The organism is Alphaproteobacteria bacterium, from assembly GCA_016699735.1.
In the GTDB taxonomy this organism is placed as follows: Bacteria; Pseudomonadota; Alphaproteobacteria; order Micavibrionales; family Micavibrionaceae; genus JAGNKE01.
On record CP065008.1, the window covers coordinates 2,635,001 to 2,692,340 of the forward strand.

Sequence of the window (57,340 nt, forward strand, 5' to 3'; positions counted from 1 at the left end):
CAGGCCATCCTGAACAACATGAAGCTCGCCCAAACCATCTTCATTTCCGAAGATCCTAAACTGGCGCGCCAGCTGGTCGAAGGCAAGAAAACCGTGCGCGAGGCCGAAAAGAAAAGCACCGAGCAGCATATCAAGCGCCTGCGAAGCCGTTTGGCCGACACGATGTCCACCAGCGCTCTGCACACCGACATTATCCGCGATTTCCGCCGCATCAACAGCCATATTACAACGGTCGCCTACTCCATTATCGATACGGCCGAGCAATACAAGGACAAACGCCGACCGGAAACCCCGGAGGAAACCCCGGCCTCCGCATAGACCAACATTTTTCCGTAAGAACACGTTAACAAGCGTCCTTTTACAGGGTATAATGTGCTGCATCTTTGGGCAACTTTCGCCCGGCTTTCGAAAAACATGTCTCGACCGTTAACACTCGCTGTTGCCCTGTCGCTCCTGTTCTCCTCTGCCCTTGCAACCCAGGCGCAGGACACGGGCCTGCCCGAACCCTTCTCCCCGTGGCTGGAAAACAAGCCCTACCCGGAGGAATACAAACGCGCCTACCTGTCCGAAGAGGGAGAGGAAACCGGAAGGATTCTTCCGACCCCCAGAGACAGCGCGGACAAACAAACCCTTCAGGAGTTTGAGCCGGACCTGAGGCCAAAGGACGAGCGGCAGAGTGATAGCGCACAAGCCGAACCCGCCCCGTCACCTCTTGAAAACCTTTACTCTCGACGGGCCGGACAGCCTTTGCGCCAGTTCGGCTACGATCTGTTCAACACCGGAAGCGAAAGCCTGAAAACAGAAGAATCAAATGCGCCTCCCCTCGGCGCAGTGCAGGATGATTTCGTTCTGGGCACGGGCGATGAGCTTCAAATCACCTTTTCAGGACAGCGGACCGACCAGCAGACCTACAAAATCAACACCGAAGGCATGATTCTCATTAAGGATCTGGCGCCTGTACCCGCTGCGGGCCGCACCATCGGCGAAGTACGCGAAGTCATAACAAACGCCGTCTCAACCCTGCCCAACACCCAGGCCTACATTTCCTTGTCGTCTGTGCGTCAGGTCGGCGTGCTGGTGGTCGGCCATATCAATAAACCCGGCCGCAAAAACCTCACCGTGTTTCACACGGTGCTGGACGCCCTCGGCGCCGGCGGCGGCATCCAGAAGACCGGCTCGCTACGGAAAATCAAGCTGGTCCGGCAGGGACGCAGCCGCCAGATTGATATTTACGATCTTCTCCTGCATGGCGGCATCATGACCGATATGCGCCTGCAGGACGGCGACCGCATCATCGTTCCTCCCATCGGTCCGACCGTAGCCGTTGCCGGAGACGTCAACCGCCCCGCAATCTACGAAATCCGCCCCGGATACACGCAGCACGGCAAACAAAGCGAAAATCTGAGCCTCGAAGATATGTTGAATCTTGCGGGCGGCATTCTCGTCCCCGGCCAGAATCGCTTCATGCGGCTGGACCTCGATCGTCAGGGCCGGGAGAATGTCACGGAGATCGAAAATGCAGAGGCACGGCAATTCGGACACGGCGCCATCCTGCAGGTCTTGAAAAGCGAGGAACGCCGCAGCGGCATGGTCGAACTCGCCGGACACGTCCGCAAACCCGGCCTGCATGACCTGACCCACAATCGCACCCTCTCCGCCCTGCTGGATTCGCCCGATGTTCTGGGCCGGGACATCTACCCCCTGCTCGGAGTCATCGAACGCCGGGATCAGGAGCAGCTGGCAACGCAGCATTTTGAATTTTCGGTTCGTTCCGTTTTAAATAAAAAAGATGATTTTAATCTGAAGGAAGACGACAAAATTATCCTGTTTTCTAAAACCGATATTTATAAATTAAATCAAGATAATAAAAGCGATCTTCTTCGCAGCGAAAATACGGATTATCCACACGCTGCGCTCACGCAATCCATAGGTTTTTCCCCGGACGATACAGCGCTACGCTCATTCCTGAAAGAGCATGGCGTAAATGTGCAGGGTGCCGTGCGTACGCCCGCCATTTACCCCGTAGCCGAAGGCGTAACCCTCGATCAGCTTCTCGCGGTTTCCGGCGGCTTGACGATGGATGCCGACAGCAGGGATATCGAAATCACAAACGCATTATCAGTGCATGAGACGGATCAGCGGCCGCAGCGGCGAAACTACGATCTCGATGAAACGCCGGCGGAAACCATCCCGGTCCGTCCCGGAGACTCCATCCGCATCAAGGAACTCAGCCGCAAAACCGAGGAGCGCACGGTTCTGATTCGCGGCGAAGTCCGCAACCCCGGCCCCTATGATATTCTCCCCAATGACCGCATCTCCGATCTGATCGAACGCGCCGGAGGATTAACCGATCAGGCCTATCCCGAAGGCGCCGTGTTCAGCCGTGATTCCCAGCGCCGTGCAGAAAAAAGCCGCTTCCGCTCCGCCGCGCAGGACATGAAACGCTCCCTTGCCGCCGCCGTGCAGCAGGATAAGGACGCCCCCGACGCCGGACAGATTCAAATGGCCCGCGAACTGGCCGAAGAACTGGAAACCATAGAACCGCTGGGCCGGATCACCGTAGAGGCCGACCCCGACATTCTGGCCGTCAAGCCGGACCTCGATATGCTGCTCGAGGCCGGAGATCGCCTCTATATCCCCAAGCGCCCGCTCACCGTGCGCGTGGACGGCGAAGTCCTCTCCCCCGCCAGCCTCCAGTTCCGCAAGGATAAAGACCCGAAGGATTACATCCGCGAGGCAGGCGGCTTCACCTACCACGCCGACAAGGGCCGCGCCTTCGTCATCTACCCGGACGGCAGCGCCCAGCCGCTGAAAGCAGGGCTTTGGAACCACGACGCGGTCATGATCCCGCCCGGCTCCACCATCGTCGTCCCCCGCGACCCCAAACCCTTTGATTTCATCGAAAGCGCAAGAGACGTCAGCCAGATTTTAAGCAACCTTGCCATTACCTCGATATTCATTGATGATATCCGCGACTAAATGGAAATGAGCGTAAAATGACGATTAAACCCTCCTCCGGCCCTTTATTCAGCATTGTCACGGTCTCGAAAAACAACCTCGACGGTCTGCGCCGCACCCACGCCGCGCTGGAGGCCCAGACCTTCAAGGATTTTGAATGGATCGTCGCCGATGGCGCCTCGGAGGACGGCACGAAGGACTTTCTGAAAACCGTCAAGGCGAAATGGACCTCCGAACCCGACGAAGGCCTGTTCGACGCCATGAACATGGGTCTCAAAAAGGCCACGGGGAAATATGTGCTTTTCCTGAACGCGGGCGACACGCTGGCCAAGCCCGACACACTGGAGAAAATCGTAAAGATCACGGCCAAGGAGCCGGACTTTATCTACGGCGACTCCCTTGAAACCGGAAAGGATGCCGAAAAACCATTCTATAAAACCGCAGGCCGCTACCGCGATTTGCCGAGCGGGATGTTCACGCATCATCAGGCCATGTTCTATCGCCTCGACAAAATCCGCGAGGAAAAACTCTGGTACAGCGTCATCTACGACATCGCCGCCGACTATGAATTCACGGCAAGGTTCCTCACGAACGCGAAAAAAATCGTCTACGCCCCCCTGCCCGTCTGCCTCTTCGAAAGCGGCGGGATATCGCAACAGAAAGCCAGCGAAGGCCGCCGCGAGGAATTTATCATCCGCGAAAAACTAAAGCTGGTAAGCCTCCCGCACAATGTCTTCATCTACGCCACCCAGACTCTGGCCTGGCACGTCCGAAAAATGTTCCCGCAGCTTTACGAAAGCCTGAAGGGCAAAAAGCGTGGTGGTGAGGAAGAAACGATTGAGAAGGAATCAAAAAAATCCGCCACAACAACAAAACCTAACGGCTCAACCTGACCACCGCATCCGCATACCGTGCCCGGCTGCGCGCAAACGAAAGCCCCGCCGCGCCGTCCAGAAACCCGAGCTTGAAGATATAGCTGTAAAAAAACATCACCGCCCCGCGCAAACGGGAGCGCCGCAGGAACCGCTTCGCCGCCTCCCGCCACGGGACGGGGTCACGCGGCCACGCCCCGCGCCGGGTCATCTCAGCTTCCCACCGCGCATAGCGCTCATGCCGCTCGCTCCACCGCCCCTCATCCTCATAGGCATGATGCAGAAGCGGCTCATGAACCGATTCAATCCTATAGCCGTCCATTCCGGGCGCGAGGACAGGCTGGTAATGCCCCTCGATCTCTCCCATGCCGGGAATATCAAGATCATCGACAATCGGAAAACACATCCGCTCCCGGTGAAGAAGGCAGAGCTTGTTGTTCATCATGCCGTGCCGCAAAATCCGCCCGTTCCAAACGTAACGCCCGCGCACGAAAAATCCCGCGCAGTTATCCGCCCGCCCGCTCTCGAACAGCCGCCGGATTTCAGCAACCAGCGCCTCCGTCACGATCTCATCCGCATCGACGAAGAAAATCCACGGCGACAGGGTTTCGAGATGCTCAAGACACCACTGCCGCTTCTTGGGATACCGCCCGTCCCAGCAGTAGGAAACAACCCGCGCCCCCGCCGCCGCCGCGATGGCCCCCGTGCCGTCCGCGCTATCGGAATCCACGACGATAACCTCGCCGAAAGCCGCAAGCGCCTGCAGACAACGCCCGATGCGCGGCTCTTCGTTCTTGGTGGTAATCATCACGGAAACGGGGATGCGCTCATTCATGCAGATAAAAAATCCCGTAAATCACAAACCCCAGAAAAAACCCGATCAGGATAAAGGCCGGAAACACGAACCGCGGGTCCGGCCACTCGGGTTTGATCCCCGAAGACGCAGGCTCGACGATCGAGGCCGCATAAGGCTGGTCCATGGACACCAGCATCTTCAGCCGCTCCTGTTCCATCAGAAGATCCGCCAGCGCCCGTCGATGCTCGGGATTCACGGTCTGGCTCAGCGACTCATGCAGGTAGGCAATCCGCTCTTGCGTCTCCAGCCGGAGGGTCTGCCGGATCAGCGTATCGGTGATCTGATGCACCCGCTCGATCAGATACGCCGCGAAATTCCGGTCGGGATGCAGATAAACAAGCTTCCGCAGAGGCGTATTCCCCACAGGCTCAAGCCGAACCGACCGCGTTAGATAGCGCGAGAGCTTCTCCGGTGTCCAGGAGACTTCCGGCGCCAGAAAATCGAACGTCTGATCGAGAATAAGCCCGCGCGCGATCTTTTCATCCTCCAGCAGAAGCCCGGCCACCGACGGTGCGTTGAACTTGTTCTCGAATTTCATGAAATTGGGATAATTCTGGACGCTCTGGCTCTGCCACAGCATCCGGTCCGGCAACATCGGAAGCTGAAATCCGCTCTGCCCGATGGGAGAGGCGGGCGCAAGAATCATCTCCGCCCGGTAATAGGGCCGCGCCAGAGTGACGAACGTAAACGCAACGGCAAACCCCGCAAACCCCGTCACCAGCATCGCAATCCGCGCCGCCCAGAGATCGCGCAAAACATCGAACAGGGTTTTTTCTGTTCGGACTGTAGCGGGGTTTTCACTCATCACGGCGGTAACTCAAAAAATCACTCGGGCTTTCGCAAATCCTCCTGCACGGAATCCCATGCCCGCTCCATCCACGCGTCAATCGAGCCGGACGGCGTAAATATCTCGCGGGCGCGGGCGGCCCCTCCGTGCGCGGCAAACCATTCCTCTCCGCTCATGCGGTACGACCGGACCGCATCGGCCAGCGCCTGCGAATTCCCCTGCGGAACGATCTTTCCGGCCTGAAAATCCTTGATGACCTTGGCCGTTTCCGACTGTACCGGCCCCATGAAGATGCAGGGCCGCGCCACCGCCAGAGCGGTATAAAGTTTGCTCGGCACGACAAACCCCGCTGCCTCCTCTTTCATCGAAACAAGATGAATATCCCCGCTCTCCATGACTTCGCGCAGACGCTCAGCCGGCTGAAAAGGCAGCAGACGGATATTCTCCAACCCGCGCCTGGTGCGCTCTTTGGCGATATAATCGAATTTCTCCCCGTCCCCGACGAAGACGAATTCGACGTCCGTCAATTCCTCCTCAAGAATTTCCGCCGCATCGAGGATAGCCTCGATAGGATGCGCCAGACCGATATTCCCGGCATAAAGAACGCGGAATTTCTGTTTTTCTTTCAGCAACTCGTTGTAGGGCCGCGCCCCGTTCACGGTCGGCACCGTGAAGAACTGCCCATCCCCGTCATCAGGGACCGGAGCTTCAAGAATCTCGATATCCGGCCAGTTGGCAATCGTCGTAATCTGCTTCGGGTTCAACCCCTCATACGTCAGATGCTTGGCCATGCAGCGCCCCGTGACGATCACCTTATCACAGGATTGCATGGCCTTACGGCTTTGCGCCTTGAAGAAATTCATGAGAAATCCGGGCATTTTGATACCCAGCGCGGGCAGAACATCGGGATAAAGATCATGACACCAGTGGATATGACGGCTTTTCTTCACGGCGGCGACGATACGTCCAGCGACTACGACCAGCGGCGGATCGCTGAGCGTGACAACCAGATGCCGCCCCTTGATCCGCAAAGCCGTGAACAGCATCTTCATCCAGATCAGCAGATACGAAAGACTCCCGCGTGGACGCTCCGGCGCCTTCACGCGGATGATGCGGATTCCCCCGTCCCTCTCCTTGACCGCCTTCGGCCCGGTCGTGATGATCGTGACGTGCCATCCCTCGCGGGCGAAGGACTTGGCAAGGTCACGCAAAACCCGCCCCGTCGCGCCGCGCACGGGAGGATAAACTCGGTTCATGAAAACGATGGTCGGACGACGCATGAGAACTCTGAGAGGGAAACGAAGATGATTCTGATTGGGAAAAGTATAGCAAAGAGGAAGAGATCATCAAAAGCGTCAACCCGAAATCCAGCGACTTAAAGCTCGCATAAAGCGTAATATCGATGAGAAAAGGCGCCGCAAGGGCAAGTCCGAAAACAGGATTCAAAAAAATCAACCGCCCCAGAACCCTTGCCAGCCCTGCGATATAGAAGAACGATAAAATCAATCCACAGACCCCGCACTTTAAAAGCATCGTCGTGAAAAAATTATGTGTAAAATTTACGCTCACCCCGCCGACAGCCGGGGAATGAAAATGTGCCCCCCATCCTAGACCGAACAGCAGGCTGAAGGGATTCTGAGCCACAGCGCCCCAAACGGCGGCGGCTTCCTCTGGACGGTTGTTGAACCCCACCTGCTCGGTCTTGCTGAGCAGAGCTTCGAAGACGGCCGGTAAAAACACAATAAGCGGCAGAAGAAAAAGCAAACCGAGCAACACGACGGGAACCATGCGTCCCGGCCTCTGATAAAGATAAAATCCGCCGATCAGCAGGACGTACAGAGCCACGGCGCCCAGACTCGCCCGCTGCGAGGACAGCACAAGCGCCGAACCGGGAATAAGGCTGACGAAGGCGCAGAGAATCAGAAAGGCAAAAGCCTTGGCGCTTCCCGTGCGGACAAAACGCTGCATCGGAAATCCGAGGAGGATGAGAGCGGCGAAGAGAACGGTCGGCATATTCTCCAGATACAACAGCTCATCGCTGCAAAACGGAAAGCACGGCCCCAGCCGGGAGATCGCCGAGCGCAACGAAAAAAGAACGCCGATAAATACACCGCAAAAAAAGACAACGCGCCCGTACGGGGGATTCTGCGAAAAGAAAGGCTTAAGAAAAACCGGAAGAAACAAAAAGAGAAAAGGAACAAGATCGCGCAGCGCTTGTAAAACCGGATGCCCGTAAAAAACAGAAAGGCTGAGGCTGATCCCAAGCCCGTAGATCAAAAAAACCTGTCCCGAACCATACCAGAACGGCTGGTTTCTCGGCGACCGGAAAAGCGGAAAAACCCCGCCCGCCCCGACACACAGCACAAGCAAGGATCCCACCAGAATCTCAACCCACCCGAGATGATCCGGCGTCGGCGATCCGAAAAAACCATAAATCAGGCAGGCCAGAACGAAAAACCCGATCCTGAGATCAGAGAGGCTTATTCCTGTTAGACACGATCCCATGTCACATCAAGATCTTGCGCCACATATTAAGCGCAACGATGACAATAAAAACCGCAAAGATGATCTTGAGCCGCTTGACGCTGACACTGTGCGCCGTCTTCGCCCCCACCGGAGCCATCAGCATACTGGCCGGAATCACGCACAGCCACGCCAGAAAATTGACATACCCGAGAGAAAATGGTGGCAACCCCTCCTTGCCCAATCCGATATAAACATAGCCCAGAGCCGCAGGTATGGAGATCACAAGTCCGAGAGCGGAGGCGCTGCCTACGGCGCGGTGGATCGGCACCCCGTAAAGGCTCATATAGGGAACGCTCAGCGTCGCTCCGCCGATCCCGATCAGGGCAGACAACACGCCGATCACATAACCGGCCAGCCCCGTATAAGGCTGCTTGGGAAGAGTTTCGCCCAGTTTATATTTCTGGTGATCCGCCATCATGATTCCGGCCAGGAACAACATGGCCGTCGCAAAAATCATCTTCAGTGCCTCGCTGCTCAGATCGCTGGCGACAGCTGTAGCGGAAACAACCCCGATCACGATGCCAACGCCAAGCTTCTTGACCAGTTCAGGATCGACCGCCCCGCGCTTTTTATGCGCCCGCGCCGAAGACCATCCGGTGGGAATGATGATCGCCAGAGAAGTCCCCACGCACACATGCATAAGATTCTCGGTCGAAAAACCGAACTTCTCTCTCAACCCCTCGAAAATCAGATAAAGACCGGGAACCAGGATGATCCCGCCGCCGACTCCGAGTAATCCCGCCAGAAAACCTGCGAAACAGCCCAAAAGCAAAAAACTGCCGCTCAGAAACAATAGATCAAAAGACGAAAAATCAGCGACCAGGCTCATAAACTACCCATATCACCGATTAACATCGACGAAAATAATAAAAGCGTGTAAAACACGCCTTTATAAAAAAACATCTATACTGAAATCAATCTGGAGGATTGAAAACGCGCTTGGACCCACTATCAAGGGTCTTCTTGCGGAACTTCACGCCCTTCTTGCTCTTTGAATCGTCTTCAACATCGCCCCCCGCAGCTTGCTCCTTGGGTTGGCCAACGCTATTCATTTGCTCGGCTGCCTTTTCTGCCTCTTTTTCGGCTTTCTTTTTGGCCTTGCGAGCCTTCTTGTTAGCCTCTTCAGCAGCATCATCCTCATCGAACCTGTTAATCCCTATAGTCGCCGCATTCATATGCTTTCTTTGTTTGGAAGAAAAAGCCAGAGCATTCTTGGTATCGCTCACGCGGTTACTGATGATCTTGCTGTCAAGAACCTTCCAGGCTTTCGGCATTTGGGCTTTCTGATAGCGTATACCGCTGCTGACCTTGGACTTGCTCCCTTTATCGCTAAGATAAGGTACGGTATAGCCCTCACCCTCAACAGGAACGCCGTTATAAACATTGGTGCGCCCCTGACTGTCCTTAGTGGTTTCAACATTCTCATCTGTAACAAACAACTGCGTCTTGGCCCCCGCCATAAAAACAGGCTGCCCAGCTAGTACCAGAGCGGCCAGAACAGCAGGAAGAAGAATTTTTCTCATGATTCGGAACCTTTCAAACAGATTTCCACACTCATAACATAACAGATTCTTACCTGCTCTGGCAAAAGCCGAATACAGGAAAAACCATAAACCCTGCCCGTTTCGTGAATATGTTAATTATTTTTTAAGCTTTTCCAGCGAAGATACACTTAATTTCCGTAACTCAGGATGAGGGGGAGTAAGCGCCGGACAGGCAGCAGTAGAGTGTGGAGTAGAGTATATGTTACTGAATATAAAGAAATTTTTAAAGGAAGCCGGGATCACCGAAGCCCTCTATCCGGGCAAGCGGCTGGTCAAAAAATGCAAAATCCCGGGCGAATATAAAAGCCACAGCGTGATCTTCGATTGGCGCGACCCCCACAAATTAAGGCTGGAAGTCAAGGCCGGGCTGTCAGGCAAAGACCCGGAAAACAAGGAATTAAGAAAATACCCCGTCAGCCTGCAAACTCCGACCTATGTCGAAATCGACATGAAAAGTGAGAAAAAATCCGAAGACGAAGAAGGCGAGGAGGGAAAATCCTCCGGCAAAAGCGGCAGCGGCGGAAAACAGCCGAAAATGAAAAATCTGGAAGATGTCGAGATGATCGCGGGCCGCTTCGGAGACAGCGCCGAGGGTAAAGTGCCCGAACAGGGAACGGTCCGCGAAATCGTCGTTATGGGCCTGCAAGTGGCAAAGGAAGCCTTCGAAACGATCATGTCCGAACTCGCCAAACAGATCAACCACGCCGTGATCGCCACAACCGAACTGCTGGCCAAGGCCGGAGAACTGGTGACTCGCGTCCAGCCCCCCAGCTTCCTCAAACCCAAAGGCGACGAAACGGCGAAATACAAGTACGACCGCGAGAAGAACGCGGACATAGGATTCAGGCCGACCTTCGGCTAAATACTATTAGGATCATCAATAAGCGCCCCGACCTCTAAAGGTTCGGGGCGTTTTTTATGTGGAAAGCACAACCGGAATAAAGCAAACTGGCCGCAGGCGAAATCAGGCGATCCATGACCGAAGACGACGACGATACCCCCCCAAAAAAAACGAACGGCAAGGACCACGGTCATATCGTCTCCTTCCCCTCCGCCGACGAACGCGAACGCCTCCGCCGCGAAAAACTGCAGGCAGAGGAACAAAAGCGCCGCGACGAAAAAGCGTGGCAAAAAGCATACAAGGACAGGCAGAAGGGCGAAAAGGTTCCGTTCTTTACCGGCAGGATGATAAAAATTCCGCTTTTTACCAAAGCCGCAGTCCTGACCCTGATATTGATTCATCTGGTCACTAGTCTTCTCCCGCAGGAAGTCTACGCGCAGATGATCGTGCTGTTTGCCTTCATCCCGGGCATCTACACGGGCGCGGCGGAATGGCAGTGGAGCGCCCTGATCGCGCCCCTGACCAGCCTGGTCATCCATTTCGGCTGGATGCATTTGGTCTTGAATGCCTTTATGCTCCTCGTCATGGGATTCTTTTTCGAGAAGAGCTTTGGCGCGCGCCGCGCCTTGATGTTTTTCATCGTTTGCGGCCTAGCCGGAAACCTGATGTATTTCATCATAAACCCTTTTTCACCCCATCCGGTCGTTGGAGCCTCCGGCGCCATCGACGGCTTCTTTGCAATCTTCCTCATCATGAACTGGGCGCGGATGCCCCTCCCGCCGCATATGCGAAAACGCGGCCACGCCCCGCTTCTGATCTTCTGGTGCGCGATGACGATCGTCCTCGGTCTGGCCTTTGAGAACACAGCGTGGGAGGCTCATCTGGGCGGCCTTCTCGCCGGCTGGGGCATCTTCGAACTCTGGAACCGCGGGTTTATCAAGGTCTGAGAGAACAAAGCTCACTCCAGATCGACCCAGCCGATAAAACACTGCATCCATTCGACATTTATCTCGGTCCATTGTCCTGAATCCGCGCTCCAGACGGCCACCCTTTGCTGGGCATCGGCAGAGTTATCGCCGGAGTAGTATTCAAGAGCGATATGCCCATCCGAAGTTTTAGCTTCGGAATAACGGTACGGTCCGATGATTGTTCCCTTATAGAGAATTTTGCTCTTGTGCGGCTTGCCTTCCTGATCGGGTTGAAAAAACTGCGCCTCAAAATCATACTCGAGATTGACACTGGTCGCGGGAAGATTCCCTCGGACTTCGGCAAACGTTTTGGTCTTGGGATTAATTCTGTACTGGGAATCGCCATAAGTATAGACGATCAGCCCGTCATCCTCGCGGGTCAACCATGCATAACCAAAACGGTTATCTCCCGGGTTAAGATATATTTTGACCAGTGGCGTAATCTTGCCGCTTAAATCGACCGTGACGATCTCCCCGTCGGAACGCTGAGTAACAGCAGTGTCATTATTGAGCCATGTATGCGGAAAATCATCAGGCGAGCTTTCCGTTTGAAGTCCGTCAGCCAGAACCTTTGTCTCTTCTGCGGTATTCAAAACCAGGCGAAAACCGGAATCATGCTGCTCTGTGGTCAGGGTCTTTTGAAAATCGGGAGAAAATACCCCCCACAAAGCCCAGTGTTTGAAATGCTTCTCCTGCTCAGCAGTCGCTTTTCCGTAGGTATGTTTGTTCAGGTCGTAAATATAGATATCCGTCCCGCTCTCGCCCGCGGCATAAACGATCTGATCATCAAGAATCTTAACCCGTCGCCCGGTGTAATAGACATCTTCACCCTCCCCCGACCGCATATGCTCATATTGGTAACCGTCATGAATGACCTTTCGTTCCTTGAGATCATAAATCCTCTCGCCGATAATAAGATACCTGTTTTGAACGATTTCACTCGGATCGAAATAGCCGTCAAAAACGGCCGGAGACTTGTCATCCAACATAAAACGCGAATACTCCTCCTTGGAAACAACGCCGTTGGTGAATTTATAAACCATGAGATTCTGCTCTTTACAGCCCCACTCCTCCTCATACTTCGTGCAATCTGAAAAAATCAACGCTTTCGCCGCAAAAGCCGGACAGGCAAAAATCGCAAGAATAAACGCCATCAGGACTGCACGAAAAATCATCACGACACCTGCCTGTAAACCGATGTAAAAATCTATCAGACGTACGGCAGGAACTTCAAAACAAATCCGGGGGCGTGTGGAGTAAACCGCCCCCGGATCCGCTCTCACTGATCAACGCTTAGGATTTCAGAGCCGCATAAAGCTTGTCCTTGTAGTCGTGACAGGCCTCCATCGCCTCCATCTTGTGCTCGATACACTTGAGCATCGCTTCAACGGCGACCTTCGCCACCGCATCCAGCTTCTTGCCCATCTTGGCCTCAAGCTCCTTCTTCATCTTCTCCTTGAGAAGCTCATGCTTCGCGCATTTGGCCAGACACAGCAGGTCTTCAGCCCATGTGCATTCCTCCGACTTGCCGGAATCGCAGGATCCTTTGCCGCTGTCGCAGATCTCGGTGGAACAGCTATTGTCATTGCAATCGCCCATAGGGGGTCTCCTTCTTGGGGGTTAATATTAGCCGGATGTTTGATCCGGCACACTCACCATGCGAAATAAAGGATACTATTGGCAAGTACGTACCTTTTTGATATGTAGATACTATAAAGATACTAATGGAGGATTCCCAATGGCTGAGCCGCAGAAAAAAAATTCCGAGGAACTCTGTTTCACCGAGATGGTCCCGGACGATTGCCCGGTCCTGACCTCCATCCGCATCATCGGCGGCAAGTGGAAAATTCCGATTCTCTACACCTTGCGGAATGAAACCCTGCGCTTTAACGAACTGCAGAAAGCCCTCCCCGGCGTCACCCAGAAGATGCTCACCCAGCAGCTCCGCGAACTGGAGAAAGACGGGCTGGTGATCCGCAAGGTCTTCGCGCAGGTGCCGCCGAAGGTCGAATACACCATCACCCCGCTGGCCCGCAAACTGGAGCCGATCCTCAATTCCCTATGCGAATGGGGCACCGACTACCTGAAGATCGTCCACGGCATTGAGGAAACGGACTGTCGCTGAAGACGGATGATTCTCCTTGCCAGAGGGACAGAGCGCATGAAAAACTAGGCGCTATGATCAATATTTAATGCGCCCTCTGAAAGGAAATTTTATGCCCGCCCGTCGCCACAATAAACGCTTGCTCATTCTCTCCGCCGCGCTCGTTTGCCTGAGCATACCCGCACAGGCCCAGCCTGCGCCGCAACCCGCCGCTCCGGCGGCACCCGCCTCAACGGACCCGTCCGCCGACCCGAACTACCAGTACACCGCCGCATGGTTGGCCGATATCTGCCGCCCTGCTGTGAAAACATGGGAAAAAACCAAGGCCGGCGGAACGGTCGAGCCGCACGAGGTCAAGGATTTTGAGGATTGCATGATGTATCTCAGCGGCTTCCGCGATGGCTACGACTACCTGCACAAACCTGTAGAGAATCAGCCGATTTTCTGCATCCCGAGCGAGGTCGTCACCGGAAAACTCGCGCAGGCCTTCCTCTCCCATATCGACCTCTACGCTGATGCCGGAGCAAAAAATATCGTGGACGGAATCGGCGCGGCCTTTGGCGAAGCCTACCCGTGCCCGAAAGCGAAATAGGGAAAACTTAGGGTCAAGACTTTCGGCTTTTATAAAGTCAACGAAAACATGGGCTTTCGAGAACCGCATCGCAGAATACACGGACGTATTTGAGAAGCGGAAGCGAAGAAAGACCGTGTTTGCAGGTCTTTAGAAAAGCTGTGGGTTTTGACCCTAGCCGCTGGCCCTGAACTTCGCCGGAGCTTCAAGCAAAGGCTCGTTCGAAACTTTCGAAACCAGACGCAAGGCCGCATCGTGATGGCGGCTTTGCGGCATATCCCAGATAATCGTGTTGAAATATCCCTGATCGGAAACCGGCATCCAGCGGTCATAGACATGGCCCGTCTCTGAACAGATCCAGACCTTCTCCCGCGGCGCATCCGAAGCCTTCTCCAGCCAGATTTTAACCGCCTCGTCATTGCCCGTAGATTTCTCCTCCAGCCGCGCCCAGAGTTTATAGAGCCGGACGCTCGGCCCCACGGCATCGGCCTTCTGGAGATATTTCTTGGCCTCGCCCCACAGCCCTTCCTGAATCAGAACCTCGGCCATGGCCAGAAGCCCCTCCGCGCTTTCAGTATTGAGCAAAAGCAGCCGCTCATACCATTTGACCCGCGCCACAGTATCGCCTTTTTTTGAGGCGGGTGCAGCCCGATCCCACAACGGAACAAGTCCGGGATGCGGCGTAATTTTCCACGCCTCCTCGATCATCCCGATCACGGCACTCTTGTTTCCGCGCTTAAGAAACATCTCGGCAAGGCGCATAACACCGGGAACAAAACGCCGATCACATTTATAAGCCTTCTGGAGATTACGGTAGAGTTCCTTTTCATCACCGCGCGACTGCGCGTCCTCGGCCTCCGCCAGATACATCGCCACCCGGTCGGAATTCGCCTTGTTGACCGCAATTTCTCCGGTTTTTTCAAGACGGAAAAGGGTTTTACGCGCCGACTCCCAATCCCTGTTGCGGATTTCAAGGTGATAAACGATCTTCAGCAGCCACGCCTGCTTGGGATACATGGCAAGCCCCTTGCGCCCCAACTCCAGCGCCCCGGCATAATCTCCGCTATCCATGGCGCTCTGCAAAAGCCCGCGCACCCCCAGAAACGCCGCGTTCTTGTCTTCAAGCAAACTGGCAAAAATCTGTCCGGCCTTCGCCTCCTGCCCGTCAAGACGCGCCGACTGCGCCTCCAGCAGTTTCACCAGCCCGTCTTCATCCTTGAGGAAAGTTCGCGCCCGGTGCGCCTGATAGGACGCGTTTTTGGTGTCGCCCGCCGCAATCGCCGTTAATCCGATAGTCAAAGCACGGTATCCTTTTTCCCGGTCCGCGATGTCCTTATACCGCCTCAGGCTCTTCGGCAGATCGAGCGTCCCCTTGATAACGCTGAACAGCAGATTCGACAGGAACAACAAAACGAACAGCGAAAACAGAAACAGCCCGACATGAAACGTCAGCTTATAAGGCGCCCAGTCGATAACGATGCTGCCCTCTTGCTCCGCAAGCCAGACGGCGATTGCCACGACAACCCCAACCTTGATCAGAAACCAGAGCGCACGAATCATTTGATCTTCTTTCTGCTGCGTAACTCTGCCAGACCGATAAAAATCTCGCCAGTGCCTTTAAGGCCGCCCCCTAGAACATCTAAGTCTGAGCTTGTGGAAAACAAATAAGGAACCGCTATCTAAGCTTTTGCCTGTCTTTGGTCATAATCCACCAGTTCTTGAAATTTTCAACTCCAAGAAGGGAAGGCAGGCTGATCCCAAGTGAATTCTCAAAATCCTGAACGCGGATCGTCGCCTCGGTCTTTTTGATCCAGTCCTGAAGGGGCTCACGCTCCTTCTCCGAGAGCGTCTCAACCACCGCCTTCGCGCCTTTCAGATCACCCTTGGCCATGAGTTTTTTTGCCCTGTTCAGCTTGCTCTGGGTATCGGTTCCGGTTAAAAGCTCCCCGTCCTTTTCGACCTGCAGAAGCGCGTTCAACTGCGCCTGCGCCTGCTCGGCCAGACTGGAATCATCCTCCTTGAGGGAGGTATCCAGAATCTCATCCTCCAGCCCCTCGAACTCCTTGGCCAGGGTGGGCGGCGTGGTCACCCCCTGCTTCGCATCCTCGGCGATACTGTTAAGAGACGTCTGCAATTCGGGACTATCACCCCCGACCATATTCCCCAGAAGGGCAAGCTGGTCGCTGAAGGGCTGCCCATCGCGGCTCAAAGCCTCGCGGATTTGCACGAGGCTGAACATCGCCCCGGCCTTTTTCAGATCCTCCTTGGGAACATCCTTGAAAATCGAGGCCGCAGAGGGGTCGCTCTGGCGGGCTTCCTCGATGGCCTCAGCCCCATCCTTCTGAACCCCCTCCGTTCCGGTACTGAACGCCGACATCAGGGCTTGCGTCGCATTGCTGATATTCTCCCGCCCCTGTTCTTCATCCAGAACCTCGTTGAGAGAATCGATAAAACCTTGGGCAAAAGGGCTCTTCGCGGTCATATCGTTGACGTAAGTGTCAAACTCTTTCACCCGCTCGGGAATGCCCATCACATTCCCCTCCATGATCTCGCCCGGTATTTTCTGCACATCCTTGAGGGACGATTTGACCATCTCCGTAGCCTCAGTCGTCTGCTTCTGTAGGTTGGCCAGCTGCTCCTCCCAGTTCAGGGGAACCAGGGTCTTGACCTCTTCCTGCTCTTTTTTAACCGTCTCAACGCTGCCTTCAAGGCTCCGGACGTTTTGCTCGACACCGGAAATACGTTCGCTGTGCTCACGCAGTTTGGGCCAGAGGTAGGACGCCGACCCCATCGCCACGAGCAGGATGAGGATAATACTGATCAGCGAACTGGTCTGGATGGCGTGTTTTTCCGATTCGGGAACACGGCGGACCTGCGGCGAAGCGGCAGAAGGACGCCCCGCTTGCTGATGAAGCTTCTCCCGCGCAAACGGATCGACAGGTCGAAAGGCCTTTTCCTCTTTGGATTCAACTTTATCTTTGTATGAAAAATCCTCGGGTAATTCATGATCCTCCAATGAAAACAAGCTCTTTTGCTGAGATTCGCCTTCTGCTGTTTCAGGGGAATCCCCCGCCAGTGAATCCCCCTCCAAAGCGCCCTCGTCCTCAGCGCTGGACTCAACCGCCTCAATCGAAAGCTCTTCAGGCTCCGCCGGCAAGGCCGGGGAATGTGAAGTATCCTGAGCCGATGCGCCGGTGATCAGATCGGAGAGATCGATGCCGTTCTGATTCGCCGCCGAGAGGATATCCTGCAGACGATTCTCGGGAATGGCATCCCGCTTTTTCCACCCCTGAACGGTCGTCACGGGAACGCCGATTTTTGACGCCATCGGGCGGATACCGCCGAATCGCTCGATAATCTTTTCGGCATTCTTGATGGACTCGGATTTATTCGGTTCTGTCATAAGTCTTCCCTCTGAAATCTGTTAAGCCCCTACCGGGGGGAAGCAATATCAACGGATAGCCTGTCCGGTCTGTTCCAAAGCCTTAAGGCGCCGCACAACCAGTTCGACCATACCCTCCTGATTGGGAGAATCCGCCACGTACAGGCTGCGCCCCCAGAAGGAGCGTACGGTTTCGAGAACATTATTACTGATACACAAAGCCTCGGGCTTTTTCAAATTCAAAAGTAGATGGTCTTTTTGGGCCTGTTCAAAAAAAAGCCGGGCCGTACGTGCGGAGAAAAAAGCCACCGCATCAAAGTCCTTCTGTAAAAGCAACGCCCTGAGGAACCCTTCCGGCAGAAGTGACGGTTGAGCGGTATAAACTATGACACCGATAACATCGAATAGATCGTTGGGCAGGATTGTGTCAAAATCGGCATGAACGGTGTCACCGCGGACAAAAAGCAGGCGCAGCTTCTTCCCCTTCTCCGGGGAAACGGAAGCCACAAGCCCGAGCAGATAGTTTTTGAGCGCATCGGCGCTTTCCGCAGCAATACGGACATTCTCAAATCCCGCCTCCCTTGCCTTTTGCGCCGTACCCTCTCCGACCACATAAAGCGGTAGGGACAAATATCCCTGCGCCCGATCATTGCCATGACTCAATTCACGAACCTTCCCGGCGAAATGGCGCAGGCCGTTGGTGCTGGTCATAATCACCCCGTCGAACCCCTTGGGCGAGGCCAGACGAAAGGGAACGGGAGCTATATCCATAAGCGGCAGCAGCGTGAATTGATCCGCATGGAAAGCATCGCCCAAGGCGTCCGCCAAAGCCGTAATAAAATCCTGCCCCTGATCGTGTGGCCGGGTGATGAGAAGACGGGGGAAGTATTTGGGGAGCATGGGGGGCAGACCGATATAAATTGGACAAAATCAGCTAAATACACCCGCTGGAGCCTTTTCTCTGAGCTTTTTCCCAAAAGCGTGGCCGATAGTAATCAAATCATTGTAGCTGTTCAGGTGCCCGGTCTCGACCTCGCGGAACATCCCCTGCCCGTTGGGTGCGGCGATCTGGGCACGGATACGCAATTTCAGTCCCTGCAGCTCGGCATGGACGCCGACAGGGGTGTTGCACGACGCGCCCAGAGTGGTCAGGACTGCGCGCTCACACGCCACACAAGCATATGTATTATCGTGATTTATTTGGCCAAGAACGGACACAAGACTGGCGTCCTTTCTCCGGCACTCGACCCCGATCGCCCCCTGCCCGGCAGAGGGCACCATCTCGTGAATCGGGATGTGGGTTTTGATCAGACTCGCCTTGCCCAGACGGTTCAAACCAGCAACGGCAAGGAAGGTCGCATCCACCGTTTTGGAATTCATCTTCTCGATCCGCGTCTCGACATTCCCGCGTAGGGGAACCACTTTAAGGTCGGGTCGCCGCGCCAGCAAAAACGCCTGACGCCGCACGCTGGCCGTACCGACCGTCGAACCCGCAGGCAGGGCGTCGATATTTTGAGCAACATTGGACAAAAACGCATCCCGCGCATCCTCCCGCGGCAACATACAGGGAATCGTCAGCTCAGGCGGAAGCTGGGTATCCAGATCCTTCATCGAATGAACCGCAATGTCAATCTGCCCGCGCAAAAGTGCATCCTGAAGCTCCTTGGCAAACAAGGCCTTGCCGCCCTGCCCCTCGGGCAGCCGGACCTCTCCCTGCTGCGGGTGCCAGTCGCCGGAGGTTTTGATCGGCACGATCTGGGTTTTAATGCCCTGCAAAACCCCGTGCAGACGGAGTTCGAACATCTGCGCCTGTAGCAGCGCCAGCGGCGACCCCCGCGTGCCAATACGGACAGTGACTTTGGTTTGGGATTTGACAGTCATGTGAACGCGCTCTACTTCTGTGTCTTATGATCGTACTGGGCATCGAAACCAGCTGTGACGAAACCGCCGCAGCCATCGTAACAGATAAAAGAGAGATACTCTCGAATATAGTGCTGCGTCAACTCGAAGAACACGCCCTCTATGGCGGCGTCGTCCCCGAAATCGCCGCCCGTACGCATCTCGAACACCTCGACCGCATCGTCCGCATAGCCCTGCAGGAGGCAAAAATTGAAGTGAACGATCTGGACGCCGTCGCCGCCACCTGCGGACCCGGCCTGATCGGGGGTGTACTTGTCGGCATGATGACCGCTAAAGCGATGGCCTCCGCCCTGAAAATCCCTTTCCTCGCCATCAACCATCTCGAAGGCCACGCCCTCACCCCCCGCCTGACAGACAACATTGAATTTCCATATTTGATACTTCTCGTCTCCGGTGGCCACACGCAAATTCTGGTGGCCGAGGATGTCGGGCTGTACCGCCGTTGGGGAACGACCCTCGATGACGCGGCGGGCGAATGTTTCGATAAATCCGCAAAGCTCCTCGGCCTGCCTTGGCCCGGCGGCCCAAGGGTCGAAGAATACGCCGCAAAATGCACGAACGGCGAAAAAGCCCTGCGGCGCTTCCCCCTGCCGCGCCCCATGCAACATCATAAAAGCTGCGACTTCTCTTTTTCCGGCCTGAAATCGGCGGTCAGAGTACACGTCGATTCCCTTTCGTCCGCGCCTTTCTCGGAACAAGACCTCTCAGACCTCTGCTTCTCTCTGCAAACCGCCATAAGCGAGACTCTGGCCAGCCGTTGCCGCCACGCCATGCAACGATTTAAGGACACGTACGGCCAGAAAACCAGCGATCCCGTTCTTGTGGTCGCCGGAGGAGTCTCCGCCAACCGCACCATCCGCTCGACTCTCGAAAATCTCTGCGCGGAACACGGAATGCGCCTTTCCGCCGCGCCGCTCGAACTCTGCACCGACAACGCCGCCATGATCGCCTGGGCGGGGATAGAGCGCCTGCAAAAAGGCCTGACCGACCCGCTCGATTTCAAGGCCCGCCCGCGCTGGCCCCTCGACCCCGCCGCCGAACCGAAGATCGGAGCGGGCGTAAAGGCATAAACCCCCGCAACCCCTTGACCCTCAAGCCCCGCCCCGCCATTGTAGAATCATGAAACAGATCGGCATCATCGGTTCCGGCGCCTGGGGCACGGCCCTCGCACAAGTGATCGCGGCCAAGGGCCAAAACGTAACCCTCTGGGCGCGTCGCGCCGAACTCGCCGCCATCATCAACGACAAACGAGAAAACACCGAAAACCTGCCCGGAATCCCGCTGCATCAAAACATCCGCGCCACCGCAGACCTCAAAGAAGCCGCCTCAGACGCAGAAATTCTTCTCCTCGTCCCGCCCGCGCAATCCCTCAGGGAAATTCTGCAGAACCTGAAGCCGTATGTACAAAAAAACACGGCGCTGGTTTTATCCTCAAAAGGCATCGAACTGAAAACCGGCCTGATGATGAGCGAAGTCGCCCACGAAATCCTTCCCCAAAATCCTCTCTGCATCCTCAGCGGCCCGAATTTTGCCCGCGAAATCGCCGCAGGACAGCCCGCGGCAACGACCCTGGCTTGTTTGGACAATATTTTGGCCAAAAAAATTCAATCCACGATCGGCTCCCCCTACTTCCGCCCCTACATCACGGATGACCTGACAGGCGTACAGATCGCGGGAGCCCTTAAAAACGTCATCGCCATAGCCTGCGGCATCGCGCAAGGTCTGGGCTTCGGCGAAAGCACCCGCGCCAGCCTCGTCACACGCGGCATGGCGGAGATCGTCCGCCTCGGCACGGCGATGGGCGCCCGCACCGAAACCTTTCTCGGCCTCTCCGGCATGGGCGATTTAATGCTCACCTGCTCCTCGACTCAATCGCGCAACTTCTCTCTGGGCGTAGCCCTCGGACAGGGAAAAAATCTCGAAGACATCCAGAAAAAATCGCACGCTGTCACCGAAGGCGTACACACCGCACAGGCCGCCCTGAGCCTCGCCGCCCGCCACAATAGAGAAATGCCCGTTACAAAATCCGTCAATCAATGCCTGAACGAGGGCCGCAAGCTTGACGATGCCCTCAAAGACATGTTGAATCGTCCCTTCGGAAACGAATAAACAACAGGGAAAACTTATGGCCTACTGGCTGATGAAATCGGAACCCTCCACCTGGAGCTGGGAGCAGCAGGTCAGGAAAAAGACCGAATGCTGGAACGGCATCCGCAATCATCAGGCCGCAAATAATATGAAAGCCATGCAACTGGGCGATCTCGCCTTCTTCTATCACTCCACCGAAGAAAAGCGGATCGTCGGCATTATTGAGATCGTCAAACTCTACTACCCCGACCCCACCGATGAAACGGGGCGTTTTGGCATGGTCGATGTCAAGGCCGTCAAGCCGCTTCCCCACCCGGTGACTCTGGCCCAGATCAAAACGCACCCGAAACTGCAGAATATGCCGATCATCAAACAGTCTCGCCTTTCCGTCTCCCCGGTAACGCCGGAGGAATGGAAAACCATCTGCACACTGGGCGGCGTATAGACGGTAGGAAAAGGCTAAAAAAATGTCTCATGAAATCTTCAAACCTTCTGCGGAAACGCTTAAAAACGCGCTGATCTCGCCCGAAAAATATCAGGAAATGTATAAACGCTCCCTCGCCGATCCCGACAGCTTCTGGGGCGAAATGGCGCAGCGTCTGGACTGGTTCAAAGCACCGACAATAATCAAGAACACCAGCTTTAATCCCCCTGTCTCCATCAAATGGTATGAGGATGGGATACTCAACGCCTGCTACAACTGCGTGGACCGCCACCTGCCCGCGAAAGCCAACCAGAACGCCATCATCTGGGAGGGTAACGACCCGGCGGAAGACAAAAAAATCACCTACTCAGAACTCAAGGACGAAGTCTGCAGACTGGCGAACGCCCTCAAAGCCCGCGGCGTGAAAAAGGGCGACCGCGTCACGATCTATATGCCCATGATCCCCCAGGCCGTGTACGCCATGCTCGCCTGCGCCCGCATCGGTGCGATCCATTCCGTGGTCTTCGGCGGCTTCTCGCCCGAATCGCTCAAGGGCCGGATCGAGGATTGCAAATCCGATATCGTCATCACCGCCGACGAGGGAAGACGCGGCAACAAGACCATCCCGCTCAAGGCCAATGTCGATGCAGCCCTCAAATCCCTGCCGCACGTACACACCGTTTTGACCTACAGACTGACGGGCGGAAAGATCGGTTGGGAGGAAAAGCGCGATGTCTGGTGGCATGACCTCGTGGACAAACAAAAACCCGATTGCCCCTGCGAGGAAATGAACGCCGAGGATCCCCTCTTCATCCTCTACACCTCCGGCTCGACCGGAAAGCCCAAGGGCGTTCTCCACACCACAGGCGGCTATCTCGTATTCACCGCCATGACCCATGAAATGGTTTTTGATGTCCACCCCGGCGAGATTTACTGGTGTACCGCCGATGTCGGCTGGGTTACGGGCCACTCCTACATCGTCTATGGCCCCTTGGCCAACGGCGCAACCACGCTGGTCTTCGAGGGCGTCCCCAACTACCCGGACAATTCCCGCCTCTGGCAGGTCGTGGATAAGCACAAGGTGAATATCTTCTACACCGCCCCCACGGCGATTCGCGCCCTGCTCTATCACGGCGATGATCCTGTAAAGAAAACAAGCCGCAAATCCCTGCGCGTCCTCGGCACGGTCGGCGAACCGATCAACCACGAGGCCTGGCTCTGGTATTACAACGTCGTGGGCGACAAACGTTGCCCGATCATCGACACATGGTGGCAGACCGAAACCGGCGGCCACCTACTGACTCCTCTCGTCAGCTTCAATCTCAAGCCCAGCTCAGCAACCAAACCCTTCTTCGGGATTGTGCCTGTACTTGTGGATGCTCAGGGGAAAACTCTGGACGGAGAGGCCGAAGGCGCCCTCTGCATCGCCGATTCATGGCCCGGTCAGATGCGGACCGTCTTCGGCGATTATAAGCGCTTCGAGGAAACCTACTTTTCCACATACCCCGGAATGTACTTCACGGGCGACGGCGCACGGCGGGATAAGGACGGCGATTACTGGATCACCGGCCGCATCGATGACGTCCTGAACGTCTCCGGCCACCGCATGGGCACGGCCGAAATCGAAAGCGCCATCAACGAACACCCAAAGGTCGCGGAAAGCGCCGTGGTCGGCTACCCCCACGACATCAAGGGCCAGGGCATATTCGCCTACGTCATCCTCGTGGAGGGAACACAAGCCGGAGAGGAAATTAAAGCCGAAATCAACGCAACCGTCCGCCGCGTCATCGGCCCCATCGCCTCACCGGACATTATCCTGCTGACCGACGGCCTGCCCAAGACCCGCTCCGGCAAGATCATGCGCCGCATCCTCCGCAAGATCGCCGCCGACGATTACGCCAATCTGGGCGACACCTCCACCCTCGCCGACCCCTCGGTGGTGGACAGCCTGATCGCCAAACGCAAAAACCTCTAAACTCTTAGAAAAAAGGAAGAACCGAATGTCCGAAAAACCCGTCATCGCCGCCCGCGAACCCGCCGTACTGGAGCTACAGGAAGGCAAGAACTACTGGTTCTGTATGTGCGGAAAATCAAAGAAACAGCCCTTCTGCGACGGCTCACATACGGGAACCAGCTTCGAGCCTCTCAAATTCGCCGCCGAAAAAACCGGCAAGGCCTGGCTCTGCCAGTGCAAACACTCCGGCAAAAAACCCTTCTGCGATGGGACGCACGCGAAGCTGGCCGAGTAAAAGAAGACTAAAAGAAAAGGGGCGTAGAAGCCTTACGCTTCAATGTTCTCTTTAAGCCTGCGATAAAACCCAGCCCGCCGCCGGCAAAGCTCAAATACACCCGCCAAAGCAGCCGCCCCGAACATCAGCGCGGCCCAAGCCAGCCCGAACGGCCCCAGAAACATCGAAAGCACAACGACCAGCGGCCCCACGGGAAACAGCGCAAACCCGAACGGGGCAAACCACAGATCCCGCCGCGCCCGCTCATAGCGCTTGCGGACCAGAGTCTTCTGCGCCGCCGGATTTTGTTTTTTTTCAACGAGGTGTTGGGCCAGCTTGCGGACGCTCCAATTCTTTTCCTCCGCACCAGCCGCAAAACAAACCCCGGCCTCAAGTTGCAGCGAATCATAAAAACGGTTCACCTTCCGCAAGCCCGAAAAACTGTTCCGCAGACGCTCAAGGCTGCGCCCGCCATCAGTCAGGAAGTCGAGAAACCGCTCCTCCTCGAACCACTGGTCGGGAACATCGCGGTGTTCCGCGAACACACGCAGCACAAGCTCTCGCGCCTCTTGCTCGGTCATGACATAATTGTACCGGAAGAGACGCCCCTGAGAAATCTCCAAAATCGAAGCGTTAAAACAAAAAACCCGCTGCTTGAGCGGGTTTCTGAATAAGGGATAAAAACTCCTAAACCATCCCGATCGCGGACTTATAAAGCTCCAGCAATTCATCCGATTCCCGGCGCTTTTGCTCATCGACCTTGCGAAGGGAGATAATCTTGCGAATCGTCTTCACATCGAACCCCACACCTTTCGCCTCGGCATAGATCTCCTTGATATCCTCGGCCAAAGCGGCCTTTTCCGCCTCCAGCCGCTCCAGACGGTCGATAAAGGATTGCAACCTCTGCGCTCCGATCCCGGCGACATCGCCCTGCGACACATCATTCTTGTTCGCGACTTTCTTCTTGGTGACGTGCGCGGTTGCGGACTCCTCTTCCTCGAAATCCTCGTCAACGGCGATATTTTTTGCGCTTTCGGCCATAACAACACTCCTGATAAATACAAGCTAAAAGGAACAGAATTCTAAGGACTGTTTAAGAAAAATAGCGAGTGACTTAAAAAAGATTTCAACAAGAAAAACCAAAACCTTTATTTTTTCTTATTTTCAATAATCTTTACATTAAAGGACTCGATCAAAACACTGTGTTCATTAGTTACCCCTTCGGGATACTTGGGAAGATCTTTGGTTTTAACCCGCCCCACCTGAACAGTCACAAACATACTTTGCGTAATCGCATCGCTATCCTGAACAATTTTGTAATCCTTAGCCCCCTTCGTGACATAAGTAACCATCATTCTGACTTTGTACAGCCAACGATAACGCCCTTCGACGTCTCCCTCGTTAAGGATAATAGGAATCTCCTCCGCAAAAGCTTTGATATCATACTGTCCCGTATCAAGGGTTTTTAGAAAATTAGCATCCTGAAGAAATTTTAGATAATCCGCCTTTGCGGTCTTGCTTAAGTTAAGAACCTTAAACTTATATTCTTCTTTGTACTTTGCACTGCTATACGACATAAGATCAGGTAAAGTATCCTCAACCCAATCAGCAATATCAGCGCTGGGACGGTGCCGGATATGAAGTGGGGTGGAATTCTCGCCAAGAACGCCTTCTACGCTAGGAGCAGTAATAACCTGATCGCCGTCGGCAAAAGGCGCTTGCAGAGTCTCAGAGGGATCAGGTCTTTTTTCCTTCAATGATGGAAAAAAAAACTCCAACCAGCTATCGGAATAGGCTGGGGAAGATATGAATAAAAAACATGGCAAAAGCGCAAAGAAATACAGATAAAACCTTCCGGGACGTTTTTTTTTCATAGCACAAAGCACCTGTACCGTTCATATGCACAACCTTGATTTCAACATAATTTAATAAAGCCTGTCTAGTAGGATAAAATCCCTGACAACAGTTAATCAAAAAATTAAGCATAGCACGATTTTAGCAAGAAAAAAGGACTCGACTTTTCCGGCGGAAACCCCAATTTTAGGGCCATGGGCAAACAGGGCGACAATCTGGAAAAGAACACGCTCGGCGGTCGTCTGGCGCGCTACGGGCGCGTTTCCGGCACGATGGCGGGTCTCGCGGCCCGTCTGGCCGGCGAAAAATACCTGGGAATCAAAATTGAGCGCGAAGAACACGCCCAGAAACTGGTGGAATCTCTGGGCAATCTCAAGGGTCCGCTCATGAAGGTAGGCCAGATTTTGGCCACCATCCCCGAAGCCCTGCCTCCGGAATACGCCCAGACCTTCCAGCAGCTCCAGTCCAACGCCCCGCCGATGGGCTGGCTGTTCGTCCGCCGCCGTATGAAGGCCGAACTGGGCCCGGACTGGGAAAAAAAATTCAAATCCTTCGAAAAGGAAGCCGCCGCCGCGGCCAGTCTGGGGCAGGTCCACAAGGCCGTCGCACATGATAGCCGCCTGCTCGCCTGCAAGCTGCAATACCCCGATATGCAATCGGCGATCGACGCCGACTTGAACCAGCTCAGGATAATATTTTCCATATACGAGCGCTATGATAAAGCCATCCAGACAACCCACATCCATCAGGAACTCTCCGACCGCTTGCGGGAGGAACTGGACTACCACCTCGAAGCCCGCCACTGCCGCCTTTATGGTCATATGCTCCGCGATGAGAAAAACGTCCACGTCCCCGAAGTCGTGGAGGAACTCTCAACCGCCCGCCTCCTGACCAGCACCTGGCTGGAGGGTGAAAAAATCCTGAACTTCAAGGACGCAAGCACAAAAACCCGCAACGCCATCGCCCTCAATATGTTCCGCGCCTGGTATGTCCCGCTCTATAATTACGGCGTCATCCACGGCGACCCGCATCTGGGCAATTACACCGTCCGCAAAGACCTCGCGATCAACCTGCTGGATTTCGGCTGCATCCGCGTCTTCCCGACCAAATTCGTCGGCGGCGTCATCAACCTCTATAAAGCCTTGATGACAAACGACAACGACCTCGCCGTCCATGCCTACGAGACTTGGGGCTTCACCGGCCTGACCAAGGACCAGATCGAAACCCTGAACATTTGGGCCAATTTCCTCTACGGTCCGGTGATGGAGGATAAAATCAGGCCCATCGGCGAAGTCTCAAACGGCGTCTATGGCCGCGAAACGGCGGAAATCGTCCATAAAAAACTCCGCGAAGTCGGCGGCGTGAAGGTGCCTCGCGAATTCGTCTTCATGGACCGCGCCGCTCTGGGCCTCGGCTCCGTCTTCCTCCACCTGAAGGCGGAAATCAACTGGTACCGCGTTTTTAACGAGTTGATCGAAGGGTTTGATGAGAAGAAAATGGGCAGCACCCAAAAGGATGCCTTAAAAAAATTTTCTATCCCGGTAAGCGCCTAGAAAAAATTTTCTCAAAAAAATGAGAACTGCGATAATAGAAGACAACAAAGGAAAAATTGAGGAATACACTGTCATGAAAACCAAACTCCTGAATTTTTTATTTCTGGCTATAGCCTTCTTTGCTACGGCAGCTCACGCCTTCTTTGGGTCAAGCGGTCCAAACCCCAATCTGGAAAAAATCAAGGTAATCCGCCAGGAGGTTCTCACGAGCACACAAGAAATATGGAAATCCATTGAGAGCGAAACATCAAAGCTCAGAGCAGTGCACCAGCAAATTGATCAATTCACCCCGGAAAAAATTAATGCCCTGTCGTTAAAACTGATTATGAACGAAATGGAAAAGCGTCAGGTCTGGGCACAAAAATTTGACGAACTGGCAGACTTCTTAAAACACGAATACAATCAAATTCCCCAAAAAGTCTCCTCAGCTACCGACATGGCCCCGGTTTTTCGGGATATGGTTCTAAAACACTACGAGAGCGAATTCGTTGAAACAGCAAAAAAAACAGGATACCTCTACCTGACGAAAGCTAAAACCATTAACAACCTGATATACGATTTCTTTAAAAAACTGGCGGAAACGCGATTTCCCAAGGAACTGGGATCCAGCGCCACACCGGAAAATATAAGCTTAGAAAATTTAAACGCTTTTAAGGGCGCTCTCACACTGGAAATGTGGGAAAACGCTAACGGGGATAAAAAAGAATTTGATGAGTTTGTTTCGCACTTCCATTTTAACCCGGCCGAGGACAGCGTCTACTATCAGGCGGCAACCCAATTATATATGCGTAATCCCGCGCTACAAAAGCAGCTTCAGGATAGCTTTATTGCATCCTTCTTTAGTGATGGACTTTTAAAAGCGGAAACAGACCTGAAATATAAAATTATACCTGTTATGAACACGGAGCTGCCCACAGCTCTGCCCAAAGCCTCTGGACAAGCACTCGAAAAATTCGCCCGGGAAAGTATGGGTGTGCTGAAAGGCTTTTACTCGAGCCCATCGGGTGCGGATACAAAATTTTGCCTTGTTTTCGCAGATGCCAGAGAGTTTGTAGGAATCGACTACAATCAGATTTTGAATCTGTATTTTCACAAGGACACGCCTTGGCAGATCGGCTTTTTTCAGGCCGTAAACGATGTTTTGTTTTCGGCGCAAACCAAACCCGAAACATACAAATCCAAACTCGGCGAAGCCGAAAACTTGCTGCGTTTGGCAAAAAAGGCGGCAGTGTCGTCTGTATCTGAGAACGCCCATTATAAGAAACTATTGGGTAAAAACAAATATAGTCCCCGGCGATTCTGCTTTTTAAGATACACGCTTTTGTCGGAGCTTCTGAAACTCCCAGAGCCCTCAAGAGAAGACGCGCTGAGGATGCTTTACACAAACGAGGCAACTGTAAAACCGATCAGCTCTCCGAGTCCGAAGAAAAAAAAATAACCCATACAAAAATCTGACATTAAGCTTCGATACCGTTACCGTATCACTGAACATTTAAGAGAGAATTCGCTACATAAAACGGTTATGATGGACGAATGAATGCCTCCTTCATTTTGTTGTCTCTGCTCATCCTTTTTGGATTCATTTTAGGATTTTTTGGCCTGACCGCCCATTATCTGCAGATTCCAACTCGAGCAAGGATGCTTGTTATGTCTGTGGCTTGCTTTCTGTTTAGCTTGGGCATCGCTATAAACAGTTTCAAGGACCCTCTGCAAGAAGAAGGCATCTTGACAATTCCTAGATTGGACTTCCCTTTGCCCAGAGAATACGGGACACCCTCTCAATCATTATCCTTGCAGGGACAGAAGAAATTTACAGAGATAAAAAAAATAAGCCTGCCCTCAGCGGCTTCCGCACCGCCCGTCCTCTGGAAGGATCTGCTGATTTTTGGAACCGAAGATTCGGTCGTGCGCGCCCTGTCGCGCACCAGCGGCGAACCGGTCTGGACGCTGCCAATAAAAAACCCTCTATCGGTTTTGGGCCTCAGCGCAGTAGACGGCAAGCTGTTCGCGGGAGAAAAGGAGAACCGCTCAGGTTCGTCAAACTTCTATTGCATCGAGGCCCAAACAGGAAAAGTTCTATGGATGGTCTCTCTTCTGGGCGGAGCCAAAACTAACCCCTCTGCGAATAAAAGTATCGGGTTGCTGCTCATCGGCACCACAACAGGCGCCGCCCTTGCTCTTCATTACGCCTCCGGCGAGAAGCATTGGAAAACCGAATTAGGACCGCTGGTCTCTGAGACGGTGTTTTTTAATAAAAAGGCATTCATTCTTTCAAACAGGTCCGACCTTCCGGGAAAAACGGCGCTAAGAGCCCTTGTAACCTACAACAGCCGTGAATACTGGCATACTTTCCTTGAGGGCGAACCAATGGACCTGATCGCCATCGACGAGAAAACCGATGCACTGCTGATATTGACGATGCAACACAGACCCACCGAAGACGCCGATCCCCAAAAAGCATGGATTCAGATGATGATACACAACGGCAAGATGAGATGGAGAGCCGAAGTCCCGCCGGATACCCTGCCCTCCCTGCTCTATTCCTCCAGGGAAAAGCTAGTGGTATTCACAACGCGGAGCGGCTTCTTGATCGCGCTCAACATTTACGACGGAAAGGAACTCTGGAGAGCCGAGGTCGGCAAGGAAACGCGCAGCGGTCCAAGCCTTTTTTTCCCCTTGAGCAACCCGATAATTGCCGCAGTGTCCCATGATGGGGTTTTCTCGTTACGCAGGGCACACGACGGCAAGGAAATAGCCCGCAGCACATTAGAACCGGGCGCCACAGTCCCCCCGGTCATGAGCGAAGATTCGGCCTATGTGTTGACCCCCGGCCACCTCCATATTTTCGGCGGCCTGATGTCGCTGAAGGATAAACCAAGCCCCACACCGACAAAACCCAACAGCCAACCGGCGAAAAAGAAATAAAATAAGGTCATCGGCTTTTAAAATTAACGCTCCTGCCAGATCAACGACTCTTCCTTCGGCCAGCTCACGGCCCAGCCGAAATTGACGGTCGTCTCCTGCTGCGGCTCCAGGGTGCCGGACCAGCGCGTCGCCCCCTGCACTTGATCGATATCCTTCTCGTAACCCGCTGTGGTCTTATCGTTCAGGATGTCCACGACGACCCGTTCGTCCTTCGACGAAGGAATGACCTCCACCACTTCGTATCGAACCGGATATTTATTAAGGTTCTTGATAACCGTCGAGAAATCCTTCTCCGTCACGCTGGACTTGGCGATCAGTCCTGTTTCTGCCGTCTGGTCCTTGAGCATATTCCTTTTGACCGTCACGCCGTCATCAACCCCGAAAAACACTTTACCTTCCTCACCGGGCCGGATCAGGTCGTGTATGTAGCTTTGGCCGATGAACGCGCCGTCTCGGAAAAGATTCACCGGCCCCGGCAGGATCGGCGTCTCGCCCTTTAGCTTGATTTTAGCCACGATATAAGCCTCGGTGGTGATTTGCGGCTTGATCTGGACGAAAAGATCCGGCTCGGCGCTCACTTCCCCGATGGAAAGCTTGGCCTGCGTCCCGTCTGATTTGACGGTGGCCGGACCGGTCACCTTATATTCACCGACAAAACCGCCGGTATTGATCTGTGAAACCACCGGAGCGGGCGTCACATCCCTCAAAACACGCTCCTCCTGCAGGCGTCTCCATCGGTGTAGAGGGTCTTCACCACCGCCACCTTCTTCCGGCAACTGCAAACGGTCCGTAGGGGTCTCCACTGGGACGGGCATGGTACTGTTGCCCTCCCGGACAGCTTTCTCAAAGGCAGCTTCCTCTGCGTCTTCGACAGCCTCAATGTATGATGGGGAGGCCTCCCCCGCGCCGGGGGCGGGAGGCTTATAAACAGATAACCACACGGAGGTTGTTTCCGGCAGCGCCGCACCCTGTCCCGGCTGCGCCGTGGACAGCGTCAGAGCGATATCCTGCCAGTCTTCGCCGCTATTCTGCCAGACCGACCCGTAATGAATGAAGTCCAGTTTTTTCGATGTCATATCGAGCCGTGCATCATAAATCGGCGCCCAGCCGACATTCGAAACTTGATAGCTGAGAACGACGTTCAGCATCGTCTTTTGATCGGCTTCGAAAGGAACGGTGACCGTATGGCTTTGCTTGTTCCCGCCGCGAACTTGGCGTAAATCCGCATTGATCTTGGCGATTTTATTGTTTGAATCCAGTATTTTTGCTTCTACGGCCAGTCCGGCCTTGAGATTGTCCAGAATCTTGGCAGACAGCCCGTCCGAAGCGGTGACCCAGGTATTATAATTAAGCGCCATCGCATCGGGGTTTTGCCCCTGCCCGAAAAAGACCTGCCGCGCCCATGTTTTAAGAAATTCGTTGGCCTCCGTCAGCGCCGCCTTTTCGGCCTCATAGGCTTTGATCGCGGCCTTTTCCTGCAACAGAAGGTCGCTGAGTTCCTGCACACGCGGAACCGTGAATTCCTCGGACGTATCACGCTTATGCGTAAGAGCGCCGAAAACGACGTTCGCCTCGGAATTTCCGCTGACCCGCAGGGAGTTGGTGAAAAGCCCTATGGGAAGACCCTTGAAGACAAGGTTATGCGCCCCCGCCGGAATTTCGATTTTCGCCGCGCGTGTAACGGTCGCCCGGTCGCTGTAAACCACGGCGGATTTAATCGCGCTTTCCACCGGAAGATCCTCCGCCCTCACAACGCCCGGCGCAAATACCAACGTGACGGCAAAACAAAGCAAACTGCGGCGAACGAAAAAGCTCATGACCACGGCCCCCGATAAAATGGAAATATGATATGAGGCTATAGGATAAAAGCTGACGTAGCAAGGATCCGGGGATGGGGTGTCGTTACTTCTTCAAGGCCGAAAGTGCCTTGTCAAAGACAGGGATGGTCTCCTTGGCGTATTTCTCAATCTGCTTAACGACCTTTTCAAAAGCCTCCTGTGAGTCGTCCTGACCCTCATCACCGTCAATCGGGAAACTTTTGCTCTCGAGTCGCGTATATTTCTCCGTGATCTTTTTCCTTTTGCTCAACGGCACACCGCCTTCAATCAGTGTATTATAGTAAAGCTGCCGAACATCCTGTCTTCCCGGCCCGAGTACAAAGCGCATTCTTAGACGCGCCCTCTTGCGGTCGAGTTCAAATTCAAGGAGCATAAGCCTATTGCTTCTCCAATCCTCGACGCTTTGAAAGTCAGGTAGGCTGTCCCATTCCTCGACAGCGAAGGACATAAGTGTAGCCGAGCTAATGTCGCAAACAACCCGCAAATCTGATGCCTCCGCCATCTTTGCGGCAATTTTCTCTCGTTCTTTATAAAGCTGTCCAAACAGACCACCAACATCGTCTGGCTGATGTTTCATCAGAAATTTAAGCGCTTCACTATGCTGGCTCCAAAGTTTTTCCGCCAGTTCTTCCAAATTTTCGTCTTTCAAATGATGCCTCCGTAACATTGCCAAATAAGCAGAGAGCAGAAGACGCGCATCAGAAGCACCCATCTGCTTCTGAACAACGCCGTCCAGTTCCTGCGCCACCGCATCCAAATTAAGAGTGATCCAGCCTATCCCGTCTTCATCGCTGGCATCGTCGCCATCCTTGGTGAGGAAGATAAAAAGATGCCTCCAACCATTTGCTTCAGGCCATTGCTCCTTAACAACTTCGCGGTAGCGTCGCAACTGACCGCTATGCTCCCCGGAGTCGATCTTCAGTTCAATAGCCACGATAAGCTTTATCTCGTTAACGATTGCAAGCAAATCTATGCGATGCCATTCCCGGCGTATCTGCGCTTTCTCAAAATCCATGAGGTGGACATCAAGAGGTGTGATGCCGCCTTCGGCTACGCCCCCCTGCACACGAGCGACTGCACGCATCAACGCACGTAGGCACTCAGAGCCAAATCCATGCGGCCTATAAGGATCAAGGCAGTATGCAAGGAAATGTCCATGCCGAACCTCTTGCCGTACCATTCCCACAGCCTCAAATGGACAGAATACGTCAAGGGATTTCTCGATAGCCTCGAAATCAGGATTGGCAATCAGCAACTTTTCCAACAAAGCTTCTTCAATCACCACTGCTTCCCCACACAAAGTTTTTTGGAGAAATAAAATTTGTATTATAATAACTGGCGCGCTCGGCAGGATTCGAACCTGCGACCTTTGCCTCCGGAGGGCAACGCTCTATCCACTGAGCTACGAGCGCACATGGCGTTTTTATAAGGGAAAACCCCCCGAAAAACCAGAACAATATAAGCCAGAACAATATAAGGAAGTGTGTACGCTCAATCGCAGGTTTTTGCGCCGAAAATGATGCTTTTTGAGAACCGCATCGCAGAATACTTAAAGTATTTGAGAAGCGGAAGCGCAAAAAAGCATCGTTTGCAGGCCAAAAAACAAGGATTGAGTGGACACTACTGCGCCGCTTTAAGCTGCGCCTGCGCGGCCTGCTTGTCTCTTTCAACCTGCGCCTGAATATCGGCAAACCCCGCCGAGGCATTGGCGTTGATCTGTTGTACCTGCGCGGCGTTGCTCTGCTGTTTGGGGAAATAGACATCCCCGAGAACCTGATTGGTCTTATGGGCATCGCAGGCCATAGCCCGGTCCCCCGGCTTCAGCCCGTCAAAGATCCCCCCGCAATCATCGCCATAAGCCGCCTGATCCTGCCGCGCCTGACCCTGGGATGTATTCATGACCAGAAGACCTTTCTTCTCCCATTCGGCGCACACGCCGTTCCCCACATAGCCGTCGCGGGTCACAATCATGCCGGGCGTCCCCTCCGCCTGCGCCGGATTGTCGATCGGGTAACGGCTGACATAACCGTTCTCGATATCCTTGAAGCAGGTGAAATACCCGTAAATCGGACTGCGGATCAGGATTCGCCCGCGCACAATATCCTCGCCTGTGATATTCGCGTTGACGCTGGTCTCGATCCCCTTGCCGAAATTATTCAGCGAGTTTTGCATTTTTTGACCGAACGAGCCGCCCTCCTGCCCGCCCTCCGTCGTCGTACACCCGGAAAGAACCAAAACCGCGAGAAAAAACCCTGCCGCTCTCATAAAAACCCCTGTCTGTTAAACTGTCTGTTCGTTGGATCACTCCGAATATAACGCAGGCAATAAAAAAAGCATCCGGCAAGATTCTTGCCGGACGCCTCTTTTTTGCACGTCCCTAGGAAAGCCGTGCGTTAAGCGGCCTTTTTCTTCTTCCGATCAAGAACACAGGCCGTAATCTGCTGCTCCGTCTGGCCGATATTGGCGCGGCTCGCCGCCTGCGCCAGATCGCCCACCGAAATGACACCGACAAGGCGCTTGTCGCGGTTGACGACGGGAAGACGCCGAACCTTGATTTCGCCCAGATTATTGCAAATCTCCTCGACATCCTGATCGTCGAAACAATAGAACGTCTTTGCGGTCATCACGTCCCGCACCTGCGCCTTCGCGGGGTCTTTCCCGGCGGCCACGGCGCGGATGACGATATCCCGGTCGGTGATCATCCCGATCATCCGGTCATTCTCGCCCACGGGCAGGAAGCCGATATCCTTGTTCTTCATGATTTTCGCAGCCTGCTTGATCGGCGCATCCGGCGCAATCCACTCGCAGCCTTTCGTCATAATATCCTTAACCTTCGGCATGATATCCTCTCCTTCAAAATTGTCGCTGGGGTTGGCAAACAGTCAACCACAAACAGGCAAAAAGATCAAACGGATCGGGATTATTCTTTACTTAGAGGACGTAAGCTGCAGGAACACATCCTCAAGATCGCTTTCTTCGGTCGAAATATCCTCGATTCGGTATCCCGCCTGAGAAATTTTTTCGATCATCGCCCCGACTTTTTCCTCAACGGGACTGTAACGGATCGCCAGAACTCGGTGATTTCTGATCTCCGTTGCATACCCGGAAAGAGAGCCCGGAACCTCGCTCAGATCACGGTCCAGCCGGAACAGGATTTCCTTGTTGTCGATATGCGCCAGCAGCTTCGGCGTCTCCTCGCACGCCACGACCTGCCCGTGATTGATAATCGCAATCCGGTCGCAAAGCTGCTGCGCCTCCTCAAGATAATGCGTGGTCAGAAGGATCGTCACGCCCTGCGCGTTAAGCGTCTTGACCGTCGCCCAGAGCTGCTGCCGCAACTCGATATCCACCCCCGCTGTCGGCTCGTCCAGCACAAGGATCGGCGGCGAATGCACCATCGCCTTCGCCATCAAAAGCCTGCGCTTCATCCCGCCCGACAGCGACCGCACGAACGCATTCGCCTTATCCGCCAGCCCGACGGTCTCTAGAATCTCCATCGACCGCCGCTGACTTTTCGGAACCCCGTACAACCCGCCTTGCAATTCCAGAGTCTCCAGCGGCGTGAAGAACGCATCGTAATTGATTTCCTGCGGCACGACCCCGATAGAGACCTTCGCGTTCCGCTCGTTCACGTCGATATCGAAACCCCAGATTTTCACGCTGCCGGAGGTCTTCAGCACCAACCCCGCCATGATATTGATGATCGTGGATTTCCCCGCCCCGTTCGGCCCCAGCAAACCGAAGATCGACCCGCGCGGAATCTGCAGGGTCACATCGCGCAGCGCCAGAGTCTCCGGCCTGCGCCCCGACGCCTTGTAGGTTTTGTTCAAAGCTTGAATATCGACGGCATTCTCCATCATCGCCCCCGCACGGCATACAGCCTATCAAGCCATGCCCTCGCCGCCGCGTCATCCTTGAGATAAGCCTCCCAGAACGCCAGCGACGCCACCTTGATGATCCGCTCGTGTTCCTCACGCTTGGGGTTGACGGTGAGCTTGCCCCGCGTCCCGTTATAAACCATATGGTCCCCGTCCTGAAGAACCTTCAGATACTGCTCGGGATGTCCGGCATGGTCATGAACCACCAGCCGATGCTCGTACCCGATCGGCTCCAGCGGTGAGGCATCGTCCGTTCCCGTCATATGAAACAACGGAAGATTCATCGGCCCGTAAAGCTCGGCGGGCGGCAAATCCGAAAGATGCGCAATCGGCACAGGGCTATAGAGAATCCCGGCCCGAAAACGCGGATCGCTGAAATCCAGCAGCTTTCCCTCCCGGTCCGGCAAGGGCATCCCCGCCATGGCCTGCGTGGTCATCGCCCCGAAGGAGTGCCCCGACATCCCGATCCGCGAAAAATCGATAAACGGGGAAATCTCCGGCTGCTCCGCGGCCCATTCCTGCAAACGGTCCAGGAAAAACGGCACGTCCCGCATCCGGTCGAACGTCGTCTCCCGCCGCACCCGCACCTCCCGCAGAATATCCCACGGATGCCCCGGCTTCCCCTCCCACAGGCTGCTGTCCGTCCCTCGGTGGGTCAGGTGCGCGACCGCATACCCGTAAGACGCCAGATAGCGGGAGATAAACCCGGCACCGTCGGCGTTGCCCCCGAATCCATGCGACCAGACCACCAGCGGATAGGAGGAAAGATTATGCTCGGAAGGCGCATAAAACTTGAAGGGAACCTCGCGCCCGTCCCGCGCCGGATCGCTGAAAACACCCCGCCTCATCAGAACCTTGTACGGTCCTTCCTGCGGGGAAATCGTGGACTCCCATGTCATCGGGGGAAAATGCTACTTCTTGCGGAACTGGTCAAGCGAAACAACTTCGCCCTTCTTCTCGGCCTTGGCCTTCTTGCCGCCGCCCGACCCATCAGGATCCTCGGTTTCCGCCAGTTCCTTGAGCAACTCATCCTCATCGATGCTCTCGCTGAGCGGCTGGAACTGCAGCGCAAAATTAACGGAAGGGTCCGCGAAAATACTGATCGCCGACAAGGGCACGACAAGCCGCTCCGGCACATTGTTGAAAGACAGCGTAACCTCAACCTTCTCCCGATCCACGCGCAGATCGGTGAACTGGTACTGCAGAACGATGGTCATCTCGCCCGGATAGCGGTCGCGCAGATATTCAGGAATTCGCACACCGGGATATTCGGTCATGAAGGTAATGTAGAAATGATGCTCACCCTTCAAACCCTGCTGCACCACTTCTTCCAGCGATTGCCGGACGACGCCGCGCAACGCGGATTCAACCATCTTGTCATAACGAAGAAAATTATCGTCGTCGGTCATGTCTTATGTGTTGCAGATTAAGGGGGTGGAAATCAAGTCGAACTTCACCCCCTATCAATCGCATATCGAAAAGCCTAAATCCAGCGCCCGCAAGTAAACGCCCGATTGCCCTGTGGAAAAAGCAGGAGAGCTTAAATCTTTCGTGGCGGCCGCTTGGAATGCATCATCTCATGAAACTTCTCGGAATTGCCGATTTCCTGCATCGTCATCGGCGCCAGCAAAAGGATATAAGCCAGCATAATCGGCCAGAGCAAATCATACGATTTAACCCGCCTCATCTGTTCAGGAAGCCTCTCAACGGGCGGCCTCTTGAGATAATAGGCAACCGTAACCGCCACGACCCAGAAAATCCCGGCGGCAAAACCCGCCGCCGTAACGGAAACCTCGTCGTTTTTCGTCACCAGCAGAAACCCTTGGTACACAAGCGCCCCAACCCCGAACGTCGCCGCCCACCCGGCTAGGCAGAACAAAAACTGCCGCAAGACCCGCCGTGCCTCCGCCCGCAGCCTCAGCGCTTTCGGCAAGCCTGTGCCTTTCGTATGCACCAGAAACCGCCACGCCATGAACGCCAGCAGCAAAAGCTCAGGCAGCAAGCCGTTAACGCTGGCCTTGGGCGCCCCTTCGACCAGCCGCCACAGATTGATCAGAAACGACAGAACCAGAACGATGGCCAGCGTACGGAACTGCATCACCAGCACCTCCCGCCCCAGATCATGTGTGGGGGGCACCTCCGAATAACACTTCCGAATCCAAACGATCGGCGCGACCACCATCGACATCGCCGCCAGAATGCAGAAAACCGTAAAAAACGGCGGCAAAAAAAACGGCGCGGGGGCTGAAGGTTCCATAAAATACCCATTTATAACGAAAGCTTCTAATCACCGCCCAAACGATAGGGATCATTCCAATAATCTTCGCGCATCTGATCACTAATCTCAATCCAGTCGCTTTCATAATTCTTATGCGGGTGAATAAGCATTCCACATTCACTCTGAAATAAAACAGCCCAAACTTTTAACCGTTTGTATTTTAAATCATTCCCATTTCCTGAATTATTCAGACTTTTTTCTTCCCAAAATAACTCCCCTAAGATGCTAAAATCCTTACTAAAACAAGCCCCTGGAAAAAGCGTTGCGTCTTCCTTTTGATACACAAAATTCGCCGCTCCGGTTGGCCAATGATACGAGTCAGCGATAAAAGACATATTTGTGCTTAAATCCTCATCTTCTTTTAATGCTGCATAAAATAAGCCGCACGGCGTTCTGCCATAGGAATGTATATTTAAGTTATCGGAAAAGCGAATCGGGCGTACTGTTGGGTTACAAATTCTAATTTTTGTTCTGTATCTATTTTGACTGAATTCGACCGTTAATTTGCGATAATCACCGTTATCGATAATACTCCAAAAAAATAAAAAGCTTACACACAAGAATAATGCAGCTAAAAAAGTTAGAATGATTTCGATTGCTGGGTTTTCATAAAATTTTTCGCTTTTCAAATCCCTCTCCGTTTCTGCGAGAGAAAAAGAAGATTTTATCAATAAAAAAGGGGTCTGCTTCTGTTGCGAGGCGCAGACCCCAAAGCCCCACCTGCCCGTGGTTAGACGGTCAGGAATTCAGGTGTAGCATCGCTACTGCCCAATTAGGCAGCCATACGACCTTCGCCAGAGACAACAGAGTTGTCGTTGGCGGCTACGAACGCAAAGTTATCGTTTGCATTTATAAATTTAGCCCGATAACGGCGGATACTATACCGGACGCCGTCAAATGCCTTTATTGCGCGTGTCGATCCTGTTTCGGCCCCGCCGCCTGAGAGCGCCTGAAAAAGCACCTCTCTCAAGGGGTGGAGCCGCCGGGTACTGCCCCCGGGTCCACTGCGTCTATTCCGCACCAACGTCTAGCGTCATAGCCGGAAAACCGGCACCTTCGATTATAACAGAACGTGAAACTTGGTTCAACCAAGCTGACTCTCGCAAACTGCAACCATGGCGGAAAAGACTTTTGTCTTGAAAAAGACGTGTCAAAGTGCATTTTTAAACTGATAACCGTATGAACAGGTTACAACTTAGAAGAGTCCGGAATGAACATAAAATATCTGACCCTTTTATTGGTAATCTTTGTATCACTCCTTTACGGACACTGTTTTGCGCAGAAAAAGGATGATCCTGAAGATTATCTATCAATACCCAAAGCGCTTCACCCTTATCTTTTAAACAGCCACAGCATCGAGGACTTAACATATTACGCCTTTGGTGAGCTCAGCAGATTAAACATATACAACGCCACAATATTTTTAGACCAGACTCTGGCTCATAAGGCCATGATTATAAGGATGAAGAGATATCAGCAATACCATCGACTTCGGATGTACGATGGGAATGGAGACAAGCAGATTACAGAAAGCGAACTTCGCTCCTTTTTGTCCTATCGTGACTGGGATGATGAAAAGAAGGAAAGGCGTCTGAAATCGATTTTCACGTTTGATCTGGACTCCGACGGCGTAATTACAAAAAAAGAAATGCTGGTTTTGAAAAAAAAATCCATGGACGATTTCGAAAGTAATTATGGGGTATTGAAGGCGATACACGAAAAAGACAAAGGGAGAAAAATTTTTTATCGGGAAGATATTTTACGCGTGCTGAACAAGGCATTCTCTAAGGTTGACACAAATCACGATGGTGCAATTTCTATCGATGAAAACAATAGTTTTCTGAATGCGGTTGGACCGTCGGACGTGCCTGAAGGTAAAAAACCGACCAACGAACTCCTGAAAAAGAAATGTTCTTTTAAGGCCCAGAATATCGCTTTACCTGAAGATCTCAGAGTGTTCGCGATAGGCACATACAAAGGAAGGCCTGTCGATACGCAAATAACAGACAACAGAAAAACGGGTCAGTTCGACGTATACATCCACTCCCCTGACAAGCCCGTACTTTTACTGCTATGGGGCTATGACGCTACGATCTGGAACATACTCCTGTCACAGGAAACAGAACTGACCGGAGCAGTTGTTGGCGGTTTCTATCCTCAAATTTTGTCAAGCATCAAAGGAACAACGCCTGTATTTCTGACCCATCATGCCGGCACCTCGGTAACGGTAGGACCATGTGCGCCTCACCGATTCAACAGTAACAAGGAAACACAATACGCCAGCGTTAAAGCTTATGCGGAATGGGTGTTGGAAAGACCGATTAATGACTTCCAGCTTATAAAATACGGCGATGACGGCATTGTTCACCTCGGAAAAACCCCGGATAGCAAGACGGTCTTCGAACCGTTTAAAATGAACTCACCGCAGGAGTTTTTTATGCGTAGAGAGAACGAACAAGGTTTGGGCTCCTTAATGAACCAGGGTGCGATCAGAGAAGCGACGCGGGAGGAAATCGATTTATGGAACCAACTCCGCAGCAAAATTGATATCCATTACGATCAGCAAAAGACAAAAACTTCCGCTAGCGATGAAAACAAAATATCGCTTCAAAATTACGGCCCACCGCTGCTAATCATCCCTGGAAAGGCCTATATTGTCTTAAACAACAGCTTTAGTGTACCGACTGGAATAGAAGAGAACTTCATACTGCCCCCTGAATCGGAAATTCCGACTGGAAATTACGGTCGATCACAATTAATGGTAATGAGCAGCTTGGAATGTCTGACGCACGAATTTAGCCCCTGCGTGAAGTACCGCTTCCCTCTGCCAGAGGCAAAAAATCTTCCCGTTATTATTCACGAAGAATAAGATAAAAACTCACGAATGCTCCCGCGTCTGCCCCGGGTCGGTGAGGTCATCGAACGGCATATCGCTGAATTGCGACTCGACGATGAATTTATTCAGCGCGGGATGGCTGTTGACCCACTGGCTGAAGGGCAGATTAACGACGAACGCGCTGTCCATGAAATAAAGCCCCGAAGACGGCATGGTTTTGAGTTGACGCGAATGAAAATACCCCGGAGGCGTGATCTCCTCCAGCGGCATAGAGTCCGAACCATAGGAAATAACGACCTTCGCCCCCGTATCCTTGATCTTACGCGCCCAGATGCCGGGATCCCAGTGCCGGGAGCTCAACTCATGATGCCCCAGCTGCTCCACGCCCATGACGAAGGAGCCCATAAGGCTTCTATGCGAACTCTGATAGTCCTCCGGGTCAAGCTTGTGCGGAATGTTGCAAAGAATGACGATATCGGCCTGAACGCCTTCCTCGGCCAGAAAATCCCGCCCGCCGAAAATATCGGCCTTGTTCATAACCTCGACTTCGATCTCTTCATCCCAAACGACAGGCAATCCCGTCTCGCGCAGCGGCTCCAGCCCGTAACGCAGCAATGAGCGGTCCGTTACAGAGAGATTCCCGTCGACATCCCTCACGGCCCCGACCATCAGCACACGCTTGAGAGCCGGTATCGTCACCAGCGGCTCGCCAAAATCTCTGACTTTTCTGAAATCGTCATTCATATGAATTCTAAAACACCAACAACTCTTCCGGGGAATTCTTAACCTTTTCACCCCTTAAAGATGGAATTTACCGCGAATCCCCCTATAATTCCAGAAAATCAGGATACCATAATGAAACAATACCTCGACCTCCTGCGCCACGTCCTTGAAAAAGGCGCGGTCAAAGACGACCGGACAGGCACCGGAACCCGCTCCGTCTTCGGCCATCAAATGCGCTTTGACCTGTCCGAGGGCTTCCCGCTGGTCACCACCAAAAAATGCCATTTACGCTCAATAATCATCGAACTACTCTGGTTCTTACGCGGCGATACCAACATCAAATACCTGAACGACAACAAGGTCAGCATCTGGGACGAATGGGCCGATGAAAACGGCGATCTCGGCCCCGTCTACGGCCACCAGTGGCGCAGCTGGCCCACGTCCGATGGCCGCACGATCGACCAGATATCCAACGTATTGGAACGCATAAAGAAAAATCCCGACGACCGCCGCTTGATCGTCAGCGCATGGAATGTCGGCGAAATCGGCAAGATGGCCCTGCCCCCCTGCCACTGCCTGTTCCAGTTTTACGTGGCGAATGGAAAACTCTCCTGCCAGCTCTACCAGCGCAGCGCGGATATCTTCCTCGGCGTCCCCTTCAACATCGCCTCCTACGCCCTGCTGACCCTCATGGTCGCGCAGGTTTCGGGCCTGAAACCCGGCGACTTCGTCCATACCTTCGGCGACGCCCACCTCTACCTGAACCATATCGAACAGGCAGAGCTTCAACTCAGCCGCACCCCCTATAAACTCCCCGAAATGCACCTCAACCCGCACGTCAAAAACCTCTTCGATTTTAAATTCGAGGATTTTGAGCTTGTCGGATACGAATCTCATCCGCATATTAAGGCGCCGGTAGCGGTGTAAATAGACTTGAGGGATTGAGTAAAGATGAGGACAAAAATCAGCATAATCGCGGCCATGGCCGAAAACCGGACCATCGGCATCAACAACAAACTCCCCTGGAACATCCCGGAGGATTTGGCTTATTTCAAGAAAATCACCATGGGCAAACCCCTCGTGATGGGCCGCAAGACCTTCGAATCCATCGTCGATCAACTCGGCAAGCCCCTGCCCGGACGCACCAACATCGTAGTCAGCGAGTCAGGTTTCAAGGCCGGCAACACCACCGTCATCAATAATTTCGACAAGGCCATCCACGAGGCCAAGAAACTCGCCAAAGACGGCGGATTCGAGGAAATGCTCGTCATCGGCGGACGCCAGATTTATGAACAGGCCTTGCGCGTCGCCGACCGGATTTACCTCACCGAAGTTCACGAAGACTATGACGGCGACGCCTTCTTCCCCAAAATCGGCCCGGAATGGCGGGAAATCTCCCGCGAGGAACGCAACGACACCGACCCGCCGATCAGCTTCGTGGTTTTAGAGCGCCCCTAAGCCTGTCGGCAATTCCCCGGTAAGCCTCCGCAGCGCGGCTCTCGGGTTGAGCCAGCACAATCGGCACCCCCTCATCGGCTCTGACGCGGATCTCCCGCTCCAGCGGTATGACCCCAAGAAACGGCACGCCCAGCGCCTTGGCCTCATCCTCAGCACCGCCATGCCCGAAGAGATGCTCCTCATGCCCGCACTTCGAACAGACATAGGTACTCATATTCTCGACGATCCCCAGAACCGGCACGTTCGTCTTCCCGAACATCGCCGCCGCCCGCCGCGCATCGATTAACGCGATATCCTGCGGCGTGGAAACGATGACCGCCCCCGTCACCGCAACCTTTTGCGCCAGCGTCAGTTGCACATCCCCCGTCCCGGGCGGCAGGTCAAGAACAAGAACATCCAGATCCTGCGGCGCACCTTTTGCATCCCTCATCGCCCAGTCCACATCCCGCAGCAACTGATACAGCGCCGTCTGGATCATCGGCCCGCGCCAGACCAGCGCGTTCCCCGCCTCGACCATGAATCCGATCGACATGATTTTCATATTGTATTTTGAAAGCGGCACAAGTTTCCGCTGCGCGTCCAGCGCGGGTTTATAATCCTTTGCCCCCGTCATCGTCGGCACCGAAGGCCCGTAAATATCCGCATCCAGCAACCCGACCTTCAACCCTTCCCCATGCGGAGAATTCGCCAACGCCGCCGCCAGATTGACCGCCACCGTCGATTTCCCCACGCCGCCCTTCCCCGACCCCACCGCAATAATCGCCTTCGCGGGCAGGACAAGCTTCGGATTTTTCACCATCCCGTGCGGATCGAAATGTTCTTTCTGCGGCTTTTTCTCCGCAGTCAGAACCGCGGTGACTTTTGTAACGCCCGGAATCTTGGCAACAACCCGCTCCGCCTCCTGCCGCAACCCCTCCAGCTTCGGCCCGCGCACCGGATCGACCTCAAGCATGAAAACAACACTTCCGTCCGCCTGTACAGTAACCCCGCTCACCATCCCGCCGGAAACGATATCGGCTCCGGTTTCCATATCCAGAACCCCGCGCAAAGCCTGTAAAATCGTTTCTTTCTGAACCATGATTCGTTAAAGTCTCTATGCTTGCTTTCCGTTGAAAAAGAGCTATATCTTATAGCTCCTGCAAACAACGATATAAAGACATTAAGCACATGTCCGATCCTTTCGGCCCCGGCCGCAAAAGAAAAAACCCTTGGAGCAATGACAATCCCGGCGGCCGTAACGATGGACCGCGTGGCCCGTGGGGCGGCGGCGGTCAGGGGGGCGGCTCCAACGAACCGCCCGATCTCGATGATTTGATCCGCAAGGCGCAGGATAATCTCCGCAACATCATGCCTTTCGATCTCGGCCCCGGCGCCACCGTCGGACTGTTCGTTCTCATCGGCGCGATGCTCTGGATGAGCAGCGGCCTCTACATCCTCAACCCCGGTGAACACGCCGTGATCCAGCGCTTCGGTGCCTGGAACCACACGAAAACGACCGAAGGTCTGGGCTACCATATGCCCTACCCCATCGAAACGCTGACCAAGGTCAACGTCACTGAACTGCGCCGCATGGCCGTCGGTTTTACCGAAGGCATGACCGGAACGGGCGGAAAAGTTGATAAGACGGACGAAAGCCTGATGCTCACCGCTGACCGCAACATCGTCAATCTGCAGATGTCGCTGCAGTGGAACATCAAATCGGCCGAAGATTACAGCTTTAACATCAACGACCCGGACCAGACGATCAAGAAAGTCGCCGAAAGCGCGATCCGTGAAGTGGTGGGTCAGACCAGTATGTTCCCGATCATCACCACCGAACGCGCCCTTCTGGCGACCAAGGCCAAGGACATTCTCCAGAAAAACCTCGATGAATACAAATCCGGCGTCAACATCACGCAGGTGCTGATCCAGAAGGCCGAGGTTCACCCGGAAGTTCAAAACGCCTTCCAGGACGTTCAGTCCGCCAAGCAGGACGCCGAGGATACCGAAAACAAGGCCGAGGCGCAGAAACAGGACATCCTGCCCCGCGCCCGCGGACAGGCCATCAAACTCGTTCAGGAGGCCGAAGCCTACAAGCAATCGAAAATCTCACGGGCGCAGGGGGATGCCGAGCGTTTTAAATCCATCTATTCCGCCTATCTGACCGGGAAGGACGTGACGAAGGAACGCATTTTCATCGAAACGATGGAAGAAATCTTCAAGAATGCGAACAAGACGATTCTTGATGGCGGCACGACAAAGAGCGGCGTTGTCCCCTACCTCCCCCTCGGAGAGGGCACGGCTCCAAAAGCCCCGGCGCCCATGCCCCCGACCCCCGTAACGCCGAATTAGAAAAGGAAAAAACATGAGGTCGTTTATTCTTTTGGCAGTCTTGGCCGTCGGAACTCTGGTTCTCACGCAATCGCTCTTTATCGTCGATCAAACCCAGCAGGCCATCGTCCTCCAGCTCGGTCAGCCGCTGGGTGAACCGCGTGGTCCGGGCCTGCACTGGAAGACCCCCTTCATCCAGAATGTGCAATTCTTTGACCGCCGCATCCTCTCGGTCGATCCTCCCGCCGAACAGGTCGTCATCTCCAGCACGGCGCAAGCCGAAAAAACAATACCCAAAAACGCGGACCAGAGCGCACCGGGTCAGAACGGTGCAGAGGAAAAATCAGCCGGGCCAACCATCGAAAACGTCAGCGGCGAACCGATAATTGTGGACACCTTCGCCCGTTATAAAATCACGGATCCGCTCCAGTTTCTCAAGACGTTGCGGGCGATTGAAAGTGCGAACTCCCGTCTCGAAAGTATTTTAAACGACTCGTCGCGTAGCGTATTAGGTCGCTCCTCCCTGACCCAGCTTCTCTCCCCGGAACGCGCCCATATCATGACCGAGATCAAAAAACGCGTGAACGAAAAAATCTCGAAGGACCAGCTCGGCATCGAAATCGTGGACGTCCGCATCGTCCGCGCCGACCTCACGCCCGAATTGCGCGAATCAACGGTACGCCAGATGATCTCCCAGCTTAAGGAGCGCGCCACCGAACGCCGCGCCAAGGGCGAGGAAAAGGCTTTGGAAATCGTCTCCACCGCCGATAAGGAAAAAACCGTGCTCATCGCCGAGGCCGAGCGCAAGGCGCAAGTCATCAAGGGCGAGGGCGATCAGCAGGCCATCAAAATTTACGCCGAGGCTTTTAATGTCGATAAGGAATTCTACTCCTTCCTGCGCTCGATGGAGGCCTACCGCAACACCCTTGCCTCACCGGAAACGCGCCTGATCCTCTCCCCGGACAGCGAGTTTTTCCGCTACTTCGAGGCCTACAAAAGCCGTTCCGAATAAAAGACTTAACCCACAAACGATGGAGACAGTCCCATGATGAACAGAAAAAAAACGCTGGCCGTTCTTGCATCGACGCTTCTCTGCGCCCCGATGGCATTATCCGCGGGTAAACCCGCTTACGCCCGCGATCCCGTAGTACCCTTCGCAGGCGCGCCCGATAGCTTCGCCGATCTCGCGTCCCGCCTGTCGCCGACCGTCGTCAACATCTCCTCCACCCAGAAAATTGAGGAAGCGCAGGACTACCCGGAAATCCCGCAATTCCCCCCCGGCTCACCGTTCCAGGATTTCTTCGAGGAATTCATGAACCGCCGGGGCCACGGCGTCCCCTTCGCCCCGCCCAGCATGATGGGCTCGGGCTTCGTCATTGACGCCCAGAACGGCTATATCGTTACCAACAACCACGTCATTCAGGACGCCGACGAGGTCCGCGTGATCCTGCAGGACAACCAGAGCGTGACCGCCGAACTCATCGGCAAGGATCCCGAAACCGACATCGCCGTGTTGAAAGTAGACCCCAAGGGTCTCAACCTCGTCGCCGCCACTTTCGGCAACAGCGATGAAATCCGCGTCGGCGACTGGATTCTCGCCATCGGTAATCCCTACGGCCTCGGCGGCTCCGTCACGGCGGGGATCGTCTCCGCGCTGGCGCGGGACATCAACTCCGGCAAATACGACGACTACATCCAGTCCGACGCCGCCATCAACCGCGGCAATTCCGGCGGCCCCATGTTCAACATGAAGGGCGAGGTCATCGGCATCAACACGGCAATCTTCAGTCCCACCGGCGGCTCCATCGGCATCGGTTTCTCGATCCCCAGCGCCCGCGCCAAGCCTGTGATCGCGCAGCTTATCAAGTTTGGCGAGACCCGCCGCGGCTGGCTGGGCGTGAAGATCCAGACCGTGACCCCCGAAATCGCCGAGAGCCTCGGCCTCGATAAGCCCAGAGGCGCCCTCGTCGTGATCGTGAATAAGGACGGCCCCGCCGACAAGGCCGGCATGAAGGACGGCGACATCGTCCTCTCCTTCGGCGGTCAGGAGATCAAGGAAATGCGCCTCCTCCCCCGCTTCGTCGCCGAAACGGACATCGACAAGGATGTGGACGTCGAATACTGGCGCGACGGCCAGATCTTTAAGACCAAGGTCAAGGTCGGCCATCTCGAACAAGCTGAGGAAAGCGGCATGATCGACGAGGGCGAGGGCAAGACTCCCTCCTCTGCCGGCACCGCCATTGAGACCGTGGGTCTGGAGGTCAGCACCCTGACCGATGAACTCCGCGCCACCTACAACATCCAGCCCGCCGTGCGCGGCCTCGTTGTCACCTCGGTAAGTGAGATGTCCGAATCCGCCCAGAAGGGCATCGCCCCCGGCGACGTGATCGTGGAAATCAACCAGCAGCCGGTTTCCCAGCCGCAGCACCTCATCGACGTCATCGAAAAGGCCAAGGGCGCCATGCGCTCCTCCGTCCTGCTTCTGGTCAATACCGGCGGCGAGGTCCGCTTCGTGGCCCTCAAGCTGCCAACCAAGCAGCCGTAAGAGACGTTCCTTATGCGATGATGAATCAGGGCGAGGTCATTACAGGCACATCAACTTGGGTGTCCTGGTGGATAGAACAAAGGAAACATAAACTGCGAGAACAACTATCGGACACAATGTCCGTGAATCCGTTCATACTTCCGATCTTGTTCGATCTACACGATATCGACAACTTTGAAGAATTAACCGGCTTTATCGTCGGCAGCCATCTAATGGTCGGCCATAACACGGGGTTCGGAAAACTGATTGACGAAAAAATCCTGCCTAAGGTTTTTGGCACACAAAAACTGGATAAGGACTATAGAAAAAATAATCCCCCCTTTGTAGACTCCTGCTTTAACGAAATAGACCATGTAATTAGGCGTAAAGACGGATCAACGGACCTCTTGTCCCTTAAGGCAGGTAAGTGGACAATTCAGCTGTCGATGGCACAACAGCTTAATCACGCTTTCAATGAAATTTTAAAGAAATACGGAAATAAATTTAATGAAATATCTGTAGGGGTATTTTATGGAACAAAGGAAACGTTGACCGACAAGTATGACATTTTGCGGGGCATCAACAGGGGCGCAAAACACAACGTTATTGATTTGACCGACAGAGTTTCCGTATACGCGGGCAGGGAGTTTTGGACATGGCTGAACGAAGGCGAAAAGCAAACACAAGACTGGATTTTAAGAGGAATAATTGACGGTGTAAGCAAAAGCAACACCAGAAAGGAGGGTGGTGCGCTATTAGAAAAATATAGCAAACATATTTCTCAAAAATATCAACACTTCCTAAACAGCGATGGCACTTTTGATTGGAAATCGCTTCTGGAATCGATAAACGGATAAGATCACGCCCTAGAGCTTTCGCCCTTCCCCTCCTCATCGAACAAACTCATTTGGGCCTTTTGTGATTGGTAGTAACACGTGCTGCCCGCAAAGGATTCGCCGTTCCTAAAAAACGCTCTTGTCCTGACATGGGGCCGTATATGCGTGACCTTGCTGGTGATTTCATCCCCCATTTCCCCATTTTTTGCTCTCTCCAGAATATCTATGACCGTTTCTCCGGCCATGCGCCCCAAACGGATGGGAACGGCATTCCCTATCTGCTTAAATTTACTGCCCGTAGAGCCCTGAAACGCCCAGCAGGCCGGAAACTCCTGTATAGCGGCAGCCTCACCGACGGAGATCGCCCTCAACTCTTTAGGATGACACATACTGGTCCCCGCATGATTAGGCATGGTGACAACTGTAGGTGAAGGAAAGTCGAAAGACAGCTTCCTCCAATAGGCGCTTCTCCCGCCTTTCAAGTACCAGCTTTTTCCCATGGACTCTTTTTGAACGTCCAACGGAAGGGAGCGCCAGTTCCCTCCGGGCGGAACCATGGAAAGATAACTCAGCTTTCTTGGGCTGAAATCCATAACCTCGGGGTAAGGATCGGCAAAACCTTTCCCGATAGCATCTCCGAGTGTACGGAATGGCGGCAGACCGTCCTGTGGACGATTGCTGAACATCGGCTGGGGAAATTTGGCCTCAATCCCGTAAACATTCCCAATCAGAAAAACCCGCTCCCTGATTTGCGGCGCACCGTAATTAACAGAATTAACGACAAAGCAATCAACCCTGTACCCTATGCCATTAAACTTTCCGAGCAAAAAACGTATCAGCGATCCGGGCCGCAATAAATCAGGCGACATAGTTTCGGGATCGAAGTCTTTCTTGTTGACAAACGGAATAGACAAAAGACCCCGGACATTTTCCATGATGAAAGCCTTGGGACGCAATTCATCGACGACCCTGAAAAATTCGAAGACCATCTGGCCGCGTAAATCCTGTATGCCTTTCCGGTTGCCAAAAACACTGAAAGATTGGCAGGGCGGGCCACCGACCACAATGTCGGGAGATCCTCCGGCAATAAGCGCCTTAATCTCTTCACACGAAACATTCGAAATTGATTTGTCCAGAACAGGAATCTCGGGCTTATTATGACGTATTGTAGCAACCGCATCGGCATCTACGTCATTGCAAATCAGGGTTGTTATTCCCGCTTGCTCAAGGCCGATATCCAAGCCCATGGCTCCGCTGAATAAAGACACCGAATAAAGATTTTCTTTCATGGCTGACAGACGGCAAAGAATGCGATTTAAGAAATCATATTCTAGCCCTCTGAGGGCATAATCTCAAGAACTGCCGCGAAAATCTGAACAGAAAAAACTGCGGAAAATGCCCGCTCTAAATCCCCTTCCTTCTCCGCTCCCGCCAGAACAGGAACATGCCCGACGCGGTGATAATCAGCCCGCCCGCGATCTTGAACGCATCCGGCAGATGCCCGAACAAGAGATACCCGAGCAACAGCCCGAACAACATCTGCACATACTGATACGGCGCGACGACCGACGTCGGCGCAAGGATATAACTGGTCGCCACGCAGATCACCGCCAGCCCGTAACAAAACCCGATCACAAGACACAGCCCCATGAACCGCTGATCGTAAAACGGCACCGCCCCGCCCATCCAGAGATACGTCCCGATCAGCACAAGAATAAACGGCCAGAACGCGAAGGGCAGCGCGTTGCCGCTCCCCCCGATCCGCCGCGCCACAAGGTTCGCCAGCCCGAACGTGAAACAGCACGCCAGCGCCAGCCCATAGGCCGGGTGAATCTCCTCGAACCCGGGCCGGAACGCCACCACCCCGCCCAGAAACCCGCATAAAATCGCCGCCATGCGATACCGCCCCACCTGCTCCTTGAAGAAAAACATCGAAAGAACAGTGGTGATAAACGGCGTCAGAAAGAAAATCGTATACGCATCCATGATCGGCACCATCGAAAGCGCCGTCAGCGACATACTGGTATTCACCGCCATCAGCAGCCCGCGCAGCAAATGCCATTCAAGGTTCCGCCGGGTAAACAGCGCCCCCCGCCCCCCGAAATACGGAATCACGGCGGCAAGAATAATCAGCCCGAACACCGCCTGCCAGAACAGGATCGCCACCACCGGATAATCGACGGACGTATATTTCCGCAGCGCATCGCTGACCGAAAACGCCGCAAACGCCACCATCGACAAGGCAATGGCCTTTTCCGTATCGTTCCATCCCTTGAACATGGGATTGCAGCCTTCTGGGTTTGATGAAAGGAAAACTCACACTATAATCGCCCGCGAAGGGACGCAAGAGGATGACGCAGAAAAACGAAAAGGACGGCCACGCCATCCGCATCATCGCCGGCCCGACCGCGAGCGGCAAATCCGCACGGGCGATAGAAATCGCGCAGCAAGAGAACGGCGTCATCATCAACTGCGATTCCATGCAAATCTTCGACGGCCTGCCGATCCTCACCGCTCAGCCCCCGCCCGCAGACCGCGAAAAGGCCGAACATAAACTCTACAGCGCCCTCCACCCGAACGACCCCTGCTCCGCCGGAGAGTGGCGCCGGAGAGCAGACCCCGTCATCCGCGAAACCCTGACGCAGGGCAAAACCCCGATCATCGTCGGCGGAACGGGCCTCTATATCAAGGCGCTGACCGAGGGGCTTTCTCCCATCCCCCCCGTGCCGGACGATATCCGCGCCGCCGCCGTGGCCAAACAAAAGCTCCTCGGCAACCCCGCCTTCCACACGGAACTCGAAAAACGCGACCCCGTCATGGCCGCCCGCTTCCACCCCTCCCACACCGCAAGACTCATCAGAGCGTGGGAGGTATTGGACGCCACCGGAAAATCGCTGGCCGAATGGCAGAAGGAAGATAGGCTCGCCCCGCCCGACGACTGGAATTTTGAAATCGAACTCATCATCCCCGATCGCCCCGTGCAGCATCAACGCTGCAACGACCGCCTCCTCTGGATGATCGACAATGGCGTGCTGGAGGAAATCGAGGAATTTGCAAAACGGGTGGACAGCGGCGAAATCCGCTCCGATACCCCCCTGCTCAAGGCGCTGGGTTACCAACAGCTTCTGGCCTATATCAACGGCGAACGCTCAAAGGAAGACGCCATCGCTCAGGCTCAGGCCAAAACCCGCCAATACGCCAAGCAGCAGGTCACATGGTTTAGGCATCAGCTTTGATAGAAACTGCTGCCCTTTTTCGCAGCTTCGCGATCCATAAGCAGGTGGCTAAAAAAGTGCCCATGACAGTCAGAACGGTCAAAACATCGGGAAGACCGATGTAAACTGTGCCGACGATACTGAACAGGAGAATGACCAGCGTCGTAATCACATAGGGATTGAGCGGCAGCCACGTCTTTAAAAACAACTGCAGGGCCGTGAACAGAACCAGAATCAAACCTTTCCGCACGAAACTGGATTCGTGGAACTTGACGATCTGCAGACAAAGCAAAAAGGACAAAAACGAAAGCGTCAGAAAATACCAGTAAAACCGGATCAAAAACAAACCCAGCCCGAACAGCCCGAGAACAGGATCATACACCTCCTGAAACCCCTCCCCCGCATAACCGGACCGCGAATATTTCATGACCGGCCTGATCTCATGCGCCCACGACTTGGGATCGGGATTGAACTTGAAAAGTGCGGGTAAAGGGTAAACCGTTTTCCACATGAAGACCCAGCAATAGCTTGGACGCGGACAATAGGTCACCGCCTTCATGCGCGTCGGCGTATAGGCGATGATATGACCGGAGGGAGCCCGGATCTGTATGCGCTCGATCGGCAGCATCTTCGTCTTGGGATGGATATACCGATACGCCCGCTCAAGTTGAAAGGGCTTCTTGCCCGCCGCCTGTTCGAGGCTGCCGATAGTCAGAATATCATACTCCGTATAAGTCTCGGTAAACGGGTTATCCTGAGAGGCGCGGACCCCAAAAGAATACCCGGCCGTGAAAAGAAGAATGACCAAAAACCCTAAAAACTTGTAAGGTGCCATGGCGCCTTTCCCTGAAAATCCGTAGAACCTAGGCAACAGGTCACAGGGTTCCGGCATCAGCTTTAACGCCCGGCGACAAATCAACCGCCTTGACGTTCTCGGGACTGATCTTCCCTTTCTTTGATCTGAACGACGAGAAAAAGCCTTTCCCCAACGAAATCCGCAACATTTTCACAAAAGCCCACAAACCGATAAAATAGACGGGAAGCCATGGCAAAATCTCGGCGACAAAAGATATGACATCAGCAGCACTGTTAATAAATTTTGCAGATGAACGATTGAAGCTTTGTGTAAGCACATCGTAATCAATATCGAGATTTTCTTGCGAAACTTGATAAAAGATTCTGACAGAGACCATCTGGGTGATTTTCTGAAGAAATTTGAGTTTATCCCTCGCACTATCAAGAGACTGTTTGACGCGCCTGAGTTCCGACTCGATTTTGATAATATCATCGACCGTTTTGGTTTTATCGCTTTCAAGCAGCCGCGTTAAACGAGCCTCTAAAGCCTCTTGGCTTTTAAATTCAGCTTCAACATCAATATATTCGAGAGACCGATCAACCGTATTAACCGTATGAGTAAGAATCTTTCCTGAACCCTGCTCAACCGAGGAAAGAAATTCAGCTAACTTTTCGGGAGGAACAAGTGCATTGAGTTCAGCCCTGCTCCGGTCCGTATAAGTCGAATTTGTAATCTCGCATCCTATCTCCAGACACTTTTTGTAATCACTTTCATAGATACTCTTAAGACTTTCAGGTAAGGCGTCGATACTAAAAGTATGGCTTTCTTCAATATGCCGCCCCTCCGTCTTCTGACGGCTATCACCATTATAACCCGGCGATGCTTCTGACATCCCTGGCAACGCCTGTCCCCTGCCTGAAGGAACGGGAAGCTGGCTGCTATCAGATTCTTCACTACAGGAGCAAAGCAACAAGAGGGCAAAAGAACAGAAAATCAGAGAAAAATACCTCATAAAACACCCCTCAAAAAATGCCAAGACCTAAGCAAGAAAAGTAAAAAAAACACAATTTCCTTGCACTGCACCAAATCATAAGGTACTTCTAAACGATGAACAATACACTGATGAACGCTGTGGTGGTGCTTGTCCTCGTGGTCCTTGGAAAAGGGGAGCTGCGCGCTTAGGCATTGGAAAACAAGCATAAACGCAGCGCCCCCGGAAAACCCGAAGGGGCGTTTTTTTATGCCGGATTTCACAAGAAAAACCTCAACAGAGTCTCGGAAATAGGTTAGTTTACCCCCGGTTTAGACCCCCTGTATAAAATCACGGGGAGCCGGAAACAGAAAAGGCGAAGGAACATGACGGTAACAGCAATCAAGCCGGAGCAGCCGGAAACGAAGGCAAAACCCGCTAAGGAAATGACGGGCGCGGAAATCGTCATCCAGGCGCTGATCGATCAGGGCGTGGACACCATCTTCGGTTACCCCGGCGGCGCGGTCCTGCCCATCTACGACGCCCTGTTCCAGCAGAAAAAGATTAAACATATTCTGGTCCGGCAAGAGGGCGGCGCCCTCCACGCTGCCGAGGGCTACGCCCGCTCGACCGGAAAGGTCGGCTGCGCCCTCGTCACCTCCGGCCCCGGCGCCACCAACGCCGTCACGGGCCTGACCGACGCGCTGATGGATTCCATCCCCGTCGTCTGCATCACCGGGCAGGTTCCGACCTTCCTCATCGGCACCGACGCGTTTCAGGAGGCCGACACCACAGGCATCACCCGCGCCTGCACCAAACACAATTTCCTCGTGAAGGACGTGAACGACCTCGCCAATGTCATGCACGAGGGCTTTCACGTTGCGCGGACAGGCCGCCCCGGCCCGGTCGTTATCGACATCCCGAAGGATATCCAGTTCGCCCCCGGCCCCTACTACACGCCGAAGAACTCGAAAATGACCCACCGCTACGCGCCGCAAACCGAACCCGACATGGACCTGATCGAACAGGCCGTCGAAATGATGGCCTCCGCCAAACGCCCTGTTTTCTATACGGGCGGAGGCGTAATCAATTCCGGCCCCGCAGCCTCCAAGGCTTTGCGCGAACTCGTCCGCCTCACCGGATACCCGGTCACCAGCACCCTGATGGGCCTCGGCGCCTACCCCGCCAGCGATAATCAATGGCTCGGAATGCTCGGAATGCACGGCACCTTTGAGGCCAACTGGGCGATGCACGATTGCGACGTCATGATCAACATCGGCGCCCGCTTCGATGACCGCGTCACGGGCCGCACCGATAAATTCTCCCCCGACTCCCGCAAGATCCATGTCGATATCGACCCCAGCTCGATCAACAAGAACATCCATGTCGAACTCGGCATCATCGCCGACTGCGCCAAGGCGCTCGAAGCCATGATCAAGGTCTGGAAGAAAAAAGGCTACAAATCCGACCACAAGGCGCTCGACAAATGGTGGGAACAGATCGGCCACTGGCGCGCCGTAAATTGCCTCGCCTACAAAAACGACAGCAAGATCATTAAACCCCAATACGCGCTGCAGCGCCTGCGCCACTTCCTCGCGCAGGACAAGCGTCAGCAATTCATCTCCACCGAGGTCGGCCAGCATCAGATGTGGGCCGCCCAGTTCCTGCCCTTCGATGAACCCAACCGCTGGATGACCTCCGGCGGCCTCGGCACGATGGGCTACGGCCTGCCCGCCGCCATCGGCGCCCAGATCGCCCACCCCAAGGGCTTATGCATCGACGTCGCCGGCGAAGCCTCCATCCTGATGAACATTCAGGAAATGAGCACCGCCGTCCAATACCGCCTGCCCGTTAAAATCTTCATCCTCAACAATCAATGGATGGGCATGGTCCGCCAGTGGCAGGAGCTGCTGCACGGCGAGCGTTATTCCGAAAGCTACACCGACTCCCTCCCCGACTTCGTCAAACTGGCCGAAGCCTACGGCGGCATTGGCCTGCGCGCCGACACGCCCGACGAACTGGACGACGTGATTAAGGAAATGCTGAAGACCGATAAGGTCACCATCGTCGATGTCCGCGTGGACCAGCGGGAAAACTGCTTCCCGATGATCCCCTCCGGCAAGGCGCATAACGAGATGATCCTCTCGCCCGACGCCGAAAAATTCGATAAGACATTGGTTTAGAAGAGCTTAGCAGATTGAAGCTTTTGTGGTACAATAGAGTCAAGGGCGGGCTGCTAGAAATTAGGAGTTTGGACCTCCAGTTCTAGCAGTCCCCAGCTTGACCAAACGGTCCTTTCAATCCCTTTTGGAAGGGGAAAAAAATCCTAATTAAGTAGTCGAAGCCATAGCTTTGACTACACTTGCAATTTTATTGGCCTCCGTCTCTGTAAGATCATACGGTAAGCCTTGAATGTGGATAGTTAAGTCCGCTCGTATAGGAATTGGCAAAATACTATTTGCCATAGAACCCGTAACAACCGGCGCTATGTGATGAACAGTTTCTTGCGTTTTATTTCCTGAGACTTGGCCCTTACCCGTAGCTGCTTTATCAGTAACTAACTTGCGCTCACGAGTTTGCATATTCGGCTTAAAAGCAAGGGGATTGGACAGATAACTGGTAAAGTCATCCAAAGCCGATTTCACTCTACTTTTATATGTAGCAAGACTTTCTGGCGTATAGTCTTTTCCATGTAAATTAGCAAACCGACTAACAACTTCATCAAGGTTGAGTGTCGTTACATCCTGGGCTTCATTATCATCCAGAATCCCCAAAACCTTACCTAAAGCGGCTTTCCGTGCACGAGCAGTCGTTGGACTCGTCAATCCTTTTTGTGCAAGGTACTCCAAAAATTCCAGTGCCGCCTCGCGGCTTTTCTTGTTTGTCATACTCATATCCTTTGTTTATTTTGTCCGATTGTACGTGTTTAATGTCCAATTTTCAAGAAAAATTTTATTTTTAACATTTTTTGGTGTTATTGAAAATTTGTTGATGCTGCTGTATTTAAAAAAATCTTCAGAAAGACGACGATATAAAATGAAGCGTCTAAAAGCTCATTAACATATTAACAAACAAAAAGTTAGACAAACCCGATTTTTCGCGCTATCATTACTCCCTAAGCCTGAACCACTGCTGAATGCGGGAAAAAATGGCACCAACAGAAGAAAATTTCGATGTCGCAGCCTTCATGGACCGCGTTCGGGCGGCCCAGCAGGATCGCGGCGTTCTTTTGCGCGGCGAAGCCCGCATCGCGCCGGAAGCAAGAGAGCAAATAAGC

Annotated in this window: 56 protein-coding genes, 1 tRNA gene and 1 other RNA gene (2 of these 58 cut by a window edge); 25 read left to right on the forward strand and 33 right to left on the reverse strand. The window is 53.9% G+C overall.

Annotated features, from left to right (window positions below; genetic code table 11):
- The 3 genes from IPN28_13090 to IPN28_13100 form a co-directional block, all read left to right on the forward strand.
- Window positions 1–318, forward strand: partial view of a Na/Pi cotransporter family protein gene (locus IPN28_13090; protein ID QQS57155.1) — the 3' end only. It extends 1,377 nt beyond the left edge of the window; only the last 318 of its 1,695 coding nucleotides appear in the window; its start codon lies beyond the left edge, outside the window; it ends in the stop codon at window positions 316–318.
- Between the two features lie 96 nt (window positions 319–414).
- A complete protein-coding gene (locus IPN28_13095; GenBank protein ID QQS57156.1) occupies window positions 415–2,979 on the forward strand; it encodes an SLBB domain-containing protein in 2,565 nt (854 codons plus the stop codon).
- Between the two features lie 17 nt (window positions 2,980–2,996).
- Window positions 2,997–3,851, forward strand: coding sequence for a glycosyltransferase (locus IPN28_13100; protein ID QQS57157.1), 855 nt, complete (start codon window positions 2,997–2,999; stop codon window positions 3,849–3,851).
- On the opposite strand, the gene IPN28_13105 is transcribed toward IPN28_13100, so the two are convergent.
- The 6 genes from IPN28_13105 to IPN28_13130 all read right to left on the reverse strand — a co-directional run bounded on the left by IPN28_13105 (window position 3,835) and on the right by IPN28_13130 (window position 9,522).
- Window positions 3,835–4,665, reverse strand: a complete 831-nt coding sequence (locus IPN28_13105; GenBank protein ID QQS57158.1) for a glycosyltransferase family 2 protein — start codon at window positions 4,663–4,665, stop codon at window positions 3,835–3,837. The genes IPN28_13100 and IPN28_13105 overlap by 17 nt on opposite strands.
- Window positions 4,658–5,491, reverse strand: a complete 834-nt coding sequence (locus tag IPN28_13110) for a hypothetical protein (GenBank protein ID QQS57159.1) — start codon at window positions 5,489–5,491, stop codon at window positions 4,658–4,660. The genes IPN28_13105 and IPN28_13110 overlap by 8 nt, the downstream gene beginning before the upstream one ends.
- A gap of 20 nt (window positions 5,492–5,511) precedes the next feature.
- On the reverse strand, window positions 5,512–6,753 hold the full coding sequence (locus IPN28_13115) for a glycosyltransferase family 4 protein (protein ID QQS57160.1): 1,242 nt from the start codon (window positions 6,751–6,753) through the stop codon (window positions 5,512–5,514).
- Window positions 6,677–7,978: a hypothetical protein gene (locus IPN28_13120; protein ID QQS57161.1), complete on the reverse strand. Its 1,302-nt coding sequence runs from the start codon at window positions 7,976–7,978 to the stop codon at window positions 6,677–6,679. The genes IPN28_13115 and IPN28_13120 overlap by 77 nt, the downstream gene beginning before the upstream one ends.
- A 1-nt stretch (window position 7,979) precedes the next feature.
- Complete coding sequence (locus IPN28_13125; GenBank protein QQS57162.1) at window positions 7,980–8,828, reverse strand: sulfite exporter TauE/SafE family protein; 849 nt, start codon at window positions 8,826–8,828, stop codon at window positions 7,980–7,982.
- Between the two features lie 85 nt (window positions 8,829–8,913).
- Window positions 8,914–9,522: a hypothetical protein gene (locus IPN28_13130; GenBank protein QQS57163.1), complete on the reverse strand. Its 609-nt coding sequence runs from the start codon at window positions 9,520–9,522 to the stop codon at window positions 8,914–8,916.
- Window positions 9,523–9,742: 220 nt separating this feature from the next.
- Between IPN28_13130 and IPN28_13135 the strand changes: the two genes are divergently transcribed.
- Window positions 9,743–10,405 carry a hypothetical protein gene (locus IPN28_13135; protein ID QQS57164.1) on the forward strand — a complete coding sequence of 221 codons (663 nt, stop codon included), beginning with the start codon at window positions 9,743–9,745 and terminating at the stop codon, window positions 10,403–10,405.
- Window positions 10,406–10,518: 113 nt separating this feature from the next.
- Entirely contained in the window at window positions 10,519–11,331 is an 813-nt protein-coding gene (locus IPN28_13140) for a rhomboid family intramembrane serine protease (GenBank protein ID QQS57165.1), read from the forward strand.
- A gap of 11 nt (window positions 11,332–11,342) precedes the next feature.
- Here IPN28_13140 and IPN28_13145 read toward each other — a convergent pair whose 3' ends face one another.
- Together IPN28_13145 and IPN28_13150 are read right to left on the reverse strand one after the other, a co-directional pair.
- Window positions 11,343–12,527: a hypothetical protein gene (locus tag IPN28_13145; protein QQS57166.1), complete on the reverse strand. Its 1,185-nt coding sequence runs from the start codon at window positions 12,525–12,527 to the stop codon at window positions 11,343–11,345.
- A 118-nt stretch (window positions 12,528–12,645) separates the two neighbouring features.
- Entirely contained in the window at window positions 12,646–12,951 is a 306-nt protein-coding gene (locus IPN28_13150; GenBank protein ID QQS57167.1) for a hypothetical protein, read from the reverse strand.
- A 139-nt stretch (window positions 12,952–13,090) separates the two neighbouring features.
- Here IPN28_13150 and IPN28_13155 point away from each other — a divergent pair, with 139 nt between their 5' ends.
- Complete coding sequence (locus tag IPN28_13155; protein QQS57168.1) at window positions 13,091–13,477, forward strand: helix-turn-helix transcriptional regulator; 387 nt, start codon at window positions 13,091–13,093, stop codon at window positions 13,475–13,477.
- A gap of 91 nt (window positions 13,478–13,568) precedes the next feature.
- Window positions 13,569–14,048: a hypothetical protein gene (locus IPN28_13160; protein QQS57169.1), complete on the forward strand. Its 480-nt coding sequence runs from the start codon at window positions 13,569–13,571 to the stop codon at window positions 14,046–14,048.
- Window positions 14,049–14,201: 153 nt separating this feature from the next.
- Here the strand turns inward: IPN28_13160 and IPN28_13165 are convergent, their stop codons facing one another.
- From IPN28_13165 to hemC, 4 genes are all read right to left on the reverse strand, one after another.
- Window positions 14,202–15,587, reverse strand: coding sequence for a heme biosynthesis protein HemY (locus IPN28_13165; GenBank protein QQS57170.1), 1,386 nt, complete (start codon window positions 15,585–15,587; stop codon window positions 14,202–14,204).
- Between the two features lie 115 nt (window positions 15,588–15,702).
- On the reverse strand, window positions 15,703–17,430 hold the full coding sequence (locus IPN28_13170; GenBank protein QQS57171.1) for a hypothetical protein: 1,728 nt from the start codon (window positions 17,428–17,430) through the stop codon (window positions 15,703–15,705).
- A 48-nt stretch (window positions 17,431–17,478) separates the two neighbouring features.
- Window positions 17,479–18,309 (reverse strand): uroporphyrinogen-III synthase, encoded by an 831-nt coding sequence (locus IPN28_13175; GenBank protein QQS57172.1) that lies wholly within the window; start codon window positions 18,307–18,309, stop codon window positions 17,479–17,481.
- A gap of 30 nt (window positions 18,310–18,339) precedes the next feature.
- A complete protein-coding gene (gene hemC / locus IPN28_13180) occupies window positions 18,340–19,290 on the reverse strand; it encodes a hydroxymethylbilane synthase (protein ID QQS57173.1) in 951 nt (316 codons plus the stop codon).
- A 26-nt stretch (window positions 19,291–19,316) separates the two neighbouring features.
- Here hemC and tsaD point away from each other — a divergent pair, with 26 nt between their 5' ends.
- From tsaD to IPN28_13205, 5 genes are read left to right on the forward strand one after another with little or no spacing between them, the layout of a single operon-like run.
- Entirely contained in the window at window positions 19,317–20,399 is a 1,083-nt protein-coding gene (tsaD, locus tag IPN28_13185) for a tRNA (adenosine(37)-N6)-threonylcarbamoyltransferase complex transferase subunit TsaD (GenBank protein ID QQS57174.1), read from the forward strand.
- Between the two features lie 49 nt (window positions 20,400–20,448).
- Window positions 20,449–21,438, forward strand: coding sequence for an NAD(P)-dependent glycerol-3-phosphate dehydrogenase (locus IPN28_13190; GenBank protein ID QQS57175.1), 990 nt, complete (start codon window positions 20,449–20,451; stop codon window positions 21,436–21,438).
- Between the two features lie 16 nt (window positions 21,439–21,454).
- Window positions 21,455–21,862, forward strand: a complete 408-nt coding sequence (locus tag IPN28_13195; GenBank protein QQS57176.1) for an EVE domain-containing protein — start codon at window positions 21,455–21,457, stop codon at window positions 21,860–21,862.
- Between the two features lie 22 nt (window positions 21,863–21,884).
- Window positions 21,885–23,816, forward strand: coding sequence for an acetate--CoA ligase (acs, locus tag IPN28_13200; GenBank protein ID QQS57177.1), 1,932 nt, complete (start codon window positions 21,885–21,887; stop codon window positions 23,814–23,816).
- 25 nt (window positions 23,817–23,841) lie between these two features.
- Window positions 23,842–24,090 carry a CDGSH iron-sulfur domain-containing protein gene (locus IPN28_13205; GenBank protein QQS57178.1) on the forward strand — a complete coding sequence of 83 codons (249 nt, stop codon included), beginning with the start codon at window positions 23,842–23,844 and terminating at the stop codon, window positions 24,088–24,090.
- Between the two features lie 32 nt (window positions 24,091–24,122).
- On the opposite strand, the gene IPN28_13210 is transcribed toward IPN28_13205, so the two are convergent.
- The 3 genes from IPN28_13210 to IPN28_13220 all read right to left on the reverse strand — a co-directional run bounded on the left by IPN28_13210 (window position 24,123) and on the right by IPN28_13220 (window position 25,943).
- A complete protein-coding gene (locus IPN28_13210; GenBank protein ID QQS57179.1) occupies window positions 24,123–24,650 on the reverse strand; it encodes a hypothetical protein in 528 nt (175 codons plus the stop codon).
- Between the two features lie 106 nt (window positions 24,651–24,756).
- On the reverse strand, window positions 24,757–25,110 hold the full coding sequence (locus tag IPN28_13215) for a DUF2312 domain-containing protein (protein QQS57180.1): 354 nt from the start codon (window positions 25,108–25,110) through the stop codon (window positions 24,757–24,759).
- Window positions 25,111–25,217: 107 nt separating this feature from the next.
- Entirely contained in the window at window positions 25,218–25,943 is a 726-nt protein-coding gene (locus tag IPN28_13220; GenBank protein QQS57181.1) for a DotI/IcmL/TraM family protein, read from the reverse strand.
- A gap of 174 nt (window positions 25,944–26,117) precedes the next feature.
- On the opposite strand from IPN28_13220, the gene IPN28_13225 reads away from it, so the two are divergent.
- The 3 genes from IPN28_13225 (at window position 26,118) to IPN28_13235 (ending at window position 30,401) form a co-directional block, all read left to right on the forward strand.
- On the forward strand, window positions 26,118–27,476 hold the full coding sequence (locus IPN28_13225) for an AarF/ABC1/UbiB kinase family protein (GenBank protein QQS57182.1): 1,359 nt from the start codon (window positions 26,118–26,120) through the stop codon (window positions 27,474–27,476).
- A gap of 73 nt (window positions 27,477–27,549) precedes the next feature.
- Entirely contained in the window at window positions 27,550–28,914 is a 1,365-nt protein-coding gene (locus IPN28_13230; protein ID QQS57183.1) for a hypothetical protein, read from the forward strand.
- 287 nt (window positions 28,915–29,201) lie between these two features.
- Window positions 29,202–30,401, forward strand: coding sequence for a PQQ-binding-like beta-propeller repeat protein (locus tag IPN28_13235; protein QQS57184.1), 1,200 nt, complete (start codon window positions 29,202–29,204; stop codon window positions 30,399–30,401).
- Between the two features lie 23 nt (window positions 30,402–30,424).
- Here IPN28_13235 and IPN28_13240 read toward each other — a convergent pair whose 3' ends face one another.
- The 11 genes from IPN28_13240 to ssrA all read right to left on the reverse strand — a co-directional run bounded on the left by IPN28_13240 (window position 30,425) and on the right by ssrA (window position 39,487).
- Window positions 30,425–32,218: a mucoidy inhibitor MuiA family protein gene (locus IPN28_13240; protein ID QQS57185.1), complete on the reverse strand. Its 1,794-nt coding sequence runs from the start codon at window positions 32,216–32,218 to the stop codon at window positions 30,425–30,427.
- Window positions 32,219–32,303: 85 nt separating this feature from the next.
- Window positions 32,304–33,521: a PD-(D/E)XK nuclease family protein gene (locus IPN28_13245; GenBank protein QQS57186.1), complete on the reverse strand. Its 1,218-nt coding sequence runs from the start codon at window positions 33,519–33,521 to the stop codon at window positions 32,304–32,306.
- A 54-nt stretch (window positions 33,522–33,575) separates the two neighbouring features.
- Window positions 33,576–33,651, reverse strand: a tRNA-Arg gene (locus IPN28_13250).
- Window positions 33,652–33,859: 208 nt separating this feature from the next.
- Window positions 33,860–34,504 (reverse strand): hypothetical protein, encoded by a 645-nt coding sequence (locus IPN28_13255; GenBank protein ID QQS57187.1) that lies wholly within the window; start codon window positions 34,502–34,504, stop codon window positions 33,860–33,862.
- Window positions 34,505–34,632: 128 nt separating this feature from the next.
- A complete protein-coding gene (locus IPN28_13260; protein QQS58639.1) occupies window positions 34,633–35,058 on the reverse strand; it encodes a CBS domain-containing protein in 426 nt (141 codons plus the stop codon).
- 108 nt (window positions 35,059–35,166) lie between these two features.
- The gene (locus IPN28_13265; protein ID QQS57188.1) at window positions 35,167–36,099 is read right to left on the reverse strand and encodes an ABC transporter ATP-binding protein; all 933 of its coding nucleotides are present in this window, start codon (window positions 36,097–36,099) and stop codon (window positions 35,167–35,169) included.
- The gene (locus IPN28_13270; protein QQS57189.1) at window positions 36,096–37,016 is read right to left on the reverse strand and encodes a hypothetical protein; all 921 of its coding nucleotides are present in this window, start codon (window positions 37,014–37,016) and stop codon (window positions 36,096–36,098) included. Before IPN28_13270 ends, IPN28_13265 begins: the two co-directional genes overlap by 4 nt.
- Window positions 37,017–37,028: 12 nt before the next feature.
- Window positions 37,029–37,526, reverse strand: coding sequence for a hypothetical protein (locus IPN28_13275; GenBank protein QQS57190.1), 498 nt, complete (start codon window positions 37,524–37,526; stop codon window positions 37,029–37,031).
- Window positions 37,527–37,657: 131 nt separating this feature from the next.
- On the reverse strand, window positions 37,658–38,374 hold the full coding sequence (locus IPN28_13280; protein ID QQS57191.1) for a hypothetical protein: 717 nt from the start codon (window positions 38,372–38,374) through the stop codon (window positions 37,658–37,660).
- A gap of 26 nt (window positions 38,375–38,400) precedes the next feature.
- Entirely contained in the window at window positions 38,401–39,024 is a 624-nt protein-coding gene (locus IPN28_13285) for a hypothetical protein (GenBank protein QQS57192.1), read from the reverse strand.
- A gap of 48 nt (window positions 39,025–39,072) precedes the next feature.
- Window positions 39,073–39,487: a transfer-messenger RNA gene (gene ssrA / locus IPN28_13290) on the reverse strand.
- Window positions 39,488–39,605: 118 nt separating this feature from the next.
- Here ssrA and IPN28_13295 point away from each other — a divergent pair.
- Window positions 39,606–41,264, forward strand: a complete 1,659-nt coding sequence (locus tag IPN28_13295; GenBank protein ID QQS57193.1) for a hypothetical protein — start codon at window positions 39,606–39,608, stop codon at window positions 41,262–41,264.
- A 9-nt stretch (window positions 41,265–41,273) separates the two neighbouring features.
- On the opposite strand, the gene IPN28_13300 is transcribed toward IPN28_13295, so the two are convergent.
- Entirely contained in the window at window positions 41,274–41,975 is a 702-nt protein-coding gene (locus tag IPN28_13300) for a hypothetical protein (GenBank protein QQS57194.1), read from the reverse strand.
- A 111-nt stretch (window positions 41,976–42,086) separates the two neighbouring features.
- Here IPN28_13300 and IPN28_13305 point away from each other — a divergent pair, with 111 nt between their 5' ends.
- The gene (locus IPN28_13305) at window positions 42,087–42,881 is read left to right on the forward strand and encodes a thymidylate synthase (protein QQS57195.1); all 795 of its coding nucleotides are present in this window, start codon (window positions 42,087–42,089) and stop codon (window positions 42,879–42,881) included.
- Window positions 42,882–42,905: 24 nt separating this feature from the next.
- Window positions 42,906–43,412: a dihydrofolate reductase gene (locus IPN28_13310; GenBank protein ID QQS57196.1), complete on the forward strand. Its 507-nt coding sequence runs from the start codon at window positions 42,906–42,908 to the stop codon at window positions 43,410–43,412.
- Here the strand turns inward: IPN28_13310 and IPN28_13315 are convergent.
- A complete protein-coding gene (locus tag IPN28_13315) occupies window positions 43,384–44,490 on the reverse strand; it encodes an Mrp/NBP35 family ATP-binding protein (protein ID QQS57197.1) in 1,107 nt (368 codons plus the stop codon). The genes IPN28_13310 and IPN28_13315 overlap by 29 nt on opposite strands.
- A gap of 89 nt (window positions 44,491–44,579) precedes the next feature.
- On the opposite strand from IPN28_13315, the gene hflK reads away from it, so the two are divergent.
- The 4 genes from hflK to IPN28_13335 are packed head-to-tail and all read left to right on the forward strand — an operon-like array spanning window position 44,580 to window position 49,103.
- Window positions 44,580–45,743 carry an FtsH protease activity modulator HflK gene (hflK, locus tag IPN28_13320; GenBank protein QQS57198.1) on the forward strand — a complete coding sequence of 388 codons (1,164 nt, stop codon included), beginning with the start codon at window positions 44,580–44,582 and terminating at the stop codon, window positions 45,741–45,743.
- 13 nt (window positions 45,744–45,756) lie between these two features.
- The gene (locus tag IPN28_13325; GenBank protein QQS57199.1) at window positions 45,757–46,734 is read left to right on the forward strand and encodes a protease modulator HflC; all 978 of its coding nucleotides are present in this window, start codon (window positions 45,757–45,759) and stop codon (window positions 46,732–46,734) included.
- 33 nt (window positions 46,735–46,767) lie between these two features.
- The gene (locus IPN28_13330; GenBank protein ID QQS57200.1) at window positions 46,768–48,267 is read left to right on the forward strand and encodes a DegQ family serine endoprotease; all 1,500 of its coding nucleotides are present in this window, start codon (window positions 46,768–46,770) and stop codon (window positions 48,265–48,267) included.
- A 20-nt stretch (window positions 48,268–48,287) separates the two neighbouring features.
- Window positions 48,288–49,103, forward strand: a complete 816-nt coding sequence (locus tag IPN28_13335; GenBank protein QQS58640.1) for a restriction endonuclease — start codon at window positions 48,288–48,290, stop codon at window positions 49,101–49,103.
- A 2-nt stretch (window positions 49,104–49,105) separates the two neighbouring features.
- On the opposite strand, the gene IPN28_13340 is transcribed toward IPN28_13335, so the two are convergent.
- Together IPN28_13340 and IPN28_13345 are read right to left on the reverse strand one after the other, a co-directional pair.
- On the reverse strand, window positions 49,106–50,371 hold the full coding sequence (locus tag IPN28_13340) for a DNA cytosine methyltransferase (protein ID QQS57201.1): 1,266 nt from the start codon (window positions 50,369–50,371) through the stop codon (window positions 49,106–49,108).
- Window positions 50,372–50,486: 115 nt separating this feature from the next.
- Window positions 50,487–51,362, reverse strand: a complete 876-nt coding sequence (locus IPN28_13345; protein ID QQS57202.1) for a DMT family transporter — start codon at window positions 51,360–51,362, stop codon at window positions 50,487–50,489.
- Between the two features lie 71 nt (window positions 51,363–51,433).
- Between IPN28_13345 and miaA the strand changes: the two genes are divergently transcribed.
- Window positions 51,434–52,318: a tRNA (adenosine(37)-N6)-dimethylallyltransferase MiaA gene (miaA, locus tag IPN28_13350; protein ID QQS57203.1), complete on the forward strand. Its 885-nt coding sequence runs from the start codon at window positions 51,434–51,436 to the stop codon at window positions 52,316–52,318.
- Here miaA and IPN28_13355 read toward each other — a convergent pair.
- Together IPN28_13355 and IPN28_13360 are read right to left on the reverse strand one after the other, a co-directional pair.
- Entirely contained in the window at window positions 52,302–53,132 is an 831-nt protein-coding gene (locus IPN28_13355) for a hypothetical protein (GenBank protein QQS57204.1), read from the reverse strand. The genes miaA and IPN28_13355 overlap by 17 nt on opposite strands.
- Before the next feature lie 40 nt (window positions 53,133–53,172).
- Window positions 53,173–54,105 carry a DUF4349 domain-containing protein gene (locus IPN28_13360; protein QQS57205.1) on the reverse strand — a complete coding sequence of 311 codons (933 nt, stop codon included), beginning with the start codon at window positions 54,103–54,105 and terminating at the stop codon, window positions 53,173–53,175.
- Between the two features lie 344 nt (window positions 54,106–54,449).
- Here IPN28_13360 and IPN28_13365 point away from each other — a divergent pair, with 344 nt between their 5' ends.
- Window positions 54,450–56,246, forward strand: coding sequence for an acetolactate synthase 3 large subunit (locus IPN28_13365; protein QQS57206.1), 1,797 nt, complete (start codon window positions 54,450–54,452; stop codon window positions 56,244–56,246).
- 147 nt (window positions 56,247–56,393) lie between these two features.
- Here IPN28_13365 and IPN28_13370 read toward each other — a convergent pair whose 3' ends face one another.
- The gene (locus tag IPN28_13370; protein ID QQS58645.1) at window positions 56,394–56,951 is read right to left on the reverse strand and encodes a hypothetical protein; all 558 of its coding nucleotides are present in this window, start codon (window positions 56,949–56,951) and stop codon (window positions 56,394–56,396) included.
- A gap of 260 nt (window positions 56,952–57,211) precedes the next feature.
- On the opposite strand from IPN28_13370, the gene IPN28_13375 reads away from it, so the two are divergent.
- Window positions 57,212–57,340: the 5' portion of a hypothetical protein gene (locus IPN28_13375; GenBank protein QQS57207.1), read on the forward strand. It continues 30 nt past the right edge of the window; 129 of the gene's 159 nt are visible here — the first part of the coding sequence; it begins with the start codon at window positions 57,212–57,214; its stop codon lies beyond the right edge, outside the window.

Bases quoted from the DNA above. Each gene is read 5' to 3' on its own strand.
- IPN28_13095 (QQS57156.1), top strand. From the start codon at position 415: ATGTCTCGACCGTTAACACTCGCTGTTGCCCTGTCGCTCCTGTTCTCC.
- IPN28_13100 (QQS57157.1), top strand. From the start codon at position 2,997: ATGACGATTAAACCCTCCTCCGGCCCTTTATTCAGCATTGTCACGGTC.
- IPN28_13105 (QQS57158.1), bottom strand. From the start codon at position 4,665: ATGAATGAGCGCATCCCCGTTTCCGTGATGATTACCACCAAGAACGAA.
- IPN28_13110 (QQS57159.1), bottom strand. From the start codon at position 5,491: ATGAGTGAAAACCCCGCTACAGTCCGAACAGAAAAAACCCTGTTCGAT.
- IPN28_13115 (QQS57160.1), bottom strand. From the start codon at position 6,753: ATGCGTCGTCCGACCATCGTTTTCATGAACCGAGTTTATCCTCCCGTG.
- IPN28_13120 (QQS57161.1), bottom strand. From the start codon at position 7,978: ATGGGATCGTGTCTAACAGGAATAAGCCTCTCTGATCTCAGGATCGGG.
- IPN28_13125 (QQS57162.1), bottom strand. From the start codon at position 8,828: ATGAGCCTGGTCGCTGATTTTTCGTCTTTTGATCTATTGTTTCTGAGC.
- IPN28_13130 (QQS57163.1), bottom strand. From the start codon at position 9,522: ATGAGAAAAATTCTTCTTCCTGCTGTTCTGGCCGCTCTGGTACTAGCT.
- IPN28_13135 (QQS57164.1), top strand. From the start codon at position 9,743: ATGTTACTGAATATAAAGAAATTTTTAAAGGAAGCCGGGATCACCGAA.
- IPN28_13140 (QQS57165.1), top strand. From the start codon at position 10,519: ATGACCGAAGACGACGACGATACCCCCCCAAAAAAAACGAACGGCAAG.
- IPN28_13145 (QQS57166.1), bottom strand. From the start codon at position 12,527: ATGATTTTTCGTGCAGTCCTGATGGCGTTTATTCTTGCGATTTTTGCC.
- IPN28_13150 (QQS57167.1), bottom strand. From the start codon at position 12,951: ATGGGCGATTGCAATGACAATAGCTGTTCCACCGAGATCTGCGACAGC.
- IPN28_13155 (QQS57168.1), top strand. From the start codon at position 13,091: ATGGCTGAGCCGCAGAAAAAAAATTCCGAGGAACTCTGTTTCACCGAG.
- IPN28_13160 (QQS57169.1), top strand. From the start codon at position 13,569: ATGCCCGCCCGTCGCCACAATAAACGCTTGCTCATTCTCTCCGCCGCG.
- IPN28_13165 (QQS57170.1), bottom strand. From the start codon at position 15,587: ATGATTCGTGCGCTCTGGTTTCTGATCAAGGTTGGGGTTGTCGTGGCA.
- IPN28_13170 (QQS57171.1), bottom strand. From the start codon at position 17,430: ATGACAGAACCGAATAAATCCGAGTCCATCAAGAATGCCGAAAAGATT.
- IPN28_13175 (QQS57172.1), bottom strand. From the start codon at position 18,309: ATGCTCCCCAAATACTTCCCCCGTCTTCTCATCACCCGGCCACACGAT.
- hemC (QQS57173.1), bottom strand. From the start codon at position 19,290: ATGACTGTCAAATCCCAAACCAAAGTCACTGTCCGTATTGGCACGCGG.
- tsaD (QQS57174.1), top strand. From the start codon at position 19,317: ATGATCGTACTGGGCATCGAAACCAGCTGTGACGAAACCGCCGCAGCC.
- IPN28_13190 (QQS57175.1), top strand. From the start codon at position 20,449: ATGAAACAGATCGGCATCATCGGTTCCGGCGCCTGGGGCACGGCCCTC.
- IPN28_13195 (QQS57176.1), top strand. From the start codon at position 21,455: ATGGCCTACTGGCTGATGAAATCGGAACCCTCCACCTGGAGCTGGGAG.
- acs (QQS57177.1), top strand. From the start codon at position 21,885: ATGTCTCATGAAATCTTCAAACCTTCTGCGGAAACGCTTAAAAACGCG.
- IPN28_13205 (QQS57178.1), top strand. From the start codon at position 23,842: ATGTCCGAAAAACCCGTCATCGCCGCCCGCGAACCCGCCGTACTGGAG.
- IPN28_13210 (QQS57179.1), bottom strand. From the start codon at position 24,650: ATGACCGAGCAAGAGGCGCGAGAGCTTGTGCTGCGTGTGTTCGCGGAA.
- IPN28_13215 (QQS57180.1), bottom strand. From the start codon at position 25,110: ATGGCCGAAAGCGCAAAAAATATCGCCGTTGACGAGGATTTCGAGGAA.
- IPN28_13220 (QQS57181.1), bottom strand. From the start codon at position 25,943: ATGAAAAAAAAACGTCCCGGAAGGTTTTATCTGTATTTCTTTGCGCTT.
- IPN28_13225 (QQS57182.1), top strand. From the start codon at position 26,118: ATGGGCAAACAGGGCGACAATCTGGAAAAGAACACGCTCGGCGGTCGT.
- IPN28_13230 (QQS57183.1), top strand. From the start codon at position 27,550: ATGAAAACCAAACTCCTGAATTTTTTATTTCTGGCTATAGCCTTCTTT.
- IPN28_13240 (QQS57185.1), bottom strand. From the start codon at position 32,218: ATGAGCTTTTTCGTTCGCCGCAGTTTGCTTTGTTTTGCCGTCACGTTG.
- IPN28_13255 (QQS57187.1), bottom strand. From the start codon at position 34,504: ATGAGAGCGGCAGGGTTTTTTCTCGCGGTTTTGGTTCTTTCCGGGTGT.
- IPN28_13260 (QQS58639.1), bottom strand. From the start codon at position 35,058: ATGACGAAAGGCTGCGAGTGGATTGCGCCGGATGCGCCGATCAAGCAG.
- IPN28_13265 (QQS57188.1), bottom strand. From the start codon at position 36,099: ATGATGGAGAATGCCGTCGATATTCAAGCTTTGAACAAAACCTACAAG.
- IPN28_13270 (QQS57189.1), bottom strand. From the start codon at position 37,016: ATGACATGGGAGTCCACGATTTCCCCGCAGGAAGGACCGTACAAGGTT.
- IPN28_13275 (QQS57190.1), bottom strand. From the start codon at position 37,526: ATGACCGACGACGATAATTTTCTTCGTTATGACAAGATGGTTGAATCC.
- IPN28_13280 (QQS57191.1), bottom strand. From the start codon at position 38,374: ATGGAACCTTCAGCCCCCGCGCCGTTTTTTTTGCCGCCGTTTTTTACG.
- IPN28_13295 (QQS57193.1), top strand. From the start codon at position 39,606: ATGAACATAAAATATCTGACCCTTTTATTGGTAATCTTTGTATCACTC.
- IPN28_13300 (QQS57194.1), bottom strand. From the start codon at position 41,975: ATGAATGACGATTTCAGAAAAGTCAGAGATTTTGGCGAGCCGCTGGTG.
- IPN28_13305 (QQS57195.1), top strand. From the start codon at position 42,087: ATGAAACAATACCTCGACCTCCTGCGCCACGTCCTTGAAAAAGGCGCG.
- IPN28_13310 (QQS57196.1), top strand. From the start codon at position 42,906: ATGAGGACAAAAATCAGCATAATCGCGGCCATGGCCGAAAACCGGACC.
- IPN28_13315 (QQS57197.1), bottom strand. From the start codon at position 44,490: ATGGTTCAGAAAGAAACGATTTTACAGGCTTTGCGCGGGGTTCTGGAT.
- hflK (QQS57198.1), top strand. From the start codon at position 44,580: ATGTCCGATCCTTTCGGCCCCGGCCGCAAAAGAAAAAACCCTTGGAGC.
- IPN28_13325 (QQS57199.1), top strand. From the start codon at position 45,757: ATGAGGTCGTTTATTCTTTTGGCAGTCTTGGCCGTCGGAACTCTGGTT.
- IPN28_13330 (QQS57200.1), top strand. From the start codon at position 46,768: ATGATGAACAGAAAAAAAACGCTGGCCGTTCTTGCATCGACGCTTCTC.
- IPN28_13335 (QQS58640.1), top strand. From the start codon at position 48,288: ATGAATCAGGGCGAGGTCATTACAGGCACATCAACTTGGGTGTCCTGG.
- IPN28_13340 (QQS57201.1), bottom strand. From the start codon at position 50,371: ATGAAAGAAAATCTTTATTCGGTGTCTTTATTCAGCGGAGCCATGGGC.
- IPN28_13345 (QQS57202.1), bottom strand. From the start codon at position 51,362: ATGTTCAAGGGATGGAACGATACGGAAAAGGCCATTGCCTTGTCGATG.
- miaA (QQS57203.1), top strand. From the start codon at position 51,434: ATGACGCAGAAAAACGAAAAGGACGGCCACGCCATCCGCATCATCGCC.
- IPN28_13355 (QQS57204.1), bottom strand. From the start codon at position 53,132: ATGGCACCTTACAAGTTTTTAGGGTTTTTGGTCATTCTTCTTTTCACG.
- IPN28_13360 (QQS57205.1), bottom strand. From the start codon at position 54,105: ATGAGGTATTTTTCTCTGATTTTCTGTTCTTTTGCCCTCTTGTTGCTT.
- IPN28_13365 (QQS57206.1), top strand. From the start codon at position 54,450: ATGACGGTAACAGCAATCAAGCCGGAGCAGCCGGAAACGAAGGCAAAA.
- IPN28_13370 (QQS58645.1), bottom strand. From the start codon at position 56,951: ATGACAAACAAGAAAAGCCGCGAGGCGGCACTGGAATTTTTGGAGTAC.